This window comes from Amycolatopsis sp. NPDC006131, assembly GCF_040614175.1.
GTDB lineage: Bacteria > Actinomycetota > Actinomycetes > Mycobacteriales > Pseudonocardiaceae > Amycolatopsis_E > Amycolatopsis_E tucumanensis.
Map to the genome: position 1 here is coordinate 1 of NZ_JBEXTX010000067.1, position 45,755 is coordinate 45,755.

The following is a 45,755-nucleotide window of genomic DNA, read 5'->3' on the forward strand; positions in this document are numbered from 1 at the left end:
GGCTTCGGGCAGCAGGGCTTCGGGCAGCAGCAGCAGCCCGGTTTCGGGCAGCAGCAGCAGCCGGGCCCGTACGGCCAGCCGCCGCAGGGCTACGGCCCGCCGTCGGGTGGCTTCGGCCAGCCGCAGGGCTTCGGCGCGCCGGGTTACCCCCAGCAGGGTGGCGGCGCCGGTGCGGGCAACAACCAGCTCTTCGGCTACATCGCCGGCGGTGTCGCGGCGCTCCTGGGTCTGCTCTCGGCCATCTTCGTCCTGGTCGACTTCGGTGACGCGAGTGACTACTCGGACGCGTACGACTCGTTCAGCGAGCAGGCCGACCAGCTGGGCCTGCCGAGCCCGGGCCTGGTCTGGTTCTACCTGATCATGATCCTGGTCGGCGGCCTCGCGGCCCTGGCCGGTGGCGTGCTGATCGCGCTCGCCGGACGCCTCAGCTCCTCGCTGAGGAAGATCGCGCCGATCGTCACCGCGGTCGGCGGATTCCTCCTCCTGCTGTTCGCGATCCTGTTCATGACCGCGTTCCCGAGCGAGGTGGACACGCCCGGCAAGGCGATCATGTACCTGATCTTCGGCATCGTGGTGCTGGCGATCGGTGCGCTCGGCCTGGTCCCGGCCACGAAGCAGTTCGTCGGCCTCGGCGATGGCGGCCAGCAGGGCGGCCCGGGCGGCTTCGGCGGTCCCGGCGGCTTCGGCGGCCCCCAGAGCGGTGGCTTCCCGCAGCCGGGTCAGCCCGGTCAGTTCGGGCAGCCGCACGGCCAGCCCCAGTACGGTCAGCCCGGCGGGCCGAACCCGCAGAGCGGCGGCTTCCCGCAGCCCGGTCAGTACGGCCAGCCGCAGCAGCAGCCCGGTTACGGCCAGCCTGGCCAGTACGGGCAGCAGCCCGGCTACGGCCAGCCCGGCCAGTTCGGCCAGCAGCCGGGTCAGTACGGCCAGCCGCCGCAGCAGCCCGGCCAGTACGGCCAGCCCGGTCAGCCGCCCCAGCAGTGGTGACCAGCTGATCTGACGACGATGCCCCCGGCACGCGCCGGGGGCATCGTCTTTTTCCCAGTTGATGTCCGCGCGCTGGGAACGCGGCTAGGGTGAGCGCCGGAACGGACCGATCCCCCGGGGGCCCTGTGACGAGTCGAAACGGCCACGAGCCGCGTCCCAGCGGGACCACCGCGATCCTCGCCGGCCTGCTCGGGCTGGCGCTGGCCGGCCTGCTGGCTTACCTGCCGCTGAAGTTCTTCGTCGACTACGGCTTCGCCGGCATGGACGGCAAGGTGCGCACCGTCCTCGTCGTCTACTCGGCGGCCGCGCTGGTCCTGCTCGCCGGCGCGCTGACCACGTTCTTCCGCGCGGTCGCCGGCGCGGTGTTGCTGCTGGTCGGCGGGCTGCTCGCGGTCGCAGCGGTGATCTGCGAACCGGTCCTGCTCTACCCCGGCTACTTCGGGGACTTCTTCGCCGCCATGTTCCGCTTCGCCCCCGCCGACGCGTTCGTGCGGGTCGGCGCGGTGGTCGGCGGCCCGCTCGTGTTCGTCCTCGCGGTGCTTCCGTGGACCTTCCGGTACCTGCGGCACCGCCCGGCTGGTAGTTGGTAGTGGTGACCTTTCCGTCCCAATCCGAAGCGGCCGCGGCGTCCCGCGGCGGCGGCGCCGGCATCACGGCGGCCGTCCTGGCCCTGCTCGGCGGCCTGTTCCACCTGGTCGGCGTCGCCGGTGGCGCGGTGCTGCTCGCCGGTGACGGCGACCTCGGGCGCAGCCTGCTGACGTTCGCCACCCACCTGGTGCTCGCCGCGGCGCTCATCACCGGCGGGGTCGGGCTGGTGCTGGCCAAGGAGTTCGGCCGCGTCGCGACGATCATCGGCGCGGCCGCGGCGCTCTTCGTGTACGTGCTGGTGCTGGTGCTCGGCGCGTTCGGGGTGTACTTCCTCGGCCTCCTCGACGGCGACGTGCCGCTCGGCTACGTCGGCGTGCTGTGCGTGCCCGCGATCGGCACGCTGGTGCTGGCGTGCCTGCCGCCCACCGGGCGATGGGTGACCCAGGGCTGGTCGTAGGCTGGGGAAATGACGCACGACCTTTCCCGCTCCGGCTTCGAGACGCGCGCCATCCACGCAGGTCAGGAGCCTGACCCGCGGACAGGTGCGGTCATCGTGCCCATCTACCAGACCTCCACCTACGCGCAGGACGGCGTCGGGGGCACCCGTGAGGGTGACTACGAGTACTCCCGCACCGCGAACCCGACGCGCACCGCGCTGGAGCAGGCCCTGGCCTCGCTCGAGGGCGCGCGGCACGGCCTGGCGTTCGCCTCCGGCATGGCCGCCACCGACGCGGTGCTGCGGACCGTGCTGCGGCCCGGCGACCACCTGGTCCTGGGCAACGACGCCTACGGCGGCACCTTCCGGCTGATCGACAAGGTGCTGAAGCTGTGGGGCGTCGAGTACGGCGTCGCGGACCTGTCGAACCCGGACGAGGTGCGTGCCGCGGTCCGCCCGGAGACGAAGCTGATCTGGTGCGAGACGCCGTCCAACCCGCTGCTCGGCATCGCCGACCTCGCGGTGCTGGCGGAAATCGCCCACGGCGCCGGTGCCCGCCTCGTCGTCGACAACACGTTCGCCACGCCGTACCTGCAGACGCCGCTGGCGCTCGGCGCCGACATCGTCGTGCACTCGACCACCAAGTACCTGGGCGGGCACTCGGACGTCGTCGGCGGCGCCGTGCTGACCGACGAGGACGAGCTGCGCGACCAGCTGTTCTTCCTGCGCAACTCGGCGGGCGCGGTGCCCGGCCCGTTCGACGCCTGGCTCACCCTGCGCGGCCTCAAGACGCTCGCCGTGCGCATGGACCGGCATTGCGACAACGCCGAGCAGATCGCCGAGATGCTGTCGGCGCACCCGAAGGTCGCCGAGGTGTACTACCCGGGCCTGTCCGGGCACGCCGGTCACGAGGTGGCGGCCAAGCAGATGCGCCGCTTCGGCGGCATGATCTCGTTCCGCCACGCCGACGGCAGGCAGGCCGCGCTGGACACCGCGGCGCGCACGGAGCTGTTCATCCTGGCCGAGTCGCTCGGCGGCATCGAATCGCTGATCGAGCACCCCGGCCAGATGACGCACGCGAGCGTGGCCGGCTCGATGCTCCAGGTGCCCGACGACCTGCTGCGGCTGTCCGTCGGCATCGAGGACGTCCGCGACCTGAGCGACGACCTGCGCGCGGCCTTGGGCTGAGAGGCGACGGCGGGGGAGCGTCGCGGCGCTTCCCCGCCCGTCAGGGCCGGTAGTTGTTCAGCTCGGCCGTCTTGGCGTCACCGGCCGTGGTGCCGGTGCGGATGCCCTCCAGGTCGGAGCCGTTCACGCACCCGCCGACCAGCTCGACGTAGTTGTCGTGCCGGATGTACTGGGCCGGGTCGCCGCAGTTGGCCCGGTCGACCGTGTAGACCGCCGCGCCGGTGAGGGCCAGGGCGGACGTGACGCCCGCGAGCAACGGCAGCAGGCCGGCCGCACGCGTGGCGCGGCGGACCCGTCCGCCCGTTTCACCCCGTGCTGGCATGGCTACTCCCGATTCGCCGTACTGACCGGCTCCCAGGGTACCGAAACCCGTGAGGTTCGAGTGGCATGATCCGGGATATGGATCTGGTGGACGTCGACCGCATCCGCGAGGCGCGGAAGCTGCTCGAGGGGATCATCCGCGTCACGCCGATGGAGCACGCGCGTGATCTGGAGCGGGCACATGGTGGCGCGGTCCACCTGAAGTGCGAGAACCTGCAGCGCACCGGCTCGTTCAAGATCCGCGGCGCCTACACCCGCCTGCACGGCCTGAGCGCCGAGGAGCGGGCGCGCGGGGTTGTGGCGGCCAGCGCGGGCAACCACGCGCAGGGTGTCGCGCTCGCGGCGTCGCTGCTGGGCATCTCGTCGACCGTCTTCATGCCGACGCGCGCGCCGCTGCCCAAGCTCGCCGCCACCCGCGGCTACGGCGCGGACGTGCACCTGCACGGCGACGTGCTGGAGGAGACCCTGGCCGAGGCGGTCGCGTTCGCGGAGCGGACCGGCGCGGTGTTCATCCACCCCTTCGACCACGCGGACATCATCGCCGGGCAGGGCACCGTCGGGCTGGAGATCCTGGAGCAGGTGCCGGAGGCGGCCACGGTGCTGGTGCCGACCGGCGGTGGCGGGCTCGTCGCGGGGGTGGCCTGTGCGGTGAAGGCGTCGCGGCCGGACGTGCGGGTCGTCGCGGTGCAGGCCGAGGACGCGGCCGCGTTCCCGCCGTCGCTCGCCGCCGGTGGCCCGGTGCGCCTGCGGGAGATGCAGACGATGGCCGACGGGATCGCGGTCGGCCAGCCGGGGCCGGTGAGCTTCGCGCACGTGGCCGCGAAGGTCGACGACGTCCTCACGGTGTCGGAGGAGTCGCTGTCCCGCGCGGTGCTGCTGTGCCTGGAGCGTCGCAAGCTGGTCGTGGAACCGGCGGGTGCCGCGGCGGTGGCGGCGTTGCTGCAGTACCCCGGCGAGTTCGCGGCGCCGGTGGTGGCCGTGGTGTCCGGCGGCAACGTGGACCCGTTGCTGTTGCTGCAGATAATCCAGCACGGCATGACGGCGGGCGGGCGTTACCTGGCGCTGCGGCTGCGTGTGCCGGACCGGCCGGGGTCGCTGGTGTCGGTGCTGTCCCGGGTGCGGGACCTCGGCGCCAACGTCCTGGACGTCGAGCACTCGCGGATCTCCGGCGCGCTGGCCCTCGGCGAGGTCGAGATCGCGCTCAAGCTGGAAACCCGCGGGCCCGACCACTGCGAAGAGGTCCACGCCGAGCTCCAGCGCGCCGGGTTCACCGTCGTCGGCTAGAGGTTGCCGCGGCGCTCCTGCTCGCGCTCGATGGCCTCGAACAGGGCCTTGAAGTTGCCCTTGCCGAAGCCGAGCGAGCCGTGCCGTTCGATCAGCTCGTAGAACACGGTGGGCCGGTCGCCGACCGGCTTGGTGAAGATCTGCAGCAGGTAGCCGTCCTCGTCGCGGTCGACCAGGATGCGGTGCTCCTTCAGCGTCTCGATCGGCACCCGCACCTCGCCGATCCGCGCGCGCAGCTCCGGGTCGTCGTAGTAGGAGTCCGGGGTGTCCAGGAACTCCACGCCCGCGGCGCGCATCGCGGTCACCGTGCCGACGATGTCGTTCGTGGCCAGCGCGATGTGCTGGCACCCGGCGCCGCCGTAGAACTCCAGGTACTCGTCGATCTGCGACTTCTTCTTCGCCACCGCGGGCTCGTTGAGCGGGAACTTCACGCGGTGGTTGCCGTTGGCGACGACCTTGCTCATCAGCGCCGAGTACTCGGTGGCGATGTCGTCGCCGACGAACTCGGCCATGTTCGTGAAGCCCATGACGCGGTGGTACCAGTCCACCCAGTGGTCCATCTTGCCGAGCTCCACGTTGCCCACGCAGTGGTCGACGGCCTGGAACAGCCGCTTGCGCTGCGGCGTCTCCCGCGCCTGGAAGCCGGGCAGGTACGGGCCCGCGTAGCGGGAGCGGTCGACGAGGCTGTGCCGGGTCTCGCCGTAGGTCGCGATCGCGGCCCTGCGCAGGGTGCCGTGCTCGTCGGAGACGTCGTGCGGCTCCTCCAGGACCGTGGCGCCCTGTGCCCGCGCGTGCGCCACGCACTTGTCCACATCGGACACTTCAAGCGCGAGGTCGACGACGCCGTCGCCGTGGCGGCGGTGGTGGTCGAGCAGCGGCGAATCAGGCCGGACGCCGCCGGTGATGACGAAGCGCGCGGAACCCGACTTCAGCACGAACGCCTTGTGGTCCGGCTGCCCGGTCTCCGGCCCGGCGTAGGCGACGAGCCGCATGCCGAACGCGTGCTGGTAGTACCACGCGGTCTGGGTGGCGTTGCCGGCGATGAACACGACGGCATCGAGCGATTTCACGGGGAACGGGTCGGCGGTCTCATCGTGCTCGACCAAACCGACGAGCTGGCGCAACTGGTCGTAGTCGACATCGTCGAGAGCGTTCGTCATGTCTGGCAGAATGCGTAGTTCGTCGCATCCTGGGCAACAGTGGCGCATTTCCCTGGACACATTGACCAGTGTTCGCCGAGGATGATCTATCAAATCGGGCAATGTGACCAGGAGGATGCGTGGACGCGCTCGACGCCCGGCTGTTGCTGTTGCTCACCGACTCGCCGCGGCTGAACGTGCTGGACTGCGCGCGACGGCTCGGCGTCGCCAGGGGCACCGTGCAGGCGCGCCTGGACCGGCTCACCGAACAGGGCATCCTCGGCGGCTTCCCGCCGCAGCTGAACCTGGCGGCGATGGGGTACGGGCTGACCGCGTTCGCGGTGATCGAGATCGCGCAGGGTCAGCGCACCTCGGTGTCCGAGGCGCTGGACGCGATCGAGGAGGTCTGCGAGGTGCACGCCACCACCGGGCAGGGCGACCTGTTCGTCCGGATGGTGGCGTGCGACCACGACGACCTGCAGCGGGTCATCGACGCCGTGGTGAGCGTGCCGGGCGTGCGCCGCACGTCGACGTCGCTGGCCCTGTCCACGCCCGTGCCGCCGCGCGTCCGTCCGCTGCTGGAACGGCTCGCCTACGAAACGAACTCCAAGTAGCGCTTGGCCGAGCGCTGCACGACGTCGTAGCCGTCCTGCCGCACCACCGCGTCCCACCACGCGCCGTAGATCGCGTCGAAGCGGTAGCCGGCGAGGATCTCCGCGGCGCGCCGCACGACCGCCGGCCGTTCCGGGATCAGGTTCGGGTAGCTGTACATGAACCCGACGTGCTTGCGGTCCGGGATCACCTGCACGATGTCGCCGGACAGCAGCGCGCCCCGGCCCTCCTCGCCGCCGGACCAGTGCAGGACCGTGCCGCCGGTGAAGTGCACACCCAGGTTGACCAGCGTGAGGCCGTCGCCGACCTGCTTGGTCTGGCCGCTCCACAGCTCGATGCGCTCGTCCGGGCGGCCGATCCACTCGCGGTCGCCCTCGTGCAGGTAGACCGGCACGTCGAAAGTGCGGGCCCACTCGACGCAGGTCGTGTAGTAGTGCGGGTGGCTGATCGCGATGCCGGTGATGCCGCCGCGGCTGGTGATGTGCTCGGCGATCGTGTCGTCCAGGTAGGCGGTGAGGTCCCAGAGGAAGTTGCCGCTCGCGGTCTCCACGAAGAGGGCGCGCTGGCCGATGCCGAACTTCGGGGTGCAGGCGATGCCGGTGAGGCCGGTGCCTTCTTGCCTGATGACCGGCTCGTGCTCGGCTTTCAGGGTGGCGAAGTCGGTCCACCGCTGGCCCGATGGGGGGACGTACTGGCGTTCGTCCTCGCAGATGGGGCAGTCCGCGCGGGGGGAGGCGTACTGCATGCCGCAGGTCACGCAGATGGGGTTCATGTCGTGTGACGCTACGCGGTTTTCCTGGGGCCGGGCTTCGCTTTTGCTTCGCTACGCCCGCGCGGGACCGCACACAGCGAAGCGGCTGCTCCGGGCGATGCTCCCGCCCGGAGCAGCCGCTCCGAAAAAGTGTGGGTCTCAGCCGGAGTAGGGCACGGCCTTGACCAGCGTCACCTTCTGCGTGCTCCCGTTGGGCAGCTCGTACTCGCGCGACTCGCCTTCCTTCGCGCCCAGCAGGGCCTTGCCCAGGGGTGACTCGGGGGAGTACACGTCGAGTTCGCCCTCGGCGCCCTCTTCGCGCGTGGCGAGCAGGAACTTCTCGTCCTCGTCGTCACCTTCGTAACGCACGGTGAGGACCTTGCCCGGCTCGGCGACCCCGTCGTTCTTCGGGGCCTCGCCGACCTTCGCCGACCGCAGGAGTTCCTGCAGGTGGCGGATGCGGGCCTCCTGCTGGCCCTGCTCCTCGCGGGCAGCGTGGTAACCGCCGTTCTCGCGGAGGTCGCCTTCTTCGCGGCTGGCGTTGATCTTCGCAGCGATGACCGGACGATTCTCGATCAGCTCGTCGAGCTCGTGCTTGAGCCTGTCGTAGGCTTCCTGGGTCAGCCAGGTCACCTGGGTGTCGCTCACGGCCACCATCTCCTCGTCGTGCCTGCCGGACATGGGTGTTCATGCCGGCAGCCGCACTCGACCGAGTGCGGCTGGATAAAGGAAAAACACGGCCCGTTCGGGCCGTGCCGGTAGATCAGGGTACCACGGCAGGGCAGGTCAGCGCCGGTGTCTTTCTCAGAAACCGGGCATTCGTCGCGTCATTCACCCCGTTGGCCGCTAACTCCTTGACAGATACTCCGGGATGTCGTAGGAGCAGCCGTACACGTCCGCGGTGACCGGGCGGTCGATGCTCCGCACGACCACGTCGACCCGGCTGTCGTTCGCCGGGATGTAGACCTCCCGCCGCCCGCTCTCGGCGCCGCTGATGTCCCGCGTCCGCACGATGCACACGCCCGGCCGGTCCGGCTCGTCCCGCGTCACGTTCAGCGAGATCGTCATCGCGTTGCCGGGCAGCTCCGCGAACGTGACGCGTTCCGCACTGATGGGCGCGGCACCCAGGTTCACGTACCCGATCCACGCGACGGCGCAGCTCACGACCAGCGCGATCCCGGTGAACACCCACACGCGCCAGCGGCGGCTCGGCCTGCGGGGCCGCCCGTATCGGCCGTCCGGCAGCGACGGCGGGGCGCTGGCGGTGCTCAAGTGCCGGGCCTCCGATCGAACTTGTCGTACCCCCGGGGACAATGGAGGCAACCGCAGTATCTCTCCGGGGCGGAATAGGGATTCAGAAGGGGTCGTTGGACGCATGGTGGGTTCTGACGAGCTGATGTCCGGAACGGGATCGCGCCTGCGTCTCATGGCGGTGCACGCACATCCCGACGACGAGTCGAGCAAGGGTGCGGCCACCATGGCGCGCTACGTCGCCGAGGGTGCCGAGGTCATGGTCGTGACCTGCACCGGAGGCGAGGCCGGGAGCATCCTCAACCCGGCCATGGACCGGCCCGAGGTGCTGGCCAACATGTCCGCCATCCGCCGCGAGGAGATGGCCAAGGCCGCCAAGATCCTCGGCGTCCAGCACCGCTGGCTGGGCTTCGTGGACTCCGGCCTGCCGGAGGGCGACCCGCTGCCCCCGCTGCCGGAGGGCTGCTTCGCGCTCACCCCGCTCGAGGAGCCGGTGCGCGAGCTGGTCAAGGTCATGCGCGAGTTCCGCCCGCACGTCGTGCTGACCTACGACGAGAACGGCGGCTACCCGCACCCGGACCACATCCGCACCCACGAGGTCTCCATGGCGGCGTTCGACGCCGCCGCCGAGCCGGACAAGTTCCCCGAAGCCGGCGAGCCGTGGCAGGCGCTCAAGCTGTACTACATGCACGGCTTCTCCCGCGCCCGCATGCAGGCCTTCCACGACGCGCTCGTCGAGGCCGGCCTGGAGTCGCCGTACGCGGAGTGGCTCGGCAAGTGGGACCCGGACCGCGCGGACGTCATGGAGCGCGTCACCACGCGCATCGAATGCGCCGACTACTTCGAGGTCCGCGACGAGGCGCTGAAGGCGCACGCCACCCAGATCGACCCGAACAGCCGGTGGTTCTTCGTGCCGCTGGACATGCAGCGCCGGGTGTGGCCGACGGAGGAGTACGAGCTGGTCCGCTCGCTCGTGGACAGCACGCTGCCCGAGGACGACCTGTTCGCGGGCGTCCGTGAGAAGGTGAACACATGAGTCTCTTGTTGCCGGTGACGGCGCCGGTCGCCACGACCGCCCTCGTCCTCGCGCAGCAGCCGGGCAACGGCGACAACGGCGGCCAGGGCGAGGACTTCGGCAAGTCCTCGCCGCTGGGGTTCCTGATCCTCCTGCTGTTCCTCATCGCCGTCGCCCTGCTGGTGCGCTCGATGACCAAGCACCTCAAGCGCGTCCCGGCCACCTTCGACCCGGAGGAGAAGGCCGAGGCCGACGCCGCCGAGGCGAAGGACGAAGACGAGGCGGGGAAGTCCGCACCCGAGCCGGTCAAGCAGCCGGAGAAGAGCGAGAGCAGCTAGCGCGGCGGCTCTCCGGGTGCCGTGACACCCTGGTGGCATGGCCAACCGACTCGCCGCCGCGACGAGCCCCTACCTGCTGCAGCACGCCGAAAACCCGGTCGACTGGTGGCCGTGGAGCGCCGAGGCGCTCGCCGAGGCCAAGCGCCGGGACGTGCCGATCCTGCTCTCGATCGGTTACGCCGCGTGCCACTGGTGCCACGTCATGGCCCACGAGTCCTTCGAGGACGCCGAGACCGCGCGCCTGATGAACGAGCACTTCGTCAACATCAAGGTCGACCGCGAGGAGCGTCCCGACATCGACGCGGTCTACATGACCGCGACCCAGGCGATGACCGGCCAGGGCGGCTGGCCGATGACCTGCTTCCTCACCCCCGACGGCGAGCCGTTCCACTGCGGCACCTACTACCCGCCCGAGCCGCGGCCGGGCATGCCGTCGTTCCAGCACCTCCTCGTCGCCGTCGCCCAGGCCTGGCAGGAACGCCGCGACGAACTGCGCGAGGGCGCGGGCAAGATCGTCGAGCACCTCGCCGGGCAGCTCGGGCCGCTGCCGCCCGCCCCGGTCGACGCCGGCGTGCTCGACGCCGCCCTGCTGAAGCTGACCGGGGAGGCCGACCGCGCACGCGGCGGTTTCGGTGGCGCGCCGAAGTTCCCGCCGTCGATGGTGCTGGAGTTCCTGCTGCGCCACCACGAACGCACCGTGTCCGCCGAGGCGCTGTCCCTTGTGGAATCGTGCGCCGAGGCGATGGCCCGCGGCGGCATCCACGACCAGCTCGCCGGCGGCTTCGCCCGCTACTCCGTCGACGCGTCCTGGGTCGTGCCGCACTTCGAAAAGATGTTGTACGACAACGCTTTGCTGCTGCGGGTGTACGCGCACCTGGCCCGCCGCACCGGCTCCGCCCTGGCCGCCGAAGTCGCTCGCATGACCGGTGAGTTCCTGCTCGCCCGCCTCCGCACGGAACAGGGCGGGTTCGCCGCGTCGCTCGACGCGGACACCCTCGGCGAGGAAGGCCTGACCTACGTGTGGACGCCCGCGCAGCTGCGTGAGGTGCTCGGCGACGACGACGGCGCGTGGGCCGCGGAACTGTTCAGCGTCACCGAATCCGGCACGTTCGAGCACGGCGCCTCGGTGCTGCAGCTGCTCCGCGACCCGGACGACCGGGAGCGCTTCGAGCGGGTCCGCTCCGCGCTGCTGGCCGCCCGCGACGAGCGTCCCCAGCCGGGCCGGGACGACAAGGTGATCGCGGCCTGGAACGGCCTCGCCATCACCGCGCTGTGCGAGGCGGGCGTGGCGCTCGACGAGCCGCACTGGGTGGCCGCGGCGCAGGAGGCCGCGTCCGCGGTCCTCGGCATCCACTTCCGCGACAGCCGCCTGCGCCGCAGCTCGCGTGACGGCACGGCCGGTGACGCGGCGGGCGTGCTGGAGGACTACGGCTGCCTGGCCGAGGGACTGCTGGCCCTGCACCAGGCGACCGGCGACCCGCGCTGGCTCACCGAAGCGGTGAACCTGCTCGACACCGCGCTCGCCAATTTCGCCGTCGCGGACACCCCGGGCGCGTACCACGACACGGCGGACGACGCCGAGGTCCTCGTGCACCGGCCGTCGGACCCGACTGACAACGCCAGTCCCTCCGGCGCATCCGCGCTGACGAACGCGCTGGTCACGGCCTCGGTGCTGGTCGGGCCGGACCGGTCCGCGCGGTACCGGGCAGCCGCCGAGGAGGCCGTGCACCGGACGGGCCGGCTGATCGCCAAGGCCCCGCGCTTCGCCGGGCACTGGCTCACCGCGGCCGAGGCGCTGCTGGCCGGGCCCGTCCAGGTCGCCATCGCCGGCCCGGACTCGACTGAGCGGGACCTGCTGCGCGCGGTGGCCGCCCGTCGTGCGCACGGCGGCGCGGTCGTGCTGGCCGGGGAGCCCGACGCGGAGGGGGTGCCGCTGCTCGCGGACCGGCCGCTGGTGGCCGGTCAGGCCGCGGCCTACGTGTGCCGCGGTTACGTCTGCGACCGGCCCGTGACCAGCCCTGATGACCTGGTCTCAGCTTTGTCCGCCCGCAGTGAACAGGGGATCTGACGCGCTCGTTCCGGCGTAGCGTGTGTTGCACCGTAATCATGTAATCGCGGAGGCGATGGACATGCGCACACACGCACAGTGGGGACGAGGCTGGAAGGGCCGCGGCCAGGCCGAAGTGCCGCCGGCGGACGACGCGGCGGGCTGGTTCGCCGGGCGGCTCCCCGACGGCTGGTTCACCGGAACCCCGGACATCACCGTGGACCGCGAGGAGATCCTGATCGTCGGCGAACTGCCGGCGCTCACCGACGAGTTCGCCGACGACGCCGCCCGCGCCGCCGCCGAGTCGGGGCGCATCAGCCGGTTCCGCGAGGAGACCCGCGAGCACCGCATCGAGATCGCGCGCCAGGCCGAGCACCGGTACCAGCGCAAGGTGTCCTGGGGCGCGCGCCTCGGCGGCACCGAAGAGTTGTTCACCACACAGTCGGTGCCGGTGATGACGCGCCTGCGCCAGCCCGAGCGGCTGGTGCTCGACACGCTCGTCGACGCGGGCGTCGCGCGGTCCCGGTCGGACGCCCTGGCCTGGGCAGTCCGGCTCGTCGGGCAGCACGCCGAGGAGTGGCTCGGCGAGCTGCGCGAGGCCATGTCGAAGGTCGACGAACTGCGCCGGGAGGGGCCGGATCTGGGCTGAGCTCGCCGTGCGGGACCGCGGAAGTTACGCCAGAGTAGGAACATGAACCCCGATGCGTTGACCGCGGTACTGGATGGACAGTGGGCCCAGCTGCGCCGGGAGATTCGCGCGCAGTACGCCGGGTACGACCTCGACGAGCCCTACGACCTGAGCACCGAGGAGTACCGGGCCTGGGTGCTGGAGCGCCTGCGGGAACTGGCCAAGAGCGGCTGGCACCGGCTCGGATTCTCCCGCGAGTACGGCGGCGGGGGAGACATCGGCGGCTCGGTGGTGTCGTTCGAGATGCTCGGCTACGGCGACCTGTCGCTGATGGTGAAGTCCGGTGTGCAGTGGGGCCTGTTCGGCGGCGCGATCCAGCTGCTCGGCACGGCGCCGCACCACGAGCGGTACCTGGCCCGCATCATGGACCTGGACCTGCTCGGCTGCTTCGCCATGACCGAGACCGGGCACGGCTCGGACGTGCAGCACCTGCGCACCACGGCCACCTACGACCCGGCCACGCGCGAGTTCGTCATCGACACACCGGACGAGCAGGCGCGCAAGGACTACATCGGCAACGCGGCGCGGCACGGCCAGATGGCGGTGGCGTTCGCGCAGCTCGTCACCGGCGGGGAAAGCCGTGGCGTGCACGCCTTCGTGGTGCCGATCCGGGACGAGACGGGCGCGCCGATGCCGGGCGTGGAGATCGGTGACGACGGCCGCAAGGCGGGCCTGAACGGCGTCGACAACGGGCGCCTGACGTTCCACTCCGTGCGCGTGCCGCGGGACGCGCTGCTCAACCGGTACGGCGACGTGACCGAGGACGGCACCTACACGAGCCCGATCGAGAGCGACAACCGCCGGTTCTTCACCATGCTGGGCACGTTGATCCGCGGCCGGATCAGCGTGGCGGGCGGCGCGATCCACGCGACCGAGCGGGCGCTGGCGATCGCGACCCGGTACGCGGAGAAGCGCCGCCAGTTCGGCCGTCCCGGCGCGGACGGCGAGACGGTGCTGCTGGATTACCGGGCGCACCAACGGAAACTGCTGCCGGCGATCGCGCGCACCTACGCGCTGCACTTCGCGCACGAGGAGCTGACCCGGGCGCTGCACGACATCCAGGGCACCGCGGACGCCGAAGAACGGGCGCAACGCGAGCTGGAATCCCGTGCCGCGGGCATCAAGGCGATCGCGACCTGGCACGCGACCCGCAGCATCCAGACGGCGCGGGAAGCGTGTGGTGGCGCGGGATACCTGTCGGAGAACCTGCTGCCCGCGCTGAAGGCCGACACCGACGTGTTCACCACGTTCGAGGGCGACAACACGGTGCTGCTGCAGCTGGTCGCGAAGGGCCTGCTGACCAGCTACCGCGACCACTTCGCCGATCTGAGCCCGCTGGCGACCGCCCGGTTCGTGGCCGAGCAGTTCGTCGGCGCGGTGATCGAGCGGACCGCGGCGCGCAAGGTGATCGAGCGGCTGGTGGACGCCGCGCCCGGCCGGGACGACGACGATGTGCTGTTCGACCGCGGCTGGCAGGTGAAGCTGTTCGAGGACCGCGAGCAGCACGTGCTGGAGGGCTGTGCGCGGCGGCTGCGCCGGGCCGCGGAGGCAGACCCGTTCGAGGTCTTCAACGACGCGCAGGACCACGTGCTGCGTGCGGCGAAGGTGCACGTCGAACGGATCGTGCTGGAGGCGTTCGTCGCCGCCATCGACCGGTGCGCGGACCAGGACGCGCGCGCCCTGCTGGAGCGGGTGTGCGACCTGTACGTGCTGTCGAACGTCGAAGAGGACCGCGCGTGGTTCCTCGAACACGGCCGGCTGACGTCGGCGCGGGCGAAGGCGGTGGTCGCCGCGGTGAACGACCTGTGCGCCGAGCTCCGCCCCCACGCGCGACTGCTCGTGGACGGCTTCGCGGTGCCGGAACCGTTCCTGCGCCCCGCGATGCTGCGTTAGGCGCGCGTGCTGCCGTTTTGTTGTTCGGCACGAGCTCCCGGCCGGAGTGGGACCTCGGCGAGGTGCGCCGGGAGATGGCGGTGATTCGGTCGCCACCACCGGTTTGCCGTGGGCGAAGCCTGGCGCAACGTGTTCGCGTTACCTCGACCTGGCCTCCTGCGGCGTGGTGAAGCTGACCGATTCCGGCCCGCGGCCGAAGGCCGTGTTCCACGGGCCTACAGCGCCGGCCGGGTCGCGGCCGGCGCCGCGTCAGGTGCGCTTCTTCTCCTTGGCGGTGCCGAGCGCCAGGATCGCGACGACCATCGCCATCACCACGGCGCTCGGCACCACGTACCGCCACGCGCCGGCCAGGTCCAGCCCGCCGAAAAGCCAACCGAACACCCCACCCTGCCGTGCGCCGAGAATCGCCTGGACCAGCGGGACCGCGCCGAGCTGGATGCCGGTCACGAGGCAGACCAGTTGCGCGGCGTCGTATCCCGGCGTCTTCGTCGCCATGAGCACCCCCACGGTGTTTTTGCAATGCGTCTGCATTGTAAGAACGAGCCGGACGGCAATGCAAGTGCATTGCTAAACTTGGCATGTGCCCAGGCAAGTCGATCACGACCAGCGCCGCGCCGAACTGGCCGAAGCCCTGTGGCGGCTGGCAAGCACGCGCGGCATCGAGGCGGTGAGCCTGCGCGAGGTGGCCGCCGAGGCGGGGGTCTCGATGGGCCGGGTGCAGCACTACTTCGCGTCCAAGGACGACATGCTCGCGTTCGCGCTGGAGCTGGCGAACGAGCGCGCGGGGGCGCGGATCCGGGCGCGCCTGGCCGGGGATCCCGGCCCGGAGCGGATCCTGCGCGAGGTGCTGACCGAGATGCTCGGCCTGAACGCGGAGAGCAGGCAGTTCCTCCTGCTCGGCATCGCCTTCCTCAACCGCGCGATCACCAGCGAGGCCATCGCGACCCGGATGTCCGACGGCGACGCCGAGCTGCGCGGCTTCCTGGCGAGCCTGGTCGCCGCGGCAGTCGGTGAGCGGCGCGGCGTCGACCCGGAGCGGGAGGCGCGCATCCTGATCCAGCTGGCCGCCGGACTGGGCGTCGAGGTGGCCCTGGGGCAGACCGACCCGGACGAGGCGGTCGCCACGGTGGACTACTACCTCCGGCGACTGCTCGGCTGACGAACGTGATGCCCGGACCCGGATGTTCGTGCTCGCGGCCGCGATCGTGCTCGCGTTCCGGACCAGCGGGAAGCTCGCGGTCGGCGCGATGGAGCGCCTGACGCGGTCAGCGGGCGAGGTGGGCGCCGATGCCGTCGAGCAGGAAGTCCAGCCCCCTGCGGAACGTGGCGTCCGCGTCCGGCCTGCTGCCGTCGCGGACGAAGGCGGCCAGCGCGGGGTATCGGCCCGTCGCGAAGGCCCGTTCCAGGTACGGCCAGGACGCCGCCTGCCACTGCGTCTTGTCCATCCCGCTGGCCCGCTCGGCGCGCCGCTCGGCGATCTCCCGCCGCACGGCGCCGATGACGTACGAGTCGACGGCCGCGACCACCGGCAGGACGGCGTCCGCATCCACGCCGCGCAGCCCGGCGACCACCGCCTCCAGCCTGGCCAGCGCGTTCGGGCCGAGCTGGGGTCGTCCGCCGAGCAGGTCGGCGAGCCATTCGTGCCGGTGGACAGCCTGCCGCGTGGCTTCGGCGAGTGACCGCAGCACCTCCCGCCAGCCCTCGCCGGAGGGCCGGATCTCCGCCTGCACCGCGTCGACCATCAGGTCGAGCAGCTCCTCCTTGGTTTCGAGGTAGCCGTACAACCGCATCGGGCCGACGCCCAGCTCGGCGGCCACCTTGCGCAGCGACACGGCATCCAGGCCGTCCGCGTCGGCCAGCCGGATCGCCGCCTCGACGATCCGCTCCCGGCTCAGCGGCGCGGGCGCCGGACGGCTCGGCGGCTCGGGCCTCTCCCACACCAGCATGCGTTGACGATACATCGCATCCCGCAATACGGTGTATCGTAGAAATACACTGTATCGAAGGAGCGCTCGTGAACATCGCCATCGTCGGTGCCGGCCTCGGCGGGCTGGCCCTCGCCCGCGTGCTGCACGTGCACGGCATCGAGTCGGTCGTCTACGAACGCGACTCGTCGCGGCACGCGCGCGGCCAGGGCGGCATGCTCGACATCCACTCCGGGCAGCAGGCGCTGCGCGAGGCCGGGCTGTTCGACGGGTTCCAGGCGATCGCCCGGGGCGCGGGCCAGGACATGCGGCTCCTGGAACCCGACGGCACCCTGCTGCTGCAGGAGGACACGCCCGACGACGCCCCGCTCGACCGGCCCGAGGTGGACCGCGCCGACCTGCGTGACCTGCTCCTCGACTCCCTCCCCGAACACACCGTGCGCTGGGGGCACGCCTTCCAGTCCGCGGCCGACGGCGTGCTGCGCTTCGCTGACGGCCGCACCGCGGCGTACGACCTGCTGGTCGGCGCCGACGGCGCGGAATCCCGGGTGCGCCCGCTGCTCACCGACGCCCGGCCGGTGCACACCGGCCAGAACACCATCGAACTCGGCATTCCGGACATCGACCGCACCCACCCGGACCTCGCGGCGATGGTCGGACGCGGCAACTACTGGGTGCTCGGCGACCGCCGGTCCCTGTCCGCGCAGCGCAACGGCGACGGCCGCGTCCGCGTCTACCTCAGCTTCCACACCGGCGCGGACTGGCTGGCGACCAGCGGCATCCCGTTCGACGACCCCGCCGCGGCCAGGGCGCGCCTGCTCGACCTGTTCGCCGACTGGCACCCGCGGATCACCGCGCTGATCGCGGCCTGCGACGACACCATCGTGCCGCGCGCGATCACCACGCTGCCGGTCGGCGTGACCTGGCCCGCGAAACCGGGCGTCACGCTGCTCGGCGACGCCGCGCACCTGATGCCGCCGGTGGGGCAGGGCGCCAACATGGCGCTGCTCGACGGTGCCCGGCTCGGCCAGGCGCTGGCCGCGCACCCGGGCGACCTCGCCGCGGCGGTCGAGGAGTACGAGCGTGAGATGTTCGAACGCACCAGCGCGGCCGCCCGGCACTCCGCCCGCATCCAGGAAATGCTGGCGGCGCCGGACGCGGCCCGGCGCATGCTCGCCTTCTTCCAGCCGTCGGGCTGCTGACCGCCGCTCAGGCGTAGATCGCCAGCCAGACGGCGATGTAGTGCGAGATCGCGGCCAGCACGGTGCACGCGTGGAAGAACTCGTGGTAGCCGAAGGTGTTGGGCCAGTAGTTCGGCCACTTCACCGCGTAGAACACCGCGCCGACGGTGTAGAACAGGCCGCCGACCAGCAGCAGCACGAGCGCGGCCACCCCGGCGTGCGTGGCCAGCTCGGGCAGCACGAAGATCGCCACCCAGCCGAGCGCCACGTAGATCGGCACGCCGAGCCAGCGCGGCGCACCCGGCCACAGCATCTTCAGCGCCACCCCGGCCAGCGCGCCGCCCCAGACCACGCCCAGCACGACGTACCCGGTCGGCTTGGACATCGCGAGCAGCGTGAACGGCGTGTACGTGCCCGCGATGAACAGGAAGATCATCGAGTGGTCCGCGCGCTTCATCCACTGGTAGGCACGCGGGCTCCACAACCGGCGGTGGTACAGCGCGCTGACGCCGAACACGCCGAGCACGGTCACCCCGTACACCGACGTGGCCAGCGCGGCCAGGCCGGACACCGTCGCGCCGGCGAACGCGACCAGCGTCGCCACGCAGGCGAGCGCGCTGAAGAACGTCCAGAAGTGGATATGGCCGCGGAGCCGGGGGCGGGTGTCGACGAAGGGTTCGGTCTCTACGGTCACACCAACAAGGTTACGGCGACGTAGGTTCCGCGCCAGTCAACCGTGGCCCGGCCCACGTCGCTTTCGGACCCTGCGTACATTGGTTGGACGTGAGTCTTCGCTCCTTCGGGTCCAAGCTTGTCTACGGCATCTACAGCCGCCGTCTGATCCAGCAGGCCGCGGGCAAGCACCCGCGGCACATCGCGATCATGCTGGACGGCAATCGCAGGTGGGCACGGGAAGCCGGCTTCACCGACGTCGCCGACGGGCACCGCGCGGGAGCGCGCAAGATCGCCGACTTCCTCACCTGGTGCCGCGAGGCCGACGTCGAGGTCGTGACGATGTGGCTGCTGTCCACGGACAACCTCAGCCGCGCCACCGAGGAGCTCGAACCGCTCCTGGAGATCATCGCCGACGTCGTCGACGAGCTGGCCCACCCCGGCAACCCGTGGCGCATCCGGGTCGTCGGCGCGCTGGAGCTGCTGCCCGAGCCGATCGCCAAGCGCCTGCAGTCGGCCGCGGCGAGCACCGAGAAGCGCACCGGCATGGAGGTCAACGTCGCCGTCGGCTACGGCGGGCGGCAGGAGATCGCGGACGCGGTCAAGAAGCTGCTGCTCCAGCACGCCGACGAGGGCACGTCCATCCGCGAGCTGGCGAAGATCCTCGACGTCGACCACATCTCCGAGCACCTCTACACCTCGGGCCAGCCCGACCCCGACCTCATCATCCGCACCTCCGGTGAGCAGCGGCTGTCCGGTTTCCTGCTGTGGCAGTCGGCGCACTCCGAGTTCTGGTTCACGGAGGCCTACTGGCCCGCGTTCCGCAGGGTCGATTTCCTCCGCGCGCTCCGTGACTACGCGTGGCGGCACCGCCGTTTCGGTACTTGACAACACGTTCCGTGCCGATCCGTTGATTTCTCCTCTACCGACGGTGAGATGACAACCTGGTGAATCACCTGCCTGGCTGCCTGCACGAAACGGCGAACGCAGGTAACTTCCGAAGTGATGGCTCGTGACCTTGCGGACCATCACGGGAGGCCCTGGTAGTGGCGGTTGTAGAGCAGACGGCGCGTGAGCCGTTCGCGATACCCACGAGGGGGCCGGCGCCCGGCCCTCGTGGCCCTGCGCGCTGACGCGGAAGCGTCAGCGAAGAGCGGACCAGCCAGGGTGGTGCCCGGCCCAGCGAGTGTGGGCGTGGTGCCACGTCCACGAGGGAGATGCCGTCGTGACTACGCAGCGTTCGCCCCGTAAGGCCTCCGGCCGCTCACCGAATTCCGCGGAGGGCCCCGCAGAACCCCCGAGTTCCGTGCCAGGGCAGCACACCTATGTCCTGGACACCTCGGTTCTGCTGGCCGACCCGTGGGCCATCACGAGATTCGCCGAGCACGCCGTGGTCCTGCCGTTGGTCGTGATCAGTGAACTGGAGGCGAAACGGCATCACCCCGAACTGGGCTGGTTCGCGCGGGAATCCCTGCGTCAGCTCGACGACCTGCGGCTCAAGCACGGCCGCCTGGACGCCCCGATCCCGATCGGTGACTCCGGCGGCACCCTGCACGTCGAGCTGAACCACTCGGACCCGACGGTCCTGCCGCCCGGGTTCCGCACCGACTCCAACGACCATCGGATCCTGGCCTGCGCGCTGAACCTCAAGGTCGAGCGCGAGGCGGTCACCCTGGTCACCAAGGACATCCCGCTGCGCGTCAAGGCGGGCGCCGTCGGCCTGCCCGCCGACGAGTACCGCGCGCTGGAGGTCGCACCGTCCGGCTGGACCGGGATGGTCGACGTGGAGGTGCCGCAGGAGGCGGTCGACGCGCTGTTCCGCGACGGTGTCGTCGACCTGGCCGAATACGGGCTGCCCGAGGTGGGCGAATCGCCCTGCCACACCGGTCTGCGGCTGGTCGCCGGTTCCGGCAGCTCGTCCGCACTGGGCAGGCTGACCCCGGCCAAGAAGGTCAAGCTGGTCCGCGGTGACAAGGAGGCGTTCGGTCTGCACGGCCGCTCGGCCGAGCAGCGGATCGCGCTGGACCTGCTGCTCGACCCGGACATCGGCATCGTGTCGCTCGGCGGCCGCGCCGGCACCGGCAAGTCCGCGCTCGCGCTGTGCGCCGGTCTGGAGTCGGTGATGGAACGCCGCGAGCACCGCAAGGTGGTCGTGTTCCGGCCGGTGTACGCCGTCGGCGGCCAGGACCTCGGCTACCTGCCGGGGTCGGAGTCGGAGAAGATGCAGCCGTGGGCGCAGGCGGTGTTCGACACCCTCGGCGCCCTGGTCAGCCAGGACGTGCTGGACGAGGTGTTCGACCGCGGCATGCTGGAGGTCCTGCCGCTGACGCACATCCGCGGCCGGTCCCTGCACGACTCGTTCGTGATCGTGGACGAGGCGCAGTCGCTGGAGCGCAACGTGCTGCTCACCGTGCTGTCGCGGCTGGGCACCGCGTCCCGCGTGGTGCTCACGCACGACGTCGCGCAGCGGGACAACCTGCGCGTCGGGCGCCACGACGGCGTGTCGGCGGTGATCGAGAAGCTGAAGGGCCACCCGCTCTTCGCGCACGTCACCCTGACCCGCTCGGAGCGGTCGCCGATCGCCGCGCTGGTCACGGAGATGCTGGAGGACCACGGGTAAGGGTGGGCGGGGCCGCCTCGGGTGAGGCGGCCCCGTTCCTCACCAGCCGGCGGGCAGCGGCCGCCCTTCGGCGAAGCCGGCGGCCGACTGGATGCCCAGCACCGCGCGGCGGTGGAAGTCCTCGATGTCCCGCGCGCCCGCGTAGGTGAACGCGGAGCGGACACCCGAGCAGATCTCGTCGATCAGGTCCTCGACGCCGGGGCGCTGCGGGTCGAGCAGCATCCGCGACGACGAAATGCCCTCCTCGAACAGGGCCTTGCGGGCGCGCTCGAACACGTTGTCGGTGCGCGTGCGTGCGCCGACGGCCCGCTTCGACGCCATGCCGAACGACTCCTTGTAGGGACGGCCGTGCTCGTCGTACCGCAGGTCGCCGGGGGATTCGTGGGTGCCGGCGAACCAGGAACCGACCATCGCCGCGGACGCGCCGGCGGCGAGGGCCAGCGCGACGTCACGGGGGTGGCGGACGCCGCCGTCGGCCCACACGTGCTTGCCCAGCTCGCGGGCGGCCTTCGCGCACTCCAGCACCGCGGAGAACTGCGGGCGGCCGACGCCGGTCATCATCCGCGTGGTGCACATCGCGCCGGGGCCGACGCCGACCTTGACCACGTCCGCGCCCGCGTCGATGAGGTCGCGGGTGCCCTCCGCGGTGACCACGTTGCCGGCGACGACCGGCACCGCGGGCGAGACCGAGCGGACGGCCTTCAGCGCGGCGATCATCTTCTCCTGGTGGCCGTGCGCGGTGTCGACCACGAGCGTGTCGATGCCCGCGGCCAGCAGCGACTCGGCCTTGGCGGCGACGTCGCCGTTGATGCCCACGGCGGCGGCGACCCGCAGGCTGCCCTGGGCGTCCACGGCCGGGGTGTAGATGTCGGCGCGCAGCGCCGCGGTCTGGGTGAGGATCCCGGCGAGCTTGCCGTCGGCGTCCACACCCAGCGCGATCTGGGCGCCCGCGGCGTGCAGGCGCTCGAAGACCTCGCGGGAGGGGGTGTCGAGCGGGCAGGTCACGGGCGGCTCGTAGGCGACCTCGGCGACGCGCGCGAAGCGGTCGACGCCCGTGCAGGCGGCCTCGTCGACGATGCCCTGCGGGCGGCCGTCCTCGTCGACCACGACGACGGCGCCGTGCGCGCGCTTGCCGATCAGGTTGAGGGCGTCGGCGACCGCGTCACCGCCGGTGAGGACCAGCGGGGTGTCCCAGGTGGTGTGGCGGCTCTTGATCCAGCCGACGATGTCGGCGACCGCGGCCGGGTCGACGTCCTGCGGCAGGACGACGAGCCCGCCGCGCCGCGCGACGGTCTCGGCCATCCGCCGCCCCGCGACGGCGGTCATGTTGGCGACGACGATCGGGATCGTGGCGCCGGTGCCGTCGACGGTGGACAGGTCGACGTCGAAGCGCGATTCCACGGCCGAGCGGTTGGGCACGAGGAAGACGTCGTCGTAAGTGAGGTCGTGAGCGGGCCCGTGGCCATCGAGAAAACGCACGAGTCCCCAGACTACGGCACAATCGGCGCCATGGCCGATCGGGACCGCGACGCCGAGGGCAAGCCGCGAAACGCCCGCCCGCGCGACGGGCTGGGGCGGCCGCTGCCGTACGGGACGCCGGGGGTGGAGCGCCAGCCGGAGGGCATCGCGCGCACCCCGGCGGAGACGGTGGAGGAGGCCCAGCGCCTGTTGGACGCCGGCAGACCGTTCCACGCGCACGAGGTGTTCGAGGACGCGTGGAAGTCCTCCGACGGCCCGGACCGCGGGTTGTGGAAGGGACTGGCGCAGCTGGCGGTCGGACTGACGCACGCCGCACGCGGCAACGCGAAGGGCGCGGTGTCACTGCTGACCCGCGGCGCCACGGCGATCGAGCCCTACGCGGCGGAGTCCCCGCACGGGATCGACGTGGCCGCGCTGGTCGCGTGGGCTCGGGAAGGCGCGGAGGCGCCGGAGAACCTCCGCACCCCGCGGCTGAGCTGACGCGCCGCGGCGAACCCACCGCGCCCGGCGGACATGCCGCCCCGGCGGCCAAGGCGGCGCCACCGGCGGCCAAGGCACCACCGTGCCCGCCCGACATGCCGCCCGGGCGGCCAGCACAGCGCCACCGGCGGCCAACACGGCGCCACCGGCGGCCAACACGGCGCCACCGGCGGCCAAGGCGCCACCGTGCCCGCTCGACATGCCGCCCGGGCGGCCAGCACAGCGCCACCGGCGGCCAACACGGCGCCACCGGCGGCCAAGGCATCACCGTGCCCGCTCGACATGCCACCCGGGCGGCCAGCACAGCGCCACCGGCGGCCAACACGGCGCCACCGGCGGCCAAGGCATCACCGTGCCCGCCCGGCATGCCGCCCGGGCGGCCAGCACAGCGCCACCGGCGGCCAAGAGCGCCACCGGCGGCCAAGGCACCACCGTGCCCGCTCGACATGCCGCCCCGGGCGGCCAGCACAGCGCCACCGGCGGCCAGCACAGCGCCACCGCTGGCGGACGCCGCGCGCGCCGTGTTCGCCGCTCCGGCGCCGTGTTTGCCGTCCCGGTTGCCGTGTTGGCCGACCGCCGGGTTCAGACGACCTTGCGGGACGCCTCCAGGTTCGCGGCGAGGTTGTTCAGCGTGCGGGCCTGCGCCACGTAGTCCATCGACGAGAACTCCCACGGGAACACCTGCCCGGCGGCGGCCGCCGGCGTGCGGGCGAACGTGGCCTGCTGCATGAGCGTGTCCTTGTCCATCGCGCGCAGCGAGTACAGCACCACGTCGGCCGGGTACTTGCCGATGTTCTCCCAGCTGACCTGCTCCCAGTAGTACTTCGAGCCGCCCGGGTCGGGGTAGGTCAGGCCGAGCTCGGTGTAGCTGCGCAGCGCCGGGTCGTCGGCTGCCTTGCAGATGTAGACGCCGTCGCCGGGGTAGGCGGCGACCGCCATCACGGTGAGGCCCTTGCCTGCGGCGTTCTTGAACCTGGTGCGGGCGGTCTCGTAGGCCTGCTTGGCGTCCGCGGCCGGCTCGGTGCCCAGCGCCTTGACCATCTCCACGGTCCGGTCGACGACGTTGGTCGCGGAGCCGGCCATCTTCAGCGCGACGATCGGCGCGATCTCGGCGACGGCCTGCTGCTGGGTGACGTCCTTGAACCCGTACAGCGGCTGGGTCGGGTCGATCTTGCCCGTGCTGTCCACGGGGTAGGCGTGGGTGAGGATCAGGTCCGGCTTGGCGGCGGCGAGTGCCTCGATGTCGATCTCGCCGTAGGTGCGGCCGACCTCCTTGACCTGGCTGAGGTCGCGGCCGGTGAAGTTCACGTCGTCGGCGAGGCCGGTGTAGCCGAACGAGGCGACCGGCGTGATGCCGTAGTTCCACAGGGATGCGATGGCGTCGTTGAGGCCGGCGATGCGCGTCGGGCGGGCGTCGAGGTCGACCTTGGTTCCCAGGTCGTCGGTGAAGGACCAGGCACCGCCGCTCGCGGCCGAGTCCGATCCGCTCGAACCGCACGCGGCGAGCAGTCCGGTCGCGGCCACGGCCAGGCTGCCGGTGAGGAAGGTCCGGCGGGTCGCTGTCATGGAGTCACCTTTCTTCGGGGTCAACGTCGTCGGAGGAGGAGCCAGATGAGGTAGGGGGCGCCGATGGCGGCCGTGATCAGGCCGACCGGGACCTCCCAGCTGAACGCGGTGCGGCCGAGCAGGTCGGAGGCCTGGACGAGCAGGGCGCCGCCGAGCGCGGACGCGACCAGCGGTGGGCGGGACCCGCCGGTGAGGCGCAGCATGATCTGCGGGGTGACCAGCGCGACGAAGCCGATCGGCCCGGCGGCGGCGACCGCGGCCGCGGTGAGCCCGACGGCCACGCTGATCGTGCCCAGCCGGGACGCCTGGATGCGCACGCCCAGCCCGGCGGCCGCGTCGTCGCCGAGCTGGGTGACGGCGAGGGTGCGGGGCAGCGTGAGCGCGGCCGGGATGAGCAGCGCGGCGAGGATGAGCAGGGGGATCGCCTGGTCCCAGCTGACGGCGCTGATCGAGCCGACGAGCCACACCGTGGCCTGCGCGGCGCTGTTGATGCTGGCGAGGATGAGGAGCCAGCTGGTGAGCGCCGTGAGGACGGCGCCGCAGCCGATGCCGACCAGCACCAGCCGGAAGCCGTCGACGCCGTGGCGCCAGGAGAAGCCGTAGACGGCCGCGGCGGCGACGAGACCCCCGACGAGCGCGGCCACGGGCACGCCGATGGTGGTGATCCCGCTGGCGAGGCTGTAGACGCCGCCCCCGAAGACGATCACCGCGACCGCGGCCGCAGAGGCGCCCCCGGTGACGCCGAGGATGTCCGGGGTGGCGAGCGGGTTGCGGGAGATGGTCTGGGTGAGGGCCCCGGCCATGGCGAGGCACGCGCCGGCCAGGCACCCGGTGACCGCCCGCGGGACGCGCAGGTCGAACAGGATGTGCCGGTCGATGCGGTGCCCGCCGCCGGTGAGCAGCTCGGGCAGCCGGCCGAGCGGGATGGGGTACTCACCGAAGGTCACGCCCACCGCGGTGACCAGTAGGAGAGCCACGAGCACGATGAGGCAGACGGTGGCCGCGCGGGTGTTCCACCGCACGCCGAGGGTGGTGGTCATGCGTGCCCGCCTCCGCGGGTGACAAGGCCCGCCGAACGGGCTGCGTGGGGGCGATCGGAAGCGGACCAGCACGTGGGTGCGGTGCTGTGATGCGGACGGCGTGCGGAGGCACCGCTGCCGAGGATGGGTGGCGTGATGCTGGCTGGGGGTTGCGCCGCCGCGGCCGCTGTCGTGTGGCCGGCGGGCGGTGTGGCACTGGCTGCGACTGCGTGTCGGGTTGCGGGTGCGGGGCGTGTGTGTGGCATCAGAGCTTCACCAGCCTGGTGCGGATGTCGTGCAAACGCGCTGCTGTCGCAGGATGGCCGGCCTGATGCCGGCCGGGGGTTGCGCCGCGGTCGCGTTCGGGTGGTTGGGGTGGCGCTGGCTGTGTGTCGGGGCGCTCGGGTGGGTTGGGTGTGTGGCATCCGAGCTTCACCAGTCGGGTGCGGCGGGAGATCAGCACGAATGCGCCGCTGCCGAGGATGGGCGGCGTGATTCCCGTCGGGGGCTGCGCCGCCGCCGCGGTGGTGTGGCCGGCGGGCGGTGTGGCACTGGCTGCGACTGCGTGTCGGGTCGCGGGTGCGGGGCGGGTGTGTGGCATCAGAGCTTCACCAGCCTGGTGCGGGCGTCGTGCGAAGGCGCCGCTGCCGAGGATGGGCGGCGTGATGCTGGGTGGGGGTTGCGCCGCGGCTGCGCTCGGATGGCCGGCGGGCGCGGTGGCACTGGCCTCGCGGGCGGGGCGTTGGTGTGCATCAGAGCTTCACCAGCCGGGTGCGGCGGGCGATCAGCACGAATGCGCCGCCGCCGAGGATGGCCAGCGTGATGCCGGCCGGGATTTCCGCTGGGGCGGCTATCAGGCGGCCCGCGACGTCCGCGAGCAGCAGCAGCACCGCGCCGGCCAGGGCGGCACACGGGAGCAGCCACCGGTGGTCCGGGCCGGTCACGGTGCGCACCACGTGCGGGACGATCAGGCCGAGCGCGGCGATCGGCCCGGCGGCAGCAGTCGCGGCGCCGGCCAGCAGCGTCACCGCCGCCAGGCCGACCAGGCGGCTCGCCGCGACCGACTGGCCCAGCCCGCGCGCGGTGTCCTCGCCCAGCGAGACCGCGTTCAGCGCCCGCGTGTTCAGCATCGCCAGCACCAGCCCGGCCACCACGAACGGCAGGATCCCGAGGCTGATGCTCGCGTCGCGGCCGCTGATCGAGCCCACCACCCAGCGGCGGTAGACGTCCAGCGTCGGGTTGTCGCTCAGGATCACCAACGACGTGAAGGTCGACAGCAACGCCATCACGGCCGCCCCGGCCAGCGCCATCGGCACCGGGCTCAGCTGCCGCCCGCTCGACCCGATCGCGAACACCGCGGCCGTCGCGATCAGCGCCCCCGCGAAACCGAACCACACCTGGCCGCCTGGATCGACCACCCCGAGGAACTGCGCGGCCAGCGCCACCGCGAGCGCGGCACCGGCGTTGATGCCGAGCAGGCCGGGATCGGCCAGCGGGTTGCGGGTGTGCCCCTGCATGAGGACGCCGGCGGCGCCGAGCGCGACACCGACGAGCACCCCCAGCGCGGTGCGTGGCAGGCGCACGTCACGCACGATCGTCGCCGCCTCGCTGCCGTCGTCGTGCAGCAGCACCCGGACGGCGGTGCCGAGGCCGAGGTGGTTGCTGCCCAGGACCAGGCTCAACGCGACTGCGACGACCAACGCCACCAGCAGGGACACCAGGAGCAACAGCCGGCGCGGCGTGGTCCTGGTCACCGAGGGTGACATGATCGCGTTCACGCTCTGCAACTTAGCTTAGCCGAACCTAAGCACGGAAGTGTCACGTTCGTTCAGGTTCTGGACACGCGGTGTACGGGCAGCCGGCTCGCGAAGGTCATCCGCCGCTGATGACATGGCCGCATGTGCATGGGTTGCGGAGTTTCCCGACGCGGTTTCCTGCAGGCGGCGTCGGTGGCCGGCGCGGTGACGCTCGCACCGGTGGCGTTCGCCGAGGCCGCCGAGGGCCAGGCCGAGACCAAGGTGCTGACCGGCCGGTTCGAGCCGGGCACCGCGGACTTCGTCTACCTGCCGGTGGAGGTACCGGCCGGGGTGAGCCAGCTGTCGGTGGTCTACACCTATGACAAGCCGACGGTGCCCAGCGGGACGCCCGGCAACTCGTGTGACATCGGCATCTTCGACAGCCGCGGCACCGCTCTCGGTGGCGACGGCTTCCGCGGCTGGTCCGGCGGCTTCCGCGACCGCTTCTCGATCAGCCGCACCGAGGCCACGCCCGGCTACCTGCCCGGTGACGTCACGCCCGGCACCTGGCACATCGTCCTCGGCCCGTACACGATCGCGCCGCAGGGGCTGAACTACCGCGTCGAGGTGACGCTCACCCACGGCCCGGCGGGCGCGCCGTACCGCCCGAACTACCCGTCCGAGCGCACCCGCACGCGCGGCCGCCAGTGGTACCGCGGCGACTGCCACCTGCACACCGTGCACTCGGACGGCAAGCGCCTGCCTGCGGAGGTGGCCGCCGGCGCGCGGGAAGCCGGGCTGGACTTCATCACCTCGACCGACCACAACACGTCGTCCTCGCACGGGGTGTGGGGCGAGTTCTCCGGCGACGACCTGCTGATCATGCTCGGCGAGGAGGTCACCACCCGCAACGGCCACTGGCTCGCGCTCGGCTTGCGGCCCGGCCAGTTCGTCGACTGGCGGTACCGGTCCCGCGACGGCGAACTGCCCGAGTACCAGCGTGCGGTGCACCGCTCCGGCGGCCTCTGCGTCGCCGCGCACCCGTACTGCCCGTGGGTCGGGTGCAACTTCAAGTTCGGCTACACCGGCTTCGACGCGGTCGAGGTGTGGAACGGCCCGTGGACGTGGGACGACGACGCCGCCGTGTCCGAATGGGACAACACCCTGGTGGAATCCGTGCGCGGCAAGGGAAGCTGGCTGCCCGCGATGGGCAACAGCGACGCGCACAACCCCGGCCAGACGATCGGCCTGCCGCAGACCGTCGTTCTCGCCGATGCGCTCACCCGGGACGCGATCCTCGACGGGATCAAGGCCGGGCGCAGCTGGATCGCCGAGTCGGCCGCGGTCGACCTGTCACTCGCCGCGACCGGACCGCGCGGCCAGGCCGCCGGCATCGGCGATCGTCTCGCCGTGGCGGCCGGGGACAGGGTCGCCGTGCGGCTGGACGTGTCGGGCGTGCCGAACGGGACCGTGCGGCTGATCACCGACGAGGGCCAGGTGTTCCAGCAGAGCCTTCCCGCTTCGGGTACCGGCAGCGTGACGTGGCTGACCACGCCCGCGGTGACGGCTTATGTGCGTGCTGAGGTGCGTCACCCCCTTGCTGATGGTTCGGCGGGTGCTCCCGCGTTGTCGGCTGGTCTCAACTTCGGCGCCATGGCGGCGATGACGAACCCGATCTTCCTCGGCCGGGTGTGATGGTGGGGTTGGGCTGTCGGCGAGTTGGGGCGTGTGGGCGGGTGGTGACGGTCCGGCCTTGGCGCTGGCAGGAAGTGTTGCCGTATCAAGGTTTTCGGCTCGTTGCGCGCAGGAAGGTCGCCGTCGGGCGGTGGTGGTCCGGCCCGGGTGTCGGGCAGGGGGTGTTGCGGCAGCGCGGTTTTCGGCTCTTGGCGAGGCGGCCCAGCGTCTCTTCGAGCATCACCCCCGGAGCGTCGCGCGGACGGCGTCGATGGTGTCCGCCTCGGCTGGGTCCTTGTCGGGGCGGTAGCGCACCACGCGGGCGAAACGCAGTGCGACACCGCCCGGGTAGCGCGTGCTGACCTGAGCGCCGTCCAGTTCGATCTCGACCACCAGCTCCGGCCGGACGTGCACGGTCCACTTGTCCCTGTGGGTCTCGATCTCCTGGAACGTCCTGGTCTGCCACGCCAGGAGCTCGTCGGTGAGGCCCTTGAACGTCTTGCCCACCATGATCGGCGGGCCGCCGTCCGGGTCGCGTGCGCCGAGGTGCAGGTTCGACAGGTACCCGGTGCGGCGGCCGTGGCCCCACTCCGCGGCGAGGACGACGAGGTCGAGCGTGTGCACCGGCTTCACCTTCAGCCACGCCCGGCCCCGCCGCCCCGCCGCGTACGGCGAGTCGAGCGCTTTCACCATCACGCCCTCGTGCCCGGCGTCGAGGGCGGCCGCGAGGATCGCGTCCGGATCGGACGGTTCCGTCCGCCCCGGGATGAGGTGCTCGCCGGCCACCCGGCGCAGCGCCTCGTTGCGCTCCCGCAACGGTTTGTCGAGCAGGTCCGTGCCGTCCAGGTGCAGGCAGTCGAAGAAGTACGGCTGCAGCAGCAACGCACGCACCTGCTCCTCGCGCGTGCTGCCGAACCGGCTCATCGTCTCCTGGAACGGCCGTGGCCTGCCGTCGTCGGTCAGCGCGAGCGTCTCCCCGTCGAGCACCACCGACCGGCACGGCAGTGCGCGCACCAGGGACACCAGCTCGCCCACGTGCTGGGTGATCTCGCGCAGCGTTCTCGTGTAGACGTGCACCTCGTCGCCGTCGCGGTGCACCTGTATCCGCGCTCCGTCCATTTTGTACTCGACAATGGCGGACGGGTGCTCGCGCACCGCCTCGTCGAGCGATTCGGCCGGGGACGCCAGCATCGGCCGCAGCGGACGCCCCAGCTCCAGCCCGAAGCCGCCGAGCGCGGCCTCGCCACCGGTGACCGCGGCCGCGGCGGTGACCGGCAGCTGCCCGGACAGCATGAACGCGCGCCGGACCGCTTCGGCGGGCACGTCCGCCGCCGCCGCGATCGCGTCGAGCATCACGCCCTCCAGCGCCCCCTGCCGCAGCTCACCGGTGAGCAGGCGGAAGAGGAACTGCTGTTCGGCTTCGGTGGCGCGGGAGAACAACTCCGTCAGCAGGCCGGCCCGGCGCCTGGCCGACCCGCTGCCCGAAGCGGCTCCCACTTCGCCGAGGACCTCGTCGACCCCGGCCACGGTCAGGTTCGGTTCGTCAGCCGGGCGCGCGCCCAGCTCGGCCAGCGTGCGCCACCCCGTCCCGATCCGGCCCTGGGTGGGCCGTCCGGTCAGGAAGGCGACCACGGCGGGCAGCTCCCGCTCGTCCGCGCGGTTGAGCAGGTCCGCCAGCGTCGCGATCTTCGCCTTGCGCGAGCGGGTGGCCGCTAGCGAGGCGGAGGCTGTGACGACGTCGGCGAGCAACATGCGGACATCATCTCCCGCCCCACCGACAATTTCCGGGGACGCAGGACCAGCGCGACCGCGCCGAGACAGACGACCAGCCCGAGCAGGCCACGCAGCGTGATCGTGTCGTCGAACATGAGCCAGGCGAGGATCATCGTGGTAGGCGGTGTGAGGTACAGCAGGCCGGACACGGTCGTCACCGAGCTACGACGAAGGACCAGCCAGTAGCAGCCATATCCCCCGAACGTGGAAAACACGACGACCCACCCGACCGCGACCCAGAAGTCCGGATCCGCCGGCGCGACCAGCTGCCCGGTGGCCGCCGCGATGCCGGTGAACAGCACCGCGCTGGTCACGCACTGCACCACCAGCCCGTCCCAGAGCGGCACGGCGGAGGCCGTCTTGCGTTCGATGAGCGTGGCCGCGACCAGTGCGAGCATCGCCAGGAACGGCAGCGCGTAGGCCAGCGGCGGGGTGCCGGGGCGGCCGGACAGGTTGTCGCCGACCACCAGCGCCACCCCGGCCAGCCCGCCGACCAGCCCGGCCCACCGCAGCGCGCCCGCGCGCTCGCCCAGCACGAACTGGCTCAGCACCACCGCGACGATCGGCTGCAGCGCCGCGATCAGCGCGGACGTCCCGACGGCCACGCCGAGGTCGGCCGCCGCGTAGACGCAGTACAGGTACGCGCCCTGGGAGAGCGCACCGAGACCGGCCTGGATCGCGGCGTCGCGCGGCCGCATCGAGCGCCGCCGGACCACCCACCACACGCCGAGCAGCAGCCCCGCGGCCAGGAACCGCCAGGCCAGGAGGGACACCGCGCCGCCGGACCTGGCGCCCAGCGTCGCGCCGACGAACCCGGAGCTCCAGAACAGGACGAAACCGCTTCCGGCGACGACGTTCCCCCGCATGCACCCTCCCGCACAGGTATACCGGTCTGTATAGTCCACGGTAGCTATACCGGTCGGTGTACTGTCAAGTCGTGGAGACGGACAAGCCGCTGACCCCGGCCGCCGAACGGATCCTCACGGTCGCCGGGAAACTGTTCTACGACAACGGGATCCACGCGGTCGGTGTGGACACGATCGCCGCCGAGGCCGGGGTCACCAAGAAGACCCTGTACGACCGGTTCGGCTCCAAGGCCGACCTGGTCGCGCTCTACCTGCGCCGCCGGGACGAGCGGTGGCGGGAGCGGGTGCGCTCCTTCGCCGGCTCCCGGACGACTCCGGCCGAGAAGCTGCTCAGGGTGTTCGACGCGCTCGCCGACTGGCTCGACACCGAGAACACGCGCGGCTGCGCGTTCGTCAACGCGCACGCCGAACTGCCGTCGGCCGACCACCCCGGCCGGCAGGTGATCGCGGCGTCGAAGCAGTGGTTGCTGGGCTACCTGCGGGATCTGGCTGCGGACGCGGGCGCGCGGAACCCGGCACGGCTGGCGGAGGCGCTGCTCGTCCTGGTCGAGGGCGCGACGGTCGCGGCGTCGCTGGAGGTCGCGCCGACGGCGGTCGCCACGGCCAAACGCGTCGCGAAGTCGCTGGTGGACGAAGCGACGGCGGCGCAGCACAACTCGGCGTCCCGGCGGTAGGGCGCCGGTCACCGGGATGGCTCTTGCCCCGCCGCGAGGCCGAAACGTACCGTGAGCGGGCCGTGGTGCTCGGGAAGTCCGGTGTGAAACCGGCGCGGCCCTCGCCACTGTGAACGGGAAGTCCCGGCCCGGGACAGCCACTGGACGCGAGTCCGGGAAGGCGGGCCGCGGATGTCGATCCGAAGCCAGGAGACCGGCCACGGCACGTTGGACCATCCACGAGGTGCTGGAAGGCGGTCTCCATGGGGACTTCACCCACCATGTCCTGGCGCAGGCAGGACACCTACCGCACGGGTCTGTTGCTGCTGGCGATCGTCGTGTTGCACGCGGTCGCGTTCGGGATTCTCGCGTTGCTCGTGGTGCCCGGGCACTACGCCGTCGGCGCGCAGGTGTTCGGCTTCGGGCTGGGGCTGACGGCGTACACGCTCGGCATGCGGCACGCGTTCGACGCCGACCACATCGCCGCGATCGACAACACCACCCGCAAGCTGATGGCCGAGGGCCAGCGCCCGGTTTCGGTCGGGTTCTGGTTCGCGCTGGGGCACTCCACCGTGGTCGTCGTGCTGGCGGTGCTCGTCGCGATCGGCGCGAAGGGCATCCTGAGCTGGACCGAGGACGGCTCGTCCGCGCACAAGGTGCTCGGCGTGATCTCCACCGGAGCGTCCGGCGGGTTCCTGTACCTGATCGGCATCCTGAACCTGGTCGCGTTGATCGGCATCTGGAAGGTGTGGCGCGAGCTGCGCCGCGGCCGCTTCGACGAGGCCGAGCTGGAGGCGCGGCTCGACTCGCGCGGGTTCGTCAACCGCTTCCTCGGCAGGCTCACCCGCTCGATCCGCCGCCCGGGCCAGATGTACCTGGTCGGGCTGCTGTTCGGCGTCGGATTCGACACCGCGACCGAGGTGCTGCTCCTGGCACTGGCCGGGTCCGGCGCGGCGGCGGGCCTGCCCTGGTACGCGATCCTGTGCCTGCCGCTGCTGTTCGCCGCCGGCATGAGCCTGTTCGACACGCTCGACGGCACGTTCATGAACTTCGCCTACGACTGGGCGTTCGCCAACCCGGTCCGCAAGATCTACTACAACCTCACGATCACCGGCCTGTCCGTCGCGGTGGCGCTGGTCATCGGCACGATCGAGCTGGTCGGTGTGGCCAGGGACGACCTGGGCTGGTCGGGCGCGCTGATCGACTGGATCGCGGACATCGACCTCGACAGCGTCGGCTACATCGTCGTCGGGTTGTTCGTGGTGGTGTGGGCGGCCGCGATCGCGTACTGGCGGCTCGCCAGGGTCGAGCACCGGTGGAGCTCAGCCGAGTGAGGCCGCCCGCCCGTTCGAGCTGAGCGCGGCGGTCAGGTCCTCGCGGGCCCGGAACACGCGGGACCGGATGGTGCCGACCGCGCAGTCGCACACCTCCGCCGCGTCGGCGTAGGACAGCCCGATCACCTGCGTGAGCACGAACGCTTCGCGGCGCTCCGGCTCCAGCTCGGCGATCAGCTTGCGCAGCACGACGAGCCGGCCGTGGTCCGGCGTCTGGGCGCCGCTCTGCTCCGCGGTGGCCACCCAGTCGTCGACCTGGCTGGTCTGCGGGCGGCGGCGGGTGCCGCGCAGGTGGTCGGCGGCGACGCGCTTGGCGATCGACAGCAGCCACATCCGGGCGGGCGACCGGCCTGCGAACGACGGCAGGGCGGCGAAGGCGCGCAGGTAGGTCTCCTGCACCAGGTCCTCGGCGACGCCGGGGTTGGACAGGTAGGTCAGCAGGCGGTGCAGCTGTCGTTGGGTGGCGGACACGAAGCGCTCGGCGGCCACCCGATCGCCGCGCGCCGCCAGGAAGGCGTCCCGGGTGATCTCGTCGTCGTCCACGTTCGCGTTCCTCCCAGTGCGGCCTGACGGTGCGGGCCCTGACCGATGACCTTATGGCCTCCGCGGCATCCGGCGTCAAGGAAACATCACAGGTCTGTGAAATCCCAACCGGTCCCAGAATCCGGAGCGGTGAGGGGAACCATCCAGTGCGCGCGGACGACAATGCAAATATGGACTGTGCAACCGCGCGCGAGGCGATCTCCGCCAATCTCGACGGCGAGGACCCCGGGGTGGATCCGGTGGCGCTCGACGAGCACGTCTCGCGCTGCGCGGCCTGTCTGACCTGGCAGGACGAGGCGGCGGCGGTGACGCGCCTGGTGCGCCTCGAGCCGGCCGCCGCGTCGCCGGACGTGTCGGCGCGAGTGCTCGCCCACGCGCCCGCGACCGCCCGGCCGGTGCGGCTCGACTGGCCGCGGCTGGCGCTGGTCCTCACCGCGATCGCCCAGTTGTCCATCGTGGTGTCGCTGTTGTTCGTGCCCCAGCGGATGGCCGACGGGATGGCCGTTCAGCCGGGATCGCACCTCGAACACGAGGCCGCGGCGTTCAACTTCGCCATCGCGATCGCCCTGCTGTGGGCGGCCGCGAAGCCGCGGCAGGCACGCAGCCAGCTGCCGGTCCTGCTCAGCTTCGCCGCGGTGCTCGTCGGGTTGTCCGTGCTGGACCTGGTCGCCGGCCGGGTCGGCTGGGAACGGCTGGCCAGCCACCTGCCGCTGCTGTTCGGCCTGTTCTGCGCGGTGCTGGTGGCGCGCCGCGACGGCCGGCGGCCGTGGCCGGGCAACCGGGCCGGTGCCGAACCGGCGAGCCGCACCAGCACCGGCGAGACCGGCCGGGACCTCGCCGAGCCGTCGGCGCAGTCCCGGAAGTATCAGCCGCCCGCCGCGCGGCGCAACGTGGCCTGATCGATGTCGTCGGTGGCGATCCAGCTGGCCAGCAGGCCCAGCGCGCGCTCGGACTCCGAGCCTGGTTCGGCGGTGTAGGTGACGATCGCCTGGTCCGGTTCGTCCGGCAGGCGCAGCGTTTCGTACCGCAGGTGCAGCTCGCCGACCAGCGGGTTGTGGATCCGCTTGTGGCCGTGTGCCTTCTCCCGCACGTGGTGCCCGGCCCACAGGTGGCGGAACAGGTCGCTGCCCAGTGACAGCTCGCCGATCAGCTGGGCCAGGCGCGGATCGCCGGGGCACCGGCCGGCCTCGGCACGCAGGTTCGCCACCAGCTCCTCGCAGACCTGGTCGAACTCGGGGTGCAGGGCGCGTGCCTCGTCCTCGCCGAGGAAGAACAGTTTCGGCAGGTTGCGCTCCTGCGGCGGCAGCGAGCCGAAGTCGAACGCGATCGCGCCGCCCATCGGGTTCCACGCCAGCACGTCGAGGTAGCGGCCGAAGACGAAGGCGGGCACCGACATGGCGTCGAGCAGTTGCTGCACCGCCGGCCGCACCTGCTGCACGGGGCACCGCCCGGTCCGCTTGAGGCGCGGTGACGCGAGGTTGTGCAGGTAAGCGCACTCGTCCGGGTTGAGGCGCAACGCCCTGGCGAGTGAATCCAGCACCTCGTCCGACACGTTCCGCGCACGGCCCTGCTCCAGGCGGGTCAGGTAGTCGACGCTGATCCCGGCCAGCTGCGCCAGTTCCTCGCGGCGCAGCCCGGCGACCCGTCGCCGCGTCACCCCCTGCGGCAGTCCCACGTCGCGCGGGTCCAGCGCAGCGCGGCGGGCCTTGAGGAACGCTCCGAAATCAGCTCCGTCCACGCCTCCAGTATCCGGATCCGCGCACCCGTTGCCTGGTACTGCCAGACCCAGGTCAAGCGTTGCCTGGTCCCCCTCCTCGTCCGCGGCGAACTTGGACACCACACACCAGAGGAGGAACTCGAAATGCGACGACGGATTCTCGGCGGCACCGGTATCGAGGTCAGCGAGTACACGCTGGGCGCGATGATGTTCGGCGCGTGGGGCAACCGCGACCACGACGAGTCGGTCCGCATGATCCACACGGCGCTCGACGCGGGCATCAACTTCGTCGACACCGCCGACATCTACTCCGACGGCGAGAGCGAGGTGATCGTCGGCAAGGCGCTCAAGGGGCGCCGCGACGACGTCGTCCTCGCGACCAAGGGGCACTTCTACGGCCTGAACAGGCCCGGCAGCAGCTCCCGCCGCTGGCTGACCCGGGCGCTGGACGACAGCCTGCGCCGGCTCGGCGTCGACCACGTCGACCTCTACCAGGTGCACCGCCCCGACCCCAACACCGACATCGACGAGACCCTGTCGGCGCTGTCGGACTTCGTGCGGGCGGGCAAGGTGCGCGCAATCGGGTCGTCGGTCTTCCCGCCCGAGCAGATCGTCGAGGCGCAGTGGGTCGCGGAGCGGCGCGGGCACGTGCGGTTCCGCACCGAGCAGCCGCCGTACTCGATCCTCAACCGGGGCATCGAGGCGCACGTCCTGCCGACCGCGCAGCGCTACGGGATGGGGGTGCTGACCTGGGGACCGCTGTCCGCGGGCTGGCTGTCCGGTCGGTACTCCACACCGTCCGATGTGGACTTGCAGGCCGGACGGGTCGCGTTGCAGAACCACAAGTTCGACCCGGCCCTGCCCGGGAACGCGGCGAAGCTGGCGGCCACCAACGAGCTGAAGAAGGTCGCCGCCGACCTGGGCCGCCCGCTCACGCACCTGGCGCTCGCGTTCGTGCGGTCGCACCCGGCGGTCACCTCGGCGATCATCGGCCCGCGCACGCCGGAGCAGCTCGCCGACCTGCTGGCAGGCGCGGACCTCGTGCTCGACGACGACGTGCTGGACCGGATCGACGAGATCGTCCCGCCGGGCGTCGACCTCAACCCCGTCGACCCGGACTACACGCCGCCCGCGCTCACGGACAAGTCGCTGCGCCGGCGCTGATCCCTGGTGGAGGCCACCCGCGGCGGGGTGGCCTCCACCCGATCACTTGCCGCCGCGCGCCATCCGGAGCACGTCGAGGGCCTCGTCGAGCTGGGCCTCGGTGAGCTTGCCCTGCTCGATGTAGCCGCGCTCGACGACCACCTCGCGGATCGTCTTCAGCTCCTTGAGCGCCTGCTTCGCGACCGCGGCCGCCTCTTCGTAGCCGATGTACTTGTTCAACGGCGTCACGATCGACGGCGAGCCCTCGGCGTAGGCCTTGGTTCGCTCCTCGTTGACGGTGATCCCGACGATCACCTTGTCGGCCAGCAGGCGGGACACCGCGGCCAGCAGGCGCGCCGACTCCAGCACGTTGCGCGCGATCACCGGCAGGTTCACGTTGAGCTGGAAGTTGCCCTGCGAACCGGCGTAGGCCACCGCCGCATCGTTGCCGATCACCTGCGCGACCACCTGCAGCGTCGCCTCCGGGATCACCGGGTTGACCTTGCCCGGCATGATCGACGAACCCGGCTGCAGGTCCGGCAGCTGCAGCTCGGCGAGGCCGGTGCGCGGACCGGAGCCGAGCCAGCGCAGGTCGTTGGCGATCTTGGCCAGTGACACGGCGACCGTGCGCAGGTGCCCGGAGGTCTCGACCACGCTGTCCTGGCTGGCCTGCGCCTCGAAGTGGTTGCGTGCCTCGGTCAGCGGCAGGCCGGTCACCTTCGCCAGCTCCTCGGCCACCGCCGCGCCGAAGCCCTCCGGCGCGTTCAGGCCGGACCCGACCGCGGTGCCGCCGATGGGCAGCTCGCCCAGCCTGCCGAGCCCGGACTCCAGTCGCTCGACGCCGAACCGGACCTGCGCCGCCCACGCCCCAGCCTCCTGGCCCAGCGTGATCGGCACGGCGTCCATCAGGTGGGTGCGGCCGGACTTGACGATGTCCTGCCACTCCGCGGCGCGGCCCTCGATGGTCTCGGCGAGGTGCTGCAACGCCGGGATCACGTCGGTCAGCACCGCTTCGGTGGCGGCGATGTGGATCGTCGTCGGGAACGTGTCGTTCGACGACTGCGAGGCGTTGACGTGGTCGTTCGGGTGCACGTCGCTGCCCAGCGCGCGGCTCGCCAGGGTCGCGATGACCTCGTTGGCGTTCATGTTCGACGAGGTCCCGGACCCGGTCTGGAACACGTCGATGGGGAAGTGCGCGTCGTGCCTGCCCTCGGCCACCTCGTCGGCCGCCGCCGCGATCGCGTTCGCCAGGTCGCCCTCCAGCACGCCGAACCGGGCGTTGACCCGCGCCGCCGCGGCTTTCAGCAGGCCGAGCGCGCGGATCTGGGCGCGCTCGAGGCCCCGGCCGGAGATCGGGAAGTTCTCGACGGCGCGCTGGGTCTGCGCCCGGTACAGCGCGTCGACGGGCACCTTCACCTCGCCCATCGTGTCGTGTTCGATCCGGTATTCAGGTTCAGCCATAACCCGAGTCTGGCCCTTCCGCCGGGCGCTCGCTCCGTGTGTTTGCGCACCCGGAATGGTTAGATCGGTGGTGACTTGGATCACGGCGGAAGGGCGGCGGCCCATGGCTCTGTCAGTGGACGTCCTGATCGTCGGCGCGGGCCCGACCGGCCTGTTCGCCGCGTACTACGCCGGGTTCCGCGGGTTGTCGACGGCGGTCGTCGACTCGCTGCCGGAAGCCGGCGGGCAGGTCACCGCGATGTACCCGGAGAAGCTGATCTACGACGTCGGCGGGTTCCCCGCCGTGCGCGGCCGCGACCTGGTCAAGGGGCTGGTCGAACAGGCCGCGCCGTGGAACCCGGCCTACCTGCTCGGGCGCAAGGCCGAGGAGCTGCGCCGCGGTGACGACGGTCTGGACGTGGTGCTGGACGGCGGAGAGGTCGCGCACGCGAGGGCCGTGCTGATCACCGCGGGCATCGGCGAGTTCACGCCGCGGCCGTTACCTGCCGGGGACGGCTGGCTCGGCCGGGGGATGGTCCACTTCGTGCCCTCGCTGGACGCGCACGCGGGGCAGGACGTCGTGGTCGTCGGCGGCGGCGACTCGGCGTTCGACTGGGTGCTGGCGCTGCACCCGCTCGCGTCGAGCGTCACGCTGGTGCACCGGCGCGCCAGGTTCCGGGCCGCGGAGTCGATCGTCAACCAGGCCCGTGAACTGGGGGTGCGGATCATCACCGACGCCGAGGTCACCGCCCTGCGCGAGGGGCCGGACGGCGCGCTCGCCGAGGTCGAGGTGCAGGTCAAGGGCGAGGAGCCGGTGGTGCTGCCCGCGCAGGCGGTGGTGGCCGCGCTCGGGTTCACCGCCGACCTCGGGCCCATCGAGAACTGGGGGCTGGACATCCACCAGCGCGCCATCCGGGTCGACTCGACCATGGCGACCGGCGTGGAACGGGTCTTCGCGGCCGGTGACGTGGCCGCTTACCCGGGCAAGGTCAAGCTGATCGCCACCGGGTTCGGCGAAGCCGCAACCGCGATCAACAACATCGCCGTCACCCTCGATCCGGAAGCGCACCTGTTCCCGGGGCACTCCAGCAACCTGTGAGTCAGGCGGGTGGCGGTGGTGTGGAGGTCGTCGTCGGGCTGGGGGAGGGGGACGGCGTGGGAGTCGGGGTTGGCGTGGGGCTGGGCGCCGGGGTCGGCGTTGGGCTGGGTGCCGGGGGCGGTGGTGGCGCGGTCTGCTCGGTGATCCACTGCGTGTACGCCAGCGCCGACGTGTAGATCGACGGCGCGGTCGTGCAGGCCGGATCGTTGTTGCCGGAGCGGCTGGTCAGGCCCAGCAGCAGCCACCGGTCACCGGCCCGGACCAGCTCCGGGCCGCCCGAATCGCCGTAGCAGGCGCCGGCCGTGCCACCGGGCGAATCGGTGCACAGCTCGGTCGCCGGATCGATGGCCGCGCAGCGGGCCGCGTCGACCAGCGTCGTGTCCAGCTGCTGGAGGTCGATCGGCGCGGCGCCGCAACCCGGAGTCGGGCAGAGCTGGCCCCAGCCCAGCAGCCGCACCGACGTGCCCACCGCGGCCGACGTGCCGAGCCCGACCGGCGCGGCCTGCACCGGGGCGGCCAGGTGGACCAGGGCGATGTCCCCGCCCGCCCCGCTCGGGTTGTAGTTCGGGTGGGTGATGACCCGGTCCGGCTTCGCGACCTCACCGCCCTGAGTGCGGTCGTTGCTGCCGATCCGGGCGGTGAAGGTGCCCGCGGGCTGGTCGTGGACGCAGTGCGCCGCGGTCAGCAGCCACTGCGGCGAGATCAGGGACGCACCGCAGAAGTGTCTCCCCGCGGTCGTCTGCAGCGACGCGACGAAGGAGTAGGTCTGGTCGGCGGACACGCCGCCGACCAGGTCCGGCCGGGCCGCCGCCGACTGCACCACCCCGGTGACGGCGAGCAGGCAGGCGGCGGCGATCAGCAGGAGGCGTTTCACGGCAGCGGTGGCACCACATCGTCGTCGGGGGCATCGGTCAGGACACCGTCGAAGTCGACGGAGGAGTACGCGCGGAGCTTGGTCAGGCGGTGGTAGCCGTCGATCAGCCGCACCGTGCCCGACTTGGAGCGCATCACGATCGACTGGGTCGTCGCGCCGCCGGAGCGGTAGTGCACGCCGCGCAGCAGGTCGCCGTCGGTGACGCCGGTCGCGCAGAAGAACACGTTGTCGCCGCGCACCAGGTCGTCGGTGGTGAGCACGCGGTCCAGGTCGTGCCCGGCGCCAATCGCCTTCTCGCGCTCGGCGTCGTCCTTCGGCCACAACCGGCCCTGCAGCTCGCCGCCGAGGCACTTCATCGCGCAGGCGGTGATGATGCCCTCCGGCGTGCCGCCGATGCCGAACAGCATGTCGACACCGGTGGTCGGGCGGGCCGCGGCGATGGCGCCCGCCACGTCACCGTCGGAGATGAACCGGATCCGGGCGCCCGCCTCGCGGACCTCCTTGACCAGCTGCTCGTGCCGCGGGCGGTCCAGGATGCACACCGTCACGTCGGAGACCTCGGTGTGCTTGGCCTTCGCGACCCGGCGGATGTTCTCCGCGACCGGCGCGGACAGGTCCACCACGCCCGCGGCCTCGGGGCCGACGGCCAGCTTCTCCATGTAGAAGACCGCCGACGGGTCGAACATCGCGCCCCGCTCGGCGACCGCGAGCACCGCCAGCGCGTTCGGCATGCCCTTGGACATCAGGGTCGTGCCGTCGATCGGGTCCACGGCGACGTCGCAGGCCGGGCCGTCCCCGTTGCCCACCTCTTCGCCGTTGTAGAGCATCGGGGCTTCGTCCTTCTCGCCCTCGCCGATGACGACCACACCGCGCATCGACACGGTCGAGATGAGCTGGCGCATCGCGTCGACGGCCGCGCCGTCGCCCGCGTTCTTGTCGCCCTTGCCGACCCAGCGGCCCGCCGCCATGGCGGCTGCCTCGGTGACGCGCACCAGTTCCATCGCGAGGTTGCGATCCGGCGCTTCTTTGCGTCTGGTCGAGCTCGGGGACTGGGTGCCGCTGGTCATTGCTGCCCTCCAGGGTCGTGCTGGCGCGGGTAACGATTCTCTCAGACTCGCGCGGGCTCGCAGGGCAGCGTCGTGATGGCGAATGTCACCCTTCGTCGCTGGTTTCGTCCTCGACGGACTTGAGCGCGTCCTCGATCCGCTCGCGCGCGCCTTCCAGGTGACGCTCGCACAGCTTGGCGAGGTGCTCGCCCTTCTCCCACAGCGCCAGCGACTGCTCCAGGGACAAACCGCCCGCCTCCAGCTCGCGGACGACCTCGATCAGCTGGTCGCGGGCCTGTTCATAGCCGAGTTCTTCGGTCACCGGGTTGTGCTCCTCGCGGGTCGACGAGCGCACACTACCGCGCTCGCCATCGCGTGGTCGTAACCGGCGAAGGCCGTGGCGAACTCCTGGCCGTCACCCTCGGTGATCGCCAGTTCGATCGACCCCTGCGCCTGCGCGACCCGCCTGCGGTGCGGCGCGCCCTCGTTGAACCACCACTTCACGCCCACGAAGGCCGAGGTCGCTTCCGACAGCTGACGCAGGCGCGTGTCCAGGTCCCAGCGGCCCGGCACGGTGCACCCGGCCAGCAGCGATGCCCAGCAGGCGCCTGCCGCGGCCTCGGCGGCGCCCGCCCGGTCGAGAACGGCCTGCGCCCCGGCCCGGGCCGCGGCGTCCGTGGTGAGCGGGAGGAACGTCGCCCGAGCGGAACGCAGCACTTCCTACTCCCCTGGTTCGGTGGATTTCGCGACCGCGTGCACCGCTCCGTCGACGACGCGCACGCGCAGCGGAGTTCCGTCCGCTACTTCAGAGATGTGCCGGAGTACCTGGAGGTTGCCTGCGTCGTCCCGGTATTGCACGACCGCGTACCCGCGTTCGAGGGTCGCGGCCGGTCCGAGCGCGGTCAGCTTGCCGCGCGCGCCGGAGATGGCGGCCTGCTCGTGCGAGACCAGGTTGAGCACCGCGCGGCGGCCGCGTTCCCGGTGCAGCTCGACCTCGTCGGCGCGCCGGTTGATCGGGCCGAGCGGATCGGCCAGCACGGGGCGGCTGCGCAGCTGGTCGAGCAGGCGGCACTGGGTGTCCACCCAGCCGTGCAGCGCGCGGCGGGCCCGGTCGCGCATCTGCCGGACCCGCTCGGTCTCCTCCTTGACGTCCGGCACGACGCGCTTGCCCGCGTCGGTCGGGGTCGAGCAGCGCACGTCGGCGACGTGGTCGAGCAGCGGCGTGTCCGGTTCGTGGCCGATCGCGCTGACCACCGGGGTCCGCGCGGCGGCGACCGCGCGGCACAGGGTCTCGTCGGAGAACGGCAGCAGGTCCTCGACGCTGCCGCCACCCCGCGCGATGACGATGACCTCGACGGACGGGTCGGCGTCGAGCATCTTCAGCGCCTTGACGATCTGCGGCACCGCCTGCACGCCCTGCACGGCGGTGTTGACCACCTGGAACGGCGCGGCCGGCCACCGGGCGTGCGCGTTGACCAGCACGTCCCGTTCGGCGGCCGACGCGCGGCCGGTGATCAGGCCGATGCCCTTGGGCAGAAACGGGAGGCGGCGCTTGCGTTCCTTGGCGAACAGGCCCTCGGCGGCGAGGAGGCGGCGCAGCCGTTCGATGCGGGCGAGCAGCTCACCGATGCCGACCGCGCGGATCTCGGTCGCGCGCAGCGAGATCGTGCCGCGGCCCAGGTAGAACGTCGGTTTGGCGTAGACGACGACGCTGGCGCCGTCCCGCAGCGGCGGTTCGATGCCGCGCAGCAGGCCGGTCGGGCAGGTGACGGTCATGGAGACGTCGGCGGCCGGGTCGCGCAGGGTGAGGAACGCGGTCTGGGTGCCGGGGCGGGCGTTGATCTGCGTGACCTGGCCCTCGACCCAGACCGAGCCGAGCCGGTTGATCCACTCGGCGATCTTGCGCGCGACGGTGCGGACCGGCCACGGGTTCTCCGCGGAGGTGGGTTCGGCGCTCACTCCGCCTCGGTGTCCCCGGTGGCGTTGGCGCGCTGCACGTTGGTGATGCGGCGGGCCAGCATGCCGACGAACTGCGCGCGGTTCTCGTGGGCGCGCTCGTACTCCAGCAGCTCTTCGAGCTCTTCGAGGGAGAAGCGGCGCAGGCGGGCGCGCAGCTGCGGCAGGGTGAGCTCGTCGTAGTTGGACAGGCCGAGCGGACCCTCGCCGGTGGCGGCCGGGCTGTCGAACTCGCCCTCGACGTGCTCCTCGCCCAGCGCGCGTTCCTCCTGTTCCCAGGGGCTGTCGCCGACGTCGGCGAGCACCGCGTCCGGGCGGTGGCCGTTGCGGTCGGCGCGCGGCTGTTCGGTCGGCTGGTCGGCGGGCAGGTCCTCGTCGAAGGTGGCCCAGCTCGGGGCGTCCTCGACGGGGCGCAGCGAGGCGAGGGCGTCGTCGCCGCGGATGGCCAGCTCGGTGACGTGCTGCTGCATCCGCATGGAGAACTGGAGCACGCCGGAGATCACCGTGACGGGCAGGCCGAGCAGGGTCTTCGGCAGGTCGCGGGCGCGTTCGGCGGCGGTGACGGCCAGGCCCGCCGCGACGCGGAGGGGAAGCGGGAGTGGCTTCATGGGTACAGCGTGCCGCACCTTGACGGTTCAGCCCAACCGGCGCGGCGTGGCGACGTGACGGGATGCACACAATTCGGGCGAGGGGTGCCCGGTGGGGGCGGGGTTCGCCTGCCGGGCGGCCCGTACCCTGGACGTATGACTGCTGTCTCCGAGCCCGTCAAGCGTGTGTTGCTGGCCAAGCCGCGTGGCTACTGCGCCGGCGTCGACCGCGCCGTGGTCGCCGTGGAGAAGGCCCTGGAGCTGTACGGGCCCCCGGTGTACGTGCGCAAGGAGATCGTGCACAACCGGCACGTGGTCGAGTCGCTGCGGGAGCGCGGGGTCATCTTCGTCGAGGAGACGTCGGAGGTGCCCGAGGGCGAGCTCGTCGTGTTCTCGGCGCACGGGGTGTCACCGGCCGTGCGCGCGGAGGCGGAGGAGCGCAACCTGCGCACCATCGACGCGACGTGCCCGCTGGTGACGAAGGTGCACAAGGAGGTCAACCGGTTCGCGCGTGAGGACTACGACATCCTGCTGATCGGCCACGAGGGCCACGAGGAGGTCGAGGGCACCGCCGGCGAGGCGCCGACGCACGTGCAGCTGGTGGACACGGCCGAGGACGCGGCGAAGGTCGAGGTGCGGGACCCGTCGAAGGTCGTGTGGCTGTCGCAGACCACGCTGAGCGTCGACGAGACGATGGAGCGTGTCGACCAGCTGAAGGGCCGCTTCCCGAACCTGGCGGACCCGCCCAGCGACGACATTTGCTATGCCACGTCCAACCGCCAGACCGCGGTGAAGGCGATGGCGGCGGAGTGCGACCTCGTGCTGGTGGTCGGGTCGAAGAACTCGTCGAACTCCCAGCGCCTGGTGGAGGTCGCGAAGCAGGCCGGCGCCAGGGGCGCGCACCTGATCGACTTCGCCCGCGAGGTCGACGAGAAGTGGCTGGAAGGCGTGACGACGGTCGGCGTGACGAGCGGCGCGTCGGTACCGGACGTGCTGGTGATGGACCTGCTGGCGTGGCTGTCCGAGCGCGGCTGGGGCGAAGTGCAGGAAGTGACGACCGCGAACGAGAAGATCGCCTTCGCGCTCCCCCGAGAGCTACGAAGCGTCTGACCACGCCGGCCGGTGGTGCCGGTCGGATTCGGCGGGCGGCGGTTGGTCGGTTCCGGGACAAGCCCTGTCCTGGAACTGCCTCTTGCCCTGCGCCCGCAACCCTGAACCGCCGAGGTTGTTGAAGGCGGCTAGGTCCCTGCCCAGCTCGACGCGCTGCGTCTGGCCGAACTCTGCGCACCGGTTGCTCCGGTACTGACTTCACAGCGCTGCGGCACCGATTCCACAGCCCCGACGCCAATCCCGCTGAAGTCCGCGCTAGTCCCGCTGCAGCCCACGCTTGTCCCCGCTGCAGCCTCGACGTCCGTTGGCTCCACGGCCCAGGCGCTCGTCCTACCGGAGCCCGGCGCGGTCGCCTCAACGTCAGCACGCCGTGATCTGGCGCTTCGCAGGAGCCCGGCCCCCCTGGGTCAGTCGGCCGATTGCGGTCTCGGGTCTGGAGCCCGGCGCGCTGCCGCAGCCGCCAGCCGCGCGCTCCGATTTCAGGTGCCGTCTCCGTAGCCCGGTTCCTTGCTTTAGCCCGCGCGCTCCGGTTTCACGAGTGGTCGTGTCTTGAGCCCGGCCCGCTGCCTCAGCAGGCAGACCGCACTCTCCGGCGTCGGAGTTCCAGAGCCGGCAGACCGCCCGCTCAGGCGTCGTCGTTCCAGGGGCGGCGGCGTGGGGGGGTTCCGCGGCGGCCTTCGGGGGCTCGGCGCGGGTCCAGGCGTGGGTCACCGCCTCGTGGGGGGAC

At 71.8% G+C, this 45,755-nt stretch carries 46 protein-coding genes and 1 riboswitch; of the genes, 23 read left to right on the forward strand and 23 right to left on the reverse strand.

Going from position 1 to position 45,755, the window contains the following annotated elements; genetic code table 11:
- From ABZ215_RS28455 to ABZ215_RS28470, 4 genes are all read left to right on the forward strand, one after another.
- Positions 1-984 (forward strand): hypothetical protein (locus tag ABZ215_RS28455; protein WP_354952937.1); only part of this gene is annotated, 984 nt, incomplete at its 5' end.
- A gap of 125 nt (positions 985-1,109) precedes the next feature.
- Positions 1,110-1,574 carry a hypothetical protein gene (locus ABZ215_RS28460; RefSeq protein WP_237336097.1) on the forward strand — a complete coding sequence of 155 codons (465 nt, stop codon included), beginning with the start codon at positions 1,110-1,112 and terminating at the stop codon, positions 1,572-1,574.
- Positions 1,575-1,576: 2 nt separating this feature from the next.
- A complete protein-coding gene (locus ABZ215_RS28465) occupies positions 1,577-2,029 on the forward strand; it encodes a hypothetical protein (protein WP_235716252.1) in 453 nt (150 codons plus the stop codon).
- 9 nt (positions 2,030-2,038) lie between these two features.
- The gene (locus ABZ215_RS28470; RefSeq protein ID WP_354952939.1) at positions 2,039-3,196 is read left to right on the forward strand and encodes a cystathionine gamma-synthase; all 1,158 of its coding nucleotides are present in this window, start codon (positions 2,039-2,041) and stop codon (positions 3,194-3,196) included.
- Between the two features lie 40 nt (positions 3,197-3,236).
- Here ABZ215_RS28470 and ABZ215_RS28475 read toward each other — a convergent pair whose 3' ends face one another.
- Complete coding sequence (locus tag ABZ215_RS28475) at positions 3,237-3,518, reverse strand: hypothetical protein (protein ID WP_354952941.1); 282 nt, start codon at positions 3,516-3,518, stop codon at positions 3,237-3,239.
- A gap of 77 nt (positions 3,519-3,595) precedes the next feature.
- Here ABZ215_RS28475 and ilvA point away from each other — a divergent pair, with 77 nt between their 5' ends.
- On the forward strand, positions 3,596-4,801 hold the full coding sequence (ilvA, locus tag ABZ215_RS28480) for a threonine ammonia-lyase (RefSeq protein ID WP_020421490.1): 1,206 nt from the start codon (positions 3,596-3,598) through the stop codon (positions 4,799-4,801).
- Here ilvA and hppD read toward each other — a convergent pair.
- Entirely contained in the window at positions 4,798-5,961 is a 1,164-nt protein-coding gene (hppD, locus tag ABZ215_RS28485) for a 4-hydroxyphenylpyruvate dioxygenase (protein WP_354952943.1), read from the reverse strand. The genes ilvA and hppD overlap by 4 nt on opposite strands.
- A gap of 119 nt (positions 5,962-6,080) precedes the next feature.
- On the opposite strand from hppD, the gene ABZ215_RS28490 reads away from it, so the two are divergent.
- Positions 6,081-6,554 carry an Lrp/AsnC family transcriptional regulator gene (locus tag ABZ215_RS28490; protein ID WP_354952945.1) on the forward strand — a complete coding sequence of 158 codons (474 nt, stop codon included), beginning with the start codon at positions 6,081-6,083 and terminating at the stop codon, positions 6,552-6,554.
- Here the strand turns inward: ABZ215_RS28490 and ABZ215_RS28495 are convergent.
- From ABZ215_RS28495 to ABZ215_RS28505, 3 genes are all read right to left on the reverse strand, one after another.
- A complete protein-coding gene (locus tag ABZ215_RS28495; RefSeq protein WP_020421487.1) occupies positions 6,533-7,324 on the reverse strand; it encodes a hypothetical protein in 792 nt (263 codons plus the stop codon). The two genes, ABZ215_RS28490 and ABZ215_RS28495, sit on opposite strands and share 22 nt — an antisense overlap.
- 138 nt (positions 7,325-7,462) lie before the next feature.
- Positions 7,463-7,960: a transcription elongation factor GreA gene (gene greA, locus ABZ215_RS28500; RefSeq protein ID WP_027936366.1), complete on the reverse strand. Its 498-nt coding sequence runs from the start codon at positions 7,958-7,960 to the stop codon at positions 7,463-7,465.
- 189 nt (positions 7,961-8,149) lie between these two features.
- Entirely contained in the window at positions 8,150-8,575 is a 426-nt protein-coding gene (locus ABZ215_RS28505; RefSeq protein ID WP_027936365.1) for a DUF4307 domain-containing protein, read from the reverse strand.
- A 103-nt stretch (positions 8,576-8,678) separates the two neighbouring features.
- Here ABZ215_RS28505 and mca point away from each other — a divergent pair, with 103 nt between their 5' ends.
- The 5 genes from mca to ABZ215_RS28530 are packed head-to-tail and all read left to right on the forward strand — an operon-like array spanning position 8,679 to position 14,535.
- Complete coding sequence (gene mca / locus ABZ215_RS28510) at positions 8,679-9,590, forward strand: mycothiol conjugate amidase Mca (RefSeq protein ID WP_017984807.1); 912 nt, start codon at positions 8,679-8,681, stop codon at positions 9,588-9,590.
- Positions 9,587-9,907: a hypothetical protein gene (locus tag ABZ215_RS28515; RefSeq protein ID WP_354952948.1), complete on the forward strand. Its 321-nt coding sequence runs from the start codon at positions 9,587-9,589 to the stop codon at positions 9,905-9,907. Before mca ends, ABZ215_RS28515 begins: the two co-directional genes overlap by 4 nt.
- A 37-nt stretch (positions 9,908-9,944) precedes the next feature.
- The gene (locus ABZ215_RS28520) at positions 9,945-11,975 is read left to right on the forward strand and encodes a thioredoxin domain-containing protein (RefSeq protein ID WP_354952950.1); all 2,031 of its coding nucleotides are present in this window, start codon (positions 9,945-9,947) and stop codon (positions 11,973-11,975) included.
- Between the two features lie 55 nt (positions 11,976-12,030).
- Positions 12,031-12,603 (forward strand): hypothetical protein, encoded by a 573-nt coding sequence (locus tag ABZ215_RS28525; protein WP_354708967.1) that lies wholly within the window; start codon positions 12,031-12,033, stop codon positions 12,601-12,603.
- 42 nt (positions 12,604-12,645) lie between these two features.
- The gene (locus ABZ215_RS28530) at positions 12,646-14,535 is read left to right on the forward strand and encodes an acyl-CoA dehydrogenase (protein WP_354952952.1); all 1,890 of its coding nucleotides are present in this window, start codon (positions 12,646-12,648) and stop codon (positions 14,533-14,535) included.
- A 249-nt stretch (positions 14,536-14,784) separates the two neighbouring features.
- Here the strand turns inward: ABZ215_RS28530 and ABZ215_RS28535 are convergent, their stop codons facing one another.
- Positions 14,785-15,030 (reverse strand): hypothetical protein, encoded by a 246-nt coding sequence (locus ABZ215_RS28535; protein WP_354952954.1) that lies wholly within the window; start codon positions 15,028-15,030, stop codon positions 14,785-14,787.
- Between the two features lie 85 nt (positions 15,031-15,115).
- Here ABZ215_RS28535 and ABZ215_RS28540 point away from each other — a divergent pair, with 85 nt between their 5' ends.
- Positions 15,116-15,694: a TetR family transcriptional regulator C-terminal domain-containing protein gene (locus ABZ215_RS28540; protein WP_354952956.1), complete on the forward strand. Its 579-nt coding sequence runs from the start codon at positions 15,116-15,118 to the stop codon at positions 15,692-15,694.
- 106 nt (positions 15,695-15,800) lie between these two features.
- Here ABZ215_RS28540 and ABZ215_RS28545 read toward each other — a convergent pair whose 3' ends face one another.
- Positions 15,801-16,481: a TetR/AcrR family transcriptional regulator gene (locus tag ABZ215_RS28545; protein WP_354952958.1), complete on the reverse strand. Its 681-nt coding sequence runs from the start codon at positions 16,479-16,481 to the stop codon at positions 15,801-15,803.
- A gap of 68 nt (positions 16,482-16,549) precedes the next feature.
- On the opposite strand from ABZ215_RS28545, the gene ABZ215_RS28550 reads away from it, so the two are divergent.
- The gene (locus ABZ215_RS28550) at positions 16,550-17,662 is read left to right on the forward strand and encodes an FAD-dependent monooxygenase (protein WP_354952960.1); all 1,113 of its coding nucleotides are present in this window, start codon (positions 16,550-16,552) and stop codon (positions 17,660-17,662) included.
- 7 nt (positions 17,663-17,669) lie between these two features.
- Here the strand turns inward: ABZ215_RS28550 and ABZ215_RS28555 are convergent, their stop codons facing one another.
- Entirely contained in the window at positions 17,670-18,335 is a 666-nt protein-coding gene (locus ABZ215_RS28555) for a hemolysin III family protein (RefSeq protein ID WP_020421475.1), read from the reverse strand.
- Positions 18,336-18,424: 89 nt separating this feature from the next.
- Here ABZ215_RS28555 and ABZ215_RS28560 point away from each other — a divergent pair, with 89 nt between their 5' ends.
- Both ABZ215_RS28560 and ABZ215_RS28565 read left to right on the forward strand, forming a co-directional pair.
- On the forward strand, positions 18,425-19,201 hold the full coding sequence (locus tag ABZ215_RS28560; RefSeq protein ID WP_020421474.1) for an isoprenyl transferase: 777 nt from the start codon (positions 18,425-18,427) through the stop codon (positions 19,199-19,201).
- A gap of 418 nt (positions 19,202-19,619) precedes the next feature.
- Entirely contained in the window at positions 19,620-20,933 is a 1,314-nt protein-coding gene (locus tag ABZ215_RS28565) for a PhoH family protein (protein ID WP_020421473.1), read from the forward strand.
- A 39-nt stretch (positions 20,934-20,972) separates the two neighbouring features.
- On the opposite strand, the gene ABZ215_RS28570 is transcribed toward ABZ215_RS28565, so the two are convergent.
- Positions 20,973-22,412, reverse strand: coding sequence for a GuaB1 family IMP dehydrogenase-related protein (locus ABZ215_RS28570; RefSeq protein ID WP_354952962.1), 1,440 nt, complete (start codon positions 22,410-22,412; stop codon positions 20,973-20,975).
- Between the two features lie 30 nt (positions 22,413-22,442).
- On the opposite strand from ABZ215_RS28570, the gene ABZ215_RS28575 reads away from it, so the two are divergent.
- The gene (locus tag ABZ215_RS28575; RefSeq protein WP_354952964.1) at positions 22,443-22,892 is read left to right on the forward strand and encodes a DUF309 domain-containing protein; all 450 of its coding nucleotides are present in this window, start codon (positions 22,443-22,445) and stop codon (positions 22,890-22,892) included.
- A 582-nt stretch (positions 22,893-23,474) separates the two neighbouring features.
- Here ABZ215_RS28575 and ABZ215_RS28580 read toward each other — a convergent pair.
- The 3 genes from ABZ215_RS28580 to ABZ215_RS28590 form a co-directional block, all read right to left on the reverse strand.
- Entirely contained in the window at positions 23,475-24,458 is a 984-nt protein-coding gene (locus ABZ215_RS28580; RefSeq protein WP_354952966.1) for an ABC transporter substrate-binding protein, read from the reverse strand.
- 20 nt (positions 24,459-24,478) lie between these two features.
- Entirely contained in the window at positions 24,479-25,498 is a 1,020-nt protein-coding gene (locus ABZ215_RS28585; protein WP_354952968.1) for an iron ABC transporter permease, read from the reverse strand.
- A 731-nt stretch (positions 25,499-26,229) separates the two neighbouring features.
- A complete protein-coding gene (locus tag ABZ215_RS28590) occupies positions 26,230-27,255 on the reverse strand; it encodes an iron ABC transporter permease (protein ID WP_354952970.1) in 1,026 nt (341 codons plus the stop codon).
- 183 nt (positions 27,256-27,438) lie between these two features.
- Here ABZ215_RS28590 and ABZ215_RS28595 point away from each other — a divergent pair, with 183 nt between their 5' ends.
- Positions 27,439-28,908, forward strand: a complete 1,470-nt coding sequence (locus ABZ215_RS28595) for a CehA/McbA family metallohydrolase (RefSeq protein ID WP_354952972.1) — start codon at positions 27,439-27,441, stop codon at positions 28,906-28,908.
- A gap of 219 nt (positions 28,909-29,127) precedes the next feature.
- Here ABZ215_RS28595 and ABZ215_RS28600 read toward each other — a convergent pair whose 3' ends face one another.
- Complete coding sequence (locus ABZ215_RS28600; RefSeq protein WP_237336085.1) at positions 29,128-30,639, reverse strand: ATP-dependent DNA ligase; 1,512 nt, start codon at positions 30,637-30,639, stop codon at positions 29,128-29,130.
- Positions 30,600-31,526: a DMT family transporter gene (locus tag ABZ215_RS28605; RefSeq protein ID WP_354952974.1), complete on the reverse strand. Its 927-nt coding sequence runs from the start codon at positions 31,524-31,526 to the stop codon at positions 30,600-30,602. The genes ABZ215_RS28600 and ABZ215_RS28605 overlap by 40 nt, the downstream gene beginning before the upstream one ends.
- A gap of 71 nt (positions 31,527-31,597) precedes the next feature.
- On the opposite strand from ABZ215_RS28605, the gene ABZ215_RS28610 reads away from it, so the two are divergent.
- Both ABZ215_RS28610 and ABZ215_RS28615 read left to right on the forward strand, forming a co-directional pair.
- Positions 31,598-32,200 (forward strand): TetR family transcriptional regulator, encoded by a 603-nt coding sequence (locus ABZ215_RS28610; RefSeq protein WP_354952976.1) that lies wholly within the window; start codon positions 31,598-31,600, stop codon positions 32,198-32,200.
- A 46-nt stretch (positions 32,201-32,246) separates the two neighbouring features.
- Positions 32,247-32,417, forward strand: a riboswitch (cobalamin riboswitch).
- Positions 32,418-32,460: 43 nt separating this feature from the next.
- Positions 32,461-33,513: a HoxN/HupN/NixA family nickel/cobalt transporter gene (locus ABZ215_RS28615; RefSeq protein ID WP_020421463.1), complete on the forward strand. Its 1,053-nt coding sequence runs from the start codon at positions 32,461-32,463 to the stop codon at positions 33,511-33,513.
- Here the strand turns inward: ABZ215_RS28615 and ABZ215_RS28620 are convergent.
- Complete coding sequence (locus ABZ215_RS28620) at positions 33,502-34,056, reverse strand: sigma-70 family RNA polymerase sigma factor (RefSeq protein WP_020421462.1); 555 nt, start codon at positions 34,054-34,056, stop codon at positions 33,502-33,504. The genes ABZ215_RS28615 and ABZ215_RS28620 overlap by 12 nt on opposite strands.
- Positions 34,057-34,226: 170 nt before the next feature.
- Here ABZ215_RS28620 and ABZ215_RS28625 point away from each other — a divergent pair, with 170 nt between their 5' ends.
- A complete protein-coding gene (locus tag ABZ215_RS28625; protein WP_020421461.1) occupies positions 34,227-34,955 on the forward strand; it encodes a zf-HC2 domain-containing protein in 729 nt (242 codons plus the stop codon).
- On the opposite strand, the gene ABZ215_RS28630 is transcribed toward ABZ215_RS28625, so the two are convergent.
- Positions 34,922-35,794, reverse strand: a complete 873-nt coding sequence (locus ABZ215_RS28630) for a helix-turn-helix transcriptional regulator (RefSeq protein WP_237336083.1) — start codon at positions 35,792-35,794, stop codon at positions 34,922-34,924. The genes ABZ215_RS28625 and ABZ215_RS28630 overlap by 34 nt on opposite strands.
- Before the next feature lie 123 nt (positions 35,795-35,917).
- Here ABZ215_RS28630 and ABZ215_RS28635 point away from each other — a divergent pair, with 123 nt between their 5' ends.
- Complete coding sequence (locus ABZ215_RS28635; protein ID WP_354952978.1) at positions 35,918-36,937, forward strand: aldo/keto reductase; 1,020 nt, start codon at positions 35,918-35,920, stop codon at positions 36,935-36,937.
- Between the two features lie 42 nt (positions 36,938-36,979).
- Here the strand turns inward: ABZ215_RS28635 and ABZ215_RS28640 are convergent, their stop codons facing one another.
- A complete protein-coding gene (locus tag ABZ215_RS28640; RefSeq protein WP_354952980.1) occupies positions 36,980-38,377 on the reverse strand; it encodes a class II fumarate hydratase in 1,398 nt (465 codons plus the stop codon).
- A 103-nt stretch (positions 38,378-38,480) separates the two neighbouring features.
- Between ABZ215_RS28640 and ABZ215_RS28645 the strand changes: the two genes are divergently transcribed.
- Positions 38,481-39,455 (forward strand): NAD(P)/FAD-dependent oxidoreductase, encoded by a 975-nt coding sequence (locus ABZ215_RS28645; RefSeq protein ID WP_354952982.1) that lies wholly within the window; start codon positions 38,481-38,483, stop codon positions 39,453-39,455.
- A 1-nt stretch (position 39,456) separates the two neighbouring features.
- On the opposite strand, the gene ABZ215_RS28650 is transcribed toward ABZ215_RS28645, so the two are convergent.
- From ABZ215_RS28650 to ABZ215_RS28675, 6 genes are all read right to left on the reverse strand, one after another.
- Entirely contained in the window at positions 39,457-40,329 is an 873-nt protein-coding gene (locus ABZ215_RS28650; protein WP_354952984.1) for a serine protease, read from the reverse strand.
- Positions 40,326-41,396, reverse strand: coding sequence for a class II fructose-bisphosphatase (gene glpX / locus ABZ215_RS28655; RefSeq protein WP_027934110.1), 1,071 nt, complete (start codon positions 41,394-41,396; stop codon positions 40,326-40,328). Before glpX ends, ABZ215_RS28650 begins: the two co-directional genes overlap by 4 nt.
- An 85-nt stretch (positions 41,397-41,481) precedes the next feature.
- Complete coding sequence (locus ABZ215_RS28660) at positions 41,482-41,697, reverse strand: exodeoxyribonuclease VII small subunit (protein WP_020421454.1); 216 nt, start codon at positions 41,695-41,697, stop codon at positions 41,482-41,484.
- Positions 41,694-42,092: a hypothetical protein gene (locus tag ABZ215_RS28665; RefSeq protein ID WP_354952986.1), complete on the reverse strand. Its 399-nt coding sequence runs from the start codon at positions 42,090-42,092 to the stop codon at positions 41,694-41,696. Before ABZ215_RS28665 ends, ABZ215_RS28660 begins: the two co-directional genes overlap by 4 nt.
- 3 nt (positions 42,093-42,095) lie before the next feature.
- Positions 42,096-43,334: an exodeoxyribonuclease VII large subunit gene (gene xseA, locus ABZ215_RS28670; protein ID WP_237336078.1), complete on the reverse strand. Its 1,239-nt coding sequence runs from the start codon at positions 43,332-43,334 to the stop codon at positions 42,096-42,098.
- Positions 43,331-43,939 (reverse strand): lipid droplet-associated protein, encoded by a 609-nt coding sequence (locus tag ABZ215_RS28675; protein ID WP_354952988.1) that lies wholly within the window; start codon positions 43,937-43,939, stop codon positions 43,331-43,333. The genes xseA and ABZ215_RS28675 overlap by 4 nt, the downstream gene beginning before the upstream one ends.
- Positions 43,940-44,074: 135 nt before the next feature.
- On the opposite strand from ABZ215_RS28675, the gene ABZ215_RS28680 reads away from it, so the two are divergent.
- On the forward strand, positions 44,075-45,028 hold the full coding sequence (locus ABZ215_RS28680; protein ID WP_354952990.1) for a 4-hydroxy-3-methylbut-2-enyl diphosphate reductase: 954 nt from the start codon (positions 44,075-44,077) through the stop codon (positions 45,026-45,028).
- The last annotated feature ends 727 nt before the right edge of the window (positions 45,029-45,755 follow it).

Coding starts and splice junctions, on each gene's coding strand:
- ABZ215_RS28470 (WP_354952939.1), top strand. CDS start 2,039: ATGACGCACGACCTTTCCCGCTCCGGCTTCGAGACGCGCGCCATCCAC.
- ABZ215_RS28475 (WP_354952941.1), bottom strand. CDS start 3,518: ATGCCAGCACGGGGTGAAACGGGCGGACGGGTCCGCCGCGCCACGCGT.
- ilvA (WP_020421490.1), top strand. CDS start 3,596: ATGGATCTGGTGGACGTCGACCGCATCCGCGAGGCGCGGAAGCTGCTC.
- hppD (WP_354952943.1), bottom strand. CDS start 5,961: ATGACGAACGCTCTCGACGATGTCGACTACGACCAGTTGCGCCAGCTC.
- ABZ215_RS28495 (WP_020421487.1), bottom strand. CDS start 7,324: ATGAACCCCATCTGCGTGACCTGCGGCATGCAGTACGCCTCCCCCCGC.
- greA (WP_027936366.1), bottom strand. CDS start 7,960: ATGGTGGCCGTGAGCGACACCCAGGTGACCTGGCTGACCCAGGAAGCC.
- mca (WP_017984807.1), top strand. CDS start 8,679: ATGGTGGGTTCTGACGAGCTGATGTCCGGAACGGGATCGCGCCTGCGT.
- ABZ215_RS28515 (WP_354952948.1), top strand. CDS start 9,587: ATGAGTCTCTTGTTGCCGGTGACGGCGCCGGTCGCCACGACCGCCCTC.
- ABZ215_RS28520 (WP_354952950.1), top strand. CDS start 9,945: ATGGCCAACCGACTCGCCGCCGCGACGAGCCCCTACCTGCTGCAGCAC.
- ABZ215_RS28525 (WP_354708967.1), top strand. CDS start 12,031: ATGGACATGCGCACACACGCACAGTGGGGACGAGGCTGGAAGGGCCGC.
- ABZ215_RS28530 (WP_354952952.1), top strand. CDS start 12,646: ATGAACCCCGATGCGTTGACCGCGGTACTGGATGGACAGTGGGCCCAG.
- ABZ215_RS28535 (WP_354952954.1), bottom strand. CDS start 15,030: ATGGCGACGAAGACGCCGGGATACGACGCCGCGCAACTGGTCTGCCTC.
- ABZ215_RS28545 (WP_354952958.1), bottom strand. CDS start 16,481: ATGCTGGTGTGGGAGAGGCCCGAGCCGCCGAGCCGTCCGGCGCCCGCG.
- ABZ215_RS28575 (WP_354952964.1), top strand. CDS start 22,443: ATGGCCGATCGGGACCGCGACGCCGAGGGCAAGCCGCGAAACGCCCGC.
- ABZ215_RS28580 (WP_354952966.1), bottom strand. CDS start 24,458: ATGACAGCGACCCGCCGGACCTTCCTCACCGGCAGCCTGGCCGTGGCC.
- ABZ215_RS28585 (WP_354952968.1), bottom strand. CDS start 25,498: ATGACCACCACCCTCGGCGTGCGGTGGAACACCCGCGCGGCCACCGTC.
- ABZ215_RS28600 (WP_237336085.1), bottom strand. CDS start 30,639: ATGTTGCTCGCCGACGTCGTCACAGCCTCCGCCTCGCTAGCGGCCACC.
- ABZ215_RS28605 (WP_354952974.1), bottom strand. CDS start 31,526: ATGCGGGGGAACGTCGTCGCCGGAAGCGGTTTCGTCCTGTTCTGGAGC.
- ABZ215_RS28615 (WP_020421463.1), top strand. CDS start 32,461: ATGTCCTGGCGCAGGCAGGACACCTACCGCACGGGTCTGTTGCTGCTG.
- ABZ215_RS28625 (WP_020421461.1), top strand. CDS start 34,227: ATGGACTGTGCAACCGCGCGCGAGGCGATCTCCGCCAATCTCGACGGC.
- ABZ215_RS28635 (WP_354952978.1), top strand. CDS start 35,918: ATGCGACGACGGATTCTCGGCGGCACCGGTATCGAGGTCAGCGAGTAC.
- ABZ215_RS28640 (WP_354952980.1), bottom strand. CDS start 38,377: ATGGCTGAACCTGAATACCGGATCGAACACGACACGATGGGCGAGGTG.
- ABZ215_RS28645 (WP_354952982.1), top strand. CDS start 38,481: ATGGCTCTGTCAGTGGACGTCCTGATCGTCGGCGCGGGCCCGACCGGC.
- glpX (WP_027934110.1), bottom strand. CDS start 41,396: ATGACCAGCGGCACCCAGTCCCCGAGCTCGACCAGACGCAAAGAAGCG.
- ABZ215_RS28675 (WP_354952988.1), bottom strand. CDS start 43,939: ATGAAGCCACTCCCGCTTCCCCTCCGCGTCGCGGCGGGCCTGGCCGTC.
- ABZ215_RS28680 (WP_354952990.1), top strand. CDS start 44,075: ATGACTGCTGTCTCCGAGCCCGTCAAGCGTGTGTTGCTGGCCAAGCCG.